This is a genomic window from Lactobacillus sp. W8172 (genome assembly GCF_016102055.1).
GTDB classification, from domain to species: domain Bacteria; phylum Bacillota; class Bacilli; order Lactobacillales; family Lactobacillaceae; genus Lactobacillus; species Lactobacillus apis_A.
The window spans coordinates 230,686-274,335 of record NZ_JACFPG010000002.1 but is presented as its reverse complement, the minus strand read 5'-3'; the positions used below and the strand labels follow the sequence as shown (position 1 = coordinate 274,335).

Genomic DNA, 43,650 nt, shown 5'->3' with positions numbered 1-43,650 from the left:
TTGTTTCCGTTGCCTTTGTTTCCGTTGCCTTTGTTTCCGTTGCCTTTGTTTCCGTTGCCCTTGTTTCCGTTGCCTTTGTTTCCGTTGCCTTTGTTTCCGTTGCCCTTGTTTCCGTTGCCTTTTCCTTTACCGTTGCCAGCAGTTTCACCTTCAGTCTTGGAAGTAGTCTTACTATAGACGTAAGTAACATTCTGCTTAGTACCACTAAAGAATCCCTTGGCATTTTTTGGCCGAGTCTTTAAAGTGTATCCAGCAATGTCTTTAGCGGTTGAAACATAACCATCGCCAATATTTCCACTTAAAATCTCACTAGGTGCAATAGTCTTGCCTTTTTCATCTTGATAATGAACAATGACATCTTCTCCTTTGATAGGATTTGATGTACCAGGATTTGATGTACCAGGATTTTTAATGTAAGTAAAAGTAAACTCGCGTACTTTTTTGTCATCATTATCATAAATACCGGTAACAGGGGATTGACCAGCCTTTAGAGTATAACCGGCAACGGAGTCACCAGTAATTGAATAAGGGTCGCCAAAATTACCTGGGAAAATAGTATCTTTTGCAATTTGTTTTCCTGATTCATCTACATGGTGGATAGTAATAGGCTTGCCCATGCGGACATATGTTTCAGCCTTTGTGAAGTTACGTTGTTTACTAGGTATGATTATGGTACGTGCCGCCATTAATTGCTCTGAAGTGTACTGTTCTGTGCCTTCAGGTCTAATTGTTGTACCATTACCAACATTGAGCCAAATTCCTTCAGTATCTAGTCCCACATCGTCTGTAAAACCAGTGGCGAAAATAGTTAAGAGATCAGTGAACTCACCGAGAACAAGTGTATTTAAGCTAGGTAAATTACCTAGCATATCACCGTACTCTGCAGCACCTGTAATAATATTTTTAATGTTAAGCTTCCGCAAACTTGTACAGCCATAAAAGGTAGAGTCAAAATCTGCATCAGCTGAAGCTGGGATATGGAAGTTTTCTAAATTTAACTCAATTAAGCTGGCACAGTTTTTAAAAGTTGAATTTAGTTCTACAGGTAAAGTAGTCTTTAAACTTGATATATTTAAGTCGACGAGTTTTTCATCATCTTCAAACATACTTGTCATGTTTGTTACTTTTAAGATACTAAAACTTGAAAGATCAAGAGATGGTAAAGCCGTGCACTTCTCAAACATGGATTCCATGTTCGTTACATTAGCAGTATCAAAGTTAGAAACATTGAGTGAAGTTAAAGATGAGCATCCATAAAACATCTTAACCATATTATTTACACTAGCAGTATCAAAGCTAGAAAGGTCAAGAGAGATTAAAGATGCACACTCTTCAAACATAGATCTCATGTCTGTTACATTAGCAGTGTTGAAGTTAGAAAGATTGAGTGAAATCAAAGATGTACACTTCTCAAACATATTAACCATGCAGGTAACGTTAGCAGTGTTGAAGTTAGAAAGGTCGAGAGAGATTAAAGATGTACACTCACTAAACATATATTCCATACTCTCTACGTTAGCGGTATGGAAGTTAGAAAGATTGAGTGAAGTCAAAGATATGCACTCGTCAAACATATAGTCCATGTTTGTTACATTAGCAGTGTTAAAGTTAGAAAAGTCGATAGAGGTTAAAGATGCACACTTCTCAAACATAGATTCCATGTTTGTTACATTAGCAGTATTGAAACTAGAAATATCAAGTGAGAGTAAGTTTTTACAGCCCCTAAACATGCGAGCAGTACTAGTTGCTTGAGAAAGATCTAGATGTTCTAATCCCACAATTTTAGATACTTCATAAAAGCCATCGAATAAATAGTTAGCATTATTTGAAGAGTTAAGACTTATTTTACCAGTAATAACAATCTGCTTAGCATTTCCAAGGTGTATGGAATTTCCTTCACTGTCAGAAAGAGATTGGCTAGAAATACGATTGCGATAACTAATGATATTTGCATATGTTCCACCTAAAATAGTGAGCTCATCAGTGTCAAGATCATAGGAAACTTGCAGTCCAGCGACAGTTCCCTCAATTCTTTTTTTGCTTGTGTTAGCATCAGAATCTTGAGCAGCTACTGTAGCTTGATTCACAGCTGGATCATCAGTATTTGTAGGTTCACTAATGACCTCTTCTGAGGGGGTTAGAATCTCATTGGTAGTGGTATCTTCCTTAGAAACTGTTTGACCAGTAGGGACACTATCTGCTTTGACTAATTGAGGATTAGCGGAAATCAGGCCGAGTAAAACAGCGGCTGAGCTACTGAGTAGAACTTTTCCTTTTGTGTTTCTTGAGTTTTTCATTATTAAAGTACCTCATTATTTATATACATCGGTTATTATATGTTTTACTATTTACTAAACTTTTTAATTTTTGTCCAAAGAAGTGCTAAAGCGTTGGTTAAAGTGATTGAGCCAAGTGCAATAGCTGCTAGTTGGGACTTCTTCTCAGAGCCTGTCTTTGGTAGTTGTTGATTGTCGATAGAGGAGTTAGCTGAATTTAGGCTATCATTGTCGCTACCTACTGCATTTGTACGATCACCATAACGACCTGAGTTGGAAAGAGTAGCACTATTTACTCCGTTACCTTTGTTTCCGTTGCCTTTGCTTCCGTTGCCTTTGCTTCCGTTGCCTTTGCTTCCGTTGCCTTTGCTTCCGTTGCCTTTGCTTCCGTTGCCTTTGCTTCCGTTGCCTTTTCCTTTACCGTTGCCTGCAGTTTCACCTTCAGTCTTGGAAGTAGTCTTACTATAAACGTAAGTAACATTCTGCTTAGTACCACTAAAGAATCCCTTGGCATTTTTTGGCCGAGTCTTTAAAGTGTATCCAGCAATGTCTTTAGCGGTTGAAACATAACCATCGCCAATATTTCCACTTAAAATCTCACTAGGTGCAATAGTCTTGCCTTTTTCATCTTGATAATGAACAATGACATCTTCTCCTTTGATAGGGTTGGATGTACCAGGGTTGGATGTACCAGGGTTGGATGTACCAGGGTTTTTAATGTAAACAAAGGTAAACTCGCGCTCTTTTGTGTCGTCATTATCATAAATACCAGTAACAGGGGATTGACCAACTTTTAAAGTATAGCCTGCAACGGAGTCGCCGATAATTGAATAAGGATCGCCAAAATTACCAGGGAAAATAGTATCTTTTGCAATTTGTTTTCCTGATTCATCTACATGGTGGATAGTAATAGGCTTGCCCATGCGGACATATGTTTCAGCCTTTGTGAAGTTACGTTGTTTACCAACCATGGTTATGGCACGTGCCGCCATTAATTGTTCGGAAGTATACTGTTCTGTGCCTTCAGGTCTAATTGTTGTACCATTACCAACATTGAGCCAAATTCCTTCAGTATCTAGTCCCATATCGTCTATACGGCCGCTGGACAAAATAGTTGAGAGATCAGTGAACTCACCTAGAACAAGTGTATTTAAGCTAGGTAAATTACCTAGCATACCACCGTACTCTGCAGCACCTGGAATAATATTTTTAATGTTAAGCTTCCGCAAGCTTGTACAACCATAGAATGTATATGCTAATTCTGTATCAACTGAAGCTGGGATATGGAAGTTTTCTAAATTCAATTCAACTAAGCTGGCACAGTTCTTAAAAGTTGAATCTAGTTCTACAGGTAAAGTAGTCTTTAAACTTGATATATTTAAGTCGACTAGTTTTTCATCATCTTCAAACATACTTATCATGTTTGTTACTTTTAAGATACTAAAACTTGAAAGATCAAGAGATGGTAAAGCCGTGCACTTCTCAAACATGGATTCCATGTTCGTTACATTAGCAGTATCAAAGTTAGAAACATTGAGTGAAGTTAAAGATGAGCATCCATAAAACATCTTAACCATATTATTTACACTAGCAGTATCAAAGCTAGAAAGGTCAAGAGAGATTAAAGATGCACACTCTTCAAACATAAATCTCATGTCTGTTACATTAGCAGTGTTGAAGTTAGAAAGGTCGAGAGAGGTTAAACTTTCACAGCCCCTAAACATAGATACCATTTCTGTTACATTAGCAGTGTTAAAACTTGAAAGGTCAAGAGAGATTAAAGATGTACACTCTCTAAACATAGATACCATGCTCTCTACGTTAGCAGTATTGAAGTTAGACAAGTTGAGAGAGGTTAAGCTTTCACAGCCCCTAAACATAAAGTCCATGTTTGTTACATTAGCAGTGTTAAAGCTAGAAAGATCGAGTGAAGTCAAATCTTCACAGCCACTAAACATGTAAGTTGTACTGGTTGCTTGAGAAAGATCTAGGTATTCTAATCCTACAATTTTAGATACGTCAGAAAAACCAGCGAATAAATAATTAGCATTATTTGAAGAGTTAAGACTTATTTTACCAGTAATAACAATCTGCGTAGCATTTCCAAGGTGTATGGAATTTCCTTCATTGTCAGAAAGAGATTGGTTAGAAATCCAATCGTCGTAACTAATGATATTTGCATAAGTACCACCTAAAATAGTGAGCTCATCAGTGTCAAGATCATAGGAAACTTGCAGTCCAGCGACAGTTCCCTCAATTCTTTTTTTACTTGCGTTAGCATCAGAATCTTGAGCAGCTACTGCAGCTTGATTCACAGCAGGATCAGTGGTGCTTGTAGGTTCACTAATGACCTCTTCTGACGGGGTTGGAATCTCATTGGTAGTAGTATCTTCCTTAGAAGCTGCTTGATTAGTAGGGACACTATCTGCTTTGACTAATTGGGGATTAGCGGAAATTAGGCCAAGTAAAACAGCAGCTGAGCTACTAAGTAGAACTTTTCCTTTTACGTTTCTTGAGTTTTTCATTATTAAAGTACCTCATTATTTATTTATATACATCACAGCTATTATATACGTATGCGTATTCCGATATTATATATTTATGTATGTAAAAATCAAGATAACAATAAAAGAGAAAATCACGGAATTTAATAACGAATTGCAAAAAAAAGTCTTGATATCACGGGAAAAATAACAAATAACGATGTCCCATGGGCTGAAAAAATTATATTTAGTAAGGACTTTGAAATTTTAAATAAACTGACTTAAAAGATTGGTTAGGTGAGGAAAAAGCGAAAAAAGGAAATCTGTTATTTAAAAAATATTTTTTAAAAGCAGTAATTTTTTGTTGCTTTTTAATGTTGGTTTAATTTGTAAATTAAAAGAGCTATCCGGAGCGTTATATTAAAATTTGGGACATAAAAAACCGAATCTCATATGATTCGGTTTTTTATTAAATATAGATTTTGATAACTAACTATATTTTATTCCCTTACGACTGCACCATGTTCCTATCAAGCCTCCAAATATTGATAAGAAACCTAGCCCTCGAAAAGACAATTGTACACCTTGCTTTATTCCTGTTTGTGGTAAATTCCGACTTGTAACATCAGCTTGGTTTGCAACGTTTGGAGTTGCGTTCTTTGTTTGTGATTTATGGGTAGCTTGAGTAGTTAATTTTGAACTAACGCCTTTATTAGCTGTACTTGCAGAACTGTCTGCTTTAACGTCAGTAAGGCCATAAACATAAGTCACTGATTGTTGACTAGAACTAAAAGTACCGGTTGTATTAGCAGGGACTTCAGATAGTGAATAACCTGCTATGTTCTGTATTGAAGTGAAATAAGTGTCACCAATCTTTCCCTGTAAAATCTTATCTGGTGCAAGTATCTTGCCTGTTTGACTATGATAATGCACGATAACATAGCTGTTGTTGCTAGGCACTGGTGAGGCATTTATACCTTCAGTATCTGCCATTGTACCGTCAGAAACACCTAGGACAAAAGTGCGCGCTCTAATTTTTTTGCCCTTTTTTGGCGTTTTCCTCAATCTATCCTTCTTAAATGTGGCAATAATTCCTGCGCCAGAACTAGCTGATTTTCCATTAGTAGCTTTTAAAGAAAAAGTCTTTGAGCCAGTAGCTGCAGCAGCAACAGAATTGGTACCAATTGAAGCTGTGACGAAAGCTGTAATTACTAAAGAGCTCAGTAATAAATGTTTAAGTCTTAAATGTTCGTTCATTTTCATACACTTGCTTTTCTATTCTCTTAAAATAAACAGAACTAGGAATAATATAAATTATGTTTATGACTACTAGAGTGTAACATATTGTTGCATATAAGTGTAGTATAAATTAATAGTCGCTAACAAGCGCCTTTGCAATAAGCTGTAGATGGCTTGGGTATAGGCCGCGCTATGTCTGACAAAAACAGTTGCTTCATAATTCGATTTTATTAAGCTTGGGATTTTTAAAAGGTTACGTGAAATATATTGGTACGAAGGTATAAAAGGTGTTTCATAAATACTGCAAACTATGGTGTGCTTTGTCATTTTATGTACTCTTTCAAATATACACCAACAATTTATATATTAACATATGCATGATAGAGAAAGATTGTACAGTTTTTTGTTACAGATGTTACAAGTAAATAAAAAATGCGATTCCAGTTAGGGAATCGCATTTTTAGGCATAATACCTAAGTATTATTATATATTAGTTCTATTTGTGCTTATGTGTTCGCTTTTTGATAAGCACAAGTGACACTGCTGAACAAACTGGTTGCAGTATAGCTATCACCGATGTTATCGCTTGAAATTTCGTCAGGACTAAGCTATTACCATCCTTACCACCATGTGCCTAAGAACTGCTATATACTTGTTATTTGTTTTCCTAAAAGTTAGCTTTCTTAACATATCTGTTTTTGCCGACAATATAGAAACGCTTACCGTGAATTTTTACAGAACCACCATAAGTTACAACCGACTTATGCTTTTTAAGCACTTTTCTGTTAGCTCTTTTACCCTTTGCATTATATAAATATGCACTATGTGTTAATCTACGTTTAATACCAGAAACATTATTAGCTTTAACGAAGCTATTGTCTCCTAAAGAATAGTATTTCTTGCCATCAATTATTTTTGTACCGTATGTTCCAATTGATTGACCAGCAAAGTATTCACCGTTTTTAAGAGCACCATTTTGATCATAAACGTAAGTGTTATGCATGACTGTGCGGTAAACTGGTCTCTCGATTGGCTTAGGGGTTGAAGGAGTAGTTGGAATTGGTTTGTTGTTAGTAATAGGTGCGGTAACATTAGGAGTTGATGGGGTAGCTGAGTGATCTTCAGCAATTTTGACATACGTTATTGCTGATTGTTTTTGGCTAGTAGGGTATTTTTCAAGCAATTGGGAAGTGGAGAGTTTGTTTTTGCCAGTGGGTTTTTCAACAGTTCCAGTACCAATGTCCTCCCAAACTGCTTTAGTATCAAAACCTGTTTTGCTGAGGTCATCATTTATGCTGAATGTGAAGGCGGTTAAGCTGTCCAAACCTTCGAGCATGTTTTTCATGGTAATGGCTTTGTCTACATTAGAGGTATTGCCTAGCTTAAATCTACTAATATCTAGAGAAGACAGGTTCTTGTCGCCAGCGAACATGTAGTCCATCATATCTACTGCCGAAGTATCAAAGTTGCTTAAATCCAATTCCTTTAGATTTGAGCAGCCGTTAAACATACTAATCATGCAAGTAACCTTGCTAGTATTGAAGTGGGATAAGTCAATACTAGTCAGGCTTGAACAACCATAGAACGTGGCCCCCATGCTAGTAACGTTTGCAGTGTCTGTAAGGCCGTCAATCTCTCTTAAACCTGAGCAGAAAGCAAATAGAAGATCCATGTTTGTTACATTTGAAGTATCAACGTTAGTAAGATCAATCTTTTCTAGCTTAGGAAGATTACTAAATAAGCCAGAAGCTGAACCTTTAATAGTTAATTTGCCTTTAAAGTTAATGCTATGGATTTCATTAGAATTGATATCTTTGATAGCACTAATTGATGTAGGATCAGCACCATCAGGAGCTGCTATTGTTCCTTCGGGGATGATCAGTTCATGTGTCTTTTGATCATATGTGACTTGTAGTCCATTCCAGTCTTTTACGATTGGCTTATCTTTATTTGTGTCAGTATTACCTTTATCTGTATTGGCTTGCTCGGTAGTTTGAGCAGGTGCAGTAGTTTTGGCGCTGGCAGTGGTTGGGCTAGCAGCTACTAATCCCAGTGCTGCTAGTGCCATACCGCAAAATAATAACTTTTCTTTCTTTTGTTGAATATTATTGTGATTATTCATGATATCCTCCTATAGAATAAAGTTAAGTACATTTACAGTATATTAGGACAGGATAAAACTAACCATTAAATTTCATAATATAATTTAAATCAAATTATAATTGACCAATTTTCTAATATCAAAATTAATAATTTGTTTAAATAAAATTTATGACTGACGAAAAAGCTTGTTACTTTGTTGAAATTCCCAAGGTAACATGCTTTTTGTCTTATTAATTTGATTTATCTAGCATTTTAATACTACACGTATATGAATAGTGAAAACTCCAAATTTATTTATTAATAGGCGCATTTTAGCGAAATTATCTACGCCAAGTTCGCACTAAACACCAGCAGATAATGATGAAGAAGATAATATTAAAGCCAATCACACAAGCATTGATTACACTCATTTTTTGAAAAAATTGTGGGTGGATACGTGAATGAACTTGAACGCGTTTTTTGACTACTTTCTTCTTGTTTTTAACAGGTAAAGAAATTTCTTTCGTATTTTCTTTGGATTCAGAATTAGCAGCTAGCTCTGCAGCGGCAAGATTTGTTTTAGTTGCCTTAACTTTACTAATTAAGTCGCCTTGGACCACAGTTCGATGCTCACCGTAACCATATTTTGACGTGTTGAAATCGGAACAGGTTATCAATGTAATCATACTTTTGTCATTAACATTATTTTCGACTTCCACCTGAGTAGGCTTTACTGCAAACGAAATACTATTTGTTTCATAGACATAAATATGATGAAGATCGGTTACGTAAATCAGGTCACCTATTTTGGCTAAATGCAGATTGTCTAAAACCGCCGGTCCATATGAGCCCATGTAATGGCCAGCTAAAACGTAGTTGTTTTTGCCGCCCATTGTTCTGTCGGGGAGGCAGGTGACTACACCGTATTCTAAATTTTGATTTTGATCACCGTATCCGGCAAACAAAGGATTATGAATGCTAACGGCTGGAATTGAAATACGCCCAATTGCATAGGCCTTAACTTGCTTTGATTTTAGTATCCTGCTTGCGCTAATCGATTCTGTTTTGCTCGCATCATAGTTAGTCTTGCACTTTTTGTTTTTAGTAGCCTGTTTAGCAGTTAATTCTGAAGTTGCTTTTTCAGCGTTTTGTTGGAAAAGATAGGAGCTCCCAAAGCCTGAACCAAAAAAGATCAGGGTAACGCCCAAGTAAAAAAGGGCGCCAATCAGAATAATTTGAATGGAAGACCATATTTTTTGCCTTAATAATGAAGTTTTTTGCTCTTTTTTAGCCAATTTAGTTTACCTTCCGCTATTTTTAATAATCACTATACTTTATTTTAGAGAAAAAAGCGCTATTTGCACATTTATTTGAAATAAATACAAGTACTGATAAAAATCTTCAAATAATTATTGAAATCGCTTTAACACTGTTCTATAATCATATACGTAAATAAGTGTGTTACTGATTCGATCAGGCATTAACCTATGAACAACAAGGATATAAACCCATAGTGTTGTTCATAGGTTTTTTTATTGAAAGAGGAGTTTGCTGAGTGAAATTTATCAAGAATTTTAACAACAACGCTGCCTTGGTGTCGGATGAATCTGGTGTTGATTGGGTAGTGATCGGAAACGGCATTGGCTTTGGTAAAAAGCCGGGTGATCTGATTGATGAAGATAAAATTACCCGTCGTTTTGTTGCAGTTGAGAAGAACATGGAGATGATTGATAGTGTTAGTGATCTTGATGATCGAACATTGTCCTTAACAACCGATGTTATTAACTTAGTTAACAAGCGATTGGACGTAAAGTTTTCTGATTATCAGTATCTGGTTTTAGCTGATCACATCGATTTTATGCTAAAGCGAACCGATGATGGTGTTGAACTTGGGCAGGATACGCTCGGCTGGGAATTAAATAAACTATTTCCCAAAGAGTATGCTGCTGCAAAAGACGCGCTAAGGTTGATTGATGGGGAAACAGGATTGGCTTTTCCAAAGACGGAAGAAGTTTTTCTCACTTACCACTTTATCAACGCCGGTTCAAACCAAGCTAAAATTCAAGACACAATCAAGATTACCAAGCTGATACGCGGTGTAGTTGAAATTATTGAATATCAATACGGCATGCAACTTGACACTGAATCATTTAATTTTAGTAGGTTTATGACGCATCTTAGATCATTTATGGTGCGTCATCTCTACCCAATAGATGATGAAGGTGATGGGAGTGAGCTTGATATTTCTTTACTTGAACTAATGAAAGTAAAGTATCAAAAAGCATACGAGACGGTTTTAAAAATCGGCACTTATTTATCTAAACAAGCTGGTTGGAAATTGCAACCTGATGATGAAGTATATTTAACGCTTCATGTATGGCGAGTTACTCATCGCCAGAAGAGTGATCATACTGATGATTCAGAGCAATCTTCAATTAAAAATTAATTACTAGTTTAAACGGTGTGTTACTGTTTACAGGCATTAACCCGAGAACTTAAAGATGAGCTATGTATTTTGCGTAACGTAATTTACAGAGCAGATTCTTTATATTCTCGGGTTTTAGATTTTTGGAGGGAAAAATGGCTTACGAAGAACTAAGTCGTGAAATTATCGCCAACGTTGGTGGTAAAGAAAATGTTGCCAGCGTGGTGCATTGTACAACTCGTCTACGCTTTAAATTGAAGGATACTTCAAAGGCAAATGACGAAAAGATGAAAGCAACTGATGGTGTTTTATCACTGGTTAAATCTGGTGGACAATATCAAGTTGTTATTGGAAATAACGTTGCTGACGTCTACAATACTTTAATTAAAATTGGTGGCTTTGGCGATGGTGGATCAGTTCCTGATGACTATGTTGATAACAGTAACATGAGTTTAACTGATAAGTTTATCGACTTAATCTCTGGTATCTTCAATCCACTTTTAGGTGCAATGTGTGCTGCTGGTATGATCAAGGGCTTTAACGCAATGTTCTTAGCTTTGGGTTGGTTATCAGCAACCTCAGGTACCTACATTATCTTAAACGCAATTGGTGATAGTTTATTCTACTTCTTACCAGTTATTTTAGGTATTTCATCAGCTAACAAGTTTGGCATAAATACTTATTTAGGTGCAACTATCGGTGCTGCACTCTGTTATCCATCAATTGTTGCAATGACTGGTAGTAAGACTGCATTGTTTACTATCTTCAAGGGCACTTTCTTACAAGCTCCAATTCATATGACTTTCTTGGGCATCCCAGTAATTTCAATGAATTATACTTCATCAGTTATTCCAATCATTATTGCTGTTTGGTTTGCTTCTAAGGTACAAAAAGTTGCTCGTAAGATTATTCCTGACGTTGTTAAGACTTTCTTAGTACCATTTGTTGTTTTACTGATTACTGTTCCAGTTACTTTCCTTGTTATCGGACCAGTTGCAACTTGGGCAGGTAATGGTATTGCTGCAATCGTAAGTGCTATTTACAACTTTAGCCCAATTTTGGCCGGTGTATTAATGGGTGCTTTCTGGCAAGTATTTGTTATCTTTGGCGTTCACTGGGGCTTCGTTGCGGTTATGATGACCAACGTTGCTGCAATGGGCTATGACCCAATTGTTGGTTTGTCATTAGCTGCATCATTTGCTCAAACTGGTGTTGTTTTAGCAATGATCTTCCAAACTAAGAATGAAAAGACTCGTAGTATTGCTATTCCAGCCTTTGTTTCGGGTATTTTCGGTGTTACTGAACCAGCTATTTACGGCCTTACATTACCACGTAAGAAGCCATTTATTATCAGTTGTATTGCTTCCGCAGTCGGTGGTGGCTTAATCGGATTCTTTGGTACTAAGCTCTACATTATGGCCGGAATGGGTATTTTCTCAATTCCAGGTGCAATGGGCAAGAATGGTTTTGACAGTACTGTATACGGCTTAATTATTGCAATGGTTGTTGCAACTGTTCTTGGTTTTGTTCTTCAAATGATCTTTGGTAAGAACAGTGTTGATGAGACTTTAGATGAACAAGCTGCTCTTGCTACTGCTGGCACTGCTGCAGAAGCAGGAAACATTAAGTCAGAAGAAGAAACAGAAACTGTTGCAAAGCCAGCAGCTCAAGCTTCATACAACGAAGCTGAAAAATTGGTTGCTCCATTAAATGGTACGATCGTACCTCTTAGTGATGTTAAAGACGAAGTATTTGCAAGTGGCTCAATGGGTCAAGGTGTTGCAATCGAACCAAAAGATGGACAAGTATGTGCACCATTTGATTGTGAAATTGCAATGACTTTCCCAACTGGACATGCAATTGGTTTAAGATCACCTAAGGGTGCCGAAGTTATGATTCATATCGGCATGGACACTGTTGAATTAGACGGTGAAGGGTTTAAACTATTAACTGAGAAGGGTAAAACTGTTAAAGCAGGCGAACCACTCATCGAATTTGATATCGATAAAATTAAGAAGGCTGGCTACGAAGTTACAACGCCAATCATTGTTACTAACACTAATAACTATCATAAGGTTAATGTGGTTGCTAGCGGTGATGTAACAGTTGGTGACAAGTTGCTAGACTTAGAATAATAAGTATTTAAAGAAAGGAATATCTTTTATGAAGACTAATAATTTCCCAAAAGGCTTTTTATGGGGTGGCGCAACTGCTGCTAACCAATTAGAAGGTGCTTACCAAGAAGGCGGCAAAGGACTATCACTTCCAGATGTTTTGCCTGGTGGAAAAGAGCGAATGAAGATTATCGCTTCACCTGACTTTGATTTTAAGATTGATCCTAAATATACTTACCCAAACCATGTTGGTATTGATCACTACCATCACTTTAAGGAAGACATCAAACTCTTTGCTGAAATGGGCTTCAAATGCTACCGTTTCTCAATTGCCTGGTCAAGAGTCTTCCCTAATGGTGACGAAGAGCAACCAAATGAAGAAGGCCTCAAGTTCTACGATGCAGTTATTGATGAATGCTTGAAGTATGACATCGAACCAGTTATCACCATTTCACACTACGAAATGCCACTTCACTTGATTACTGAATACGGTAGTTGGACAAACAAGAAGTTAATTGGTTTCTATGAAAACTTTGCACGCACAGTTTTAACTCGCTATAAGGACAAGGTTAAATACTGGATGACCTTTAACGAAATTAATAGTGCAGCTCACTTCCCAATCATGAGTCAAGGCTTGGCATTGAGCAATGGTGCAGGCGACAAGAAGAACATTTACCAATCATGGCATAATCAATTTGTTGCTGGTGCTAAAGCTGTTAAGATTGGTCATGAAATTAATCCTGACATGCAAATTGGCTGCATGATTTTATATGCAACTACTTACAGCTATGATTCTGATCCTAAGAACCAATTGGCTACTTTGCAAAATAATCAAGCTAATAACTTCTTCTGTACTGATGTACAAGTTCGTGGTCATTACCCAGCTTACACTAAGAGTTTACTGGCTCGTGATGGTGTTGAATTAAGTGACATTGACTACAATGATGAAGAACTTGATTTACTTGCTAAGAACCCAGTTGACTACATTGGCTTTAGCTACTATATGTCATCAGTAGTTGATGTAACTCACGAAAATCAAGAAACCACTAATGGTAACTTGATGGGTGGTGTTAAGAACCCATTCTTGAAGGCTAGTGACTGGGGTTGGCAAATCGACCCAACTGGTTTGAGAATTGCCCTTAACGAATTATCAGATCGTTACGAAAAACCATTATTTATCGTTGAAAATGGTTTGGGTGCGATTGATAAGCCTGATGAAAATCACTATGTTGATGATGATTACAGAATTGACTACCTTCGTGAACATATCGAAGCAATTTCTGAAGCAATTTCAGATGGTGCTGACGTAATGGGTTACACTCCTTGGGGCTGTATCGACCTAGTTAGTGCTTCAACTGGTGAGATGTCCAAGCGTTACGGCTTCATTTATGTTGATGAAGACGATGAAGGTAACGGTACATTTGATCGTTACAAGAAGAGATCATTTGATTGGTACAAGAAAGTTATCGACACTAATGGTGAAGATTTAGCATAATAGTTCACTTTGCGTAATAGCTCAGAAAACTATCAGTGAATTTGACGAAAAGGAAAAATTCTATGATGAAGACTAATAATTTTCCAAAAGGCTTTTTATGGGGCGGCGCAACTGCTGCTAACCAATTAGAAGGTGCTTACCAAGAAGGCGGCAAAGGTTTATCGATTGCAGATGTTTTGCCTGGTGGAAAAGAGCGAATGGACATTATCGCTTCACCTGACTTTGATTTTAAGCTCGATCCTAAATATACTTACCCAAACCATGTTGGTATTGATCACTATCATCACTTTAAAGAAGACATCAAGCTTTTTGCTGAAATGGGCTTCAAATGCTATCGTTTCTCAATTGCTTGGTCAAGAGTTTTCCCTAACGGTGACGAAGAGCAGCCAAATGAAGAAGGGCTTAAGTTCTACGACGCATTGATCGATGAATGTTTAAAGTATGACATCGAGCCAGTTATTACCATTTCACACTATGAAATGCCACTCCACTTGGTTACTGAATACGGTAGTTGGAAGAATAAAAAGTTAATTGACTTTTATGAGAACTTTGCACGCACAGTTTTAACTCGTTATAAGGACAAGGTTAAATACTGGATGACCTTTAACGAAATTAACAGTGCAACTCATTTTCCAATCATGAGTCAAGGTTTGGTATTGAGCAATGGTGCTGGTGATAAGAAGAATATCTACCAAGCATGGCATAATCAATTTGTTGCTGGCGCTAAAGCTGTTAAGATTGGTCACGAGATTAATCCTGATATGCAGATTGGTTGTATGATTGCATATGGAACTACCTATAGCTATGATTCTGATCCCAAGAATCAATTAGCTACTTTGCAAGATAACCAAGTTAATAATTTCTTCTGTACTGATGTACAAGTTCGTGGTCATTACCCAGCTTATACTAAGAGTTTACTGGCTCGTGATGGTGTTAAGTTAAGTGATATTGATTACAATGATGAAGAACTTGACTTGCTTGCTGAGAACCCCGTTGACTACATTGGCTTTAGCTATTACATGTCATTAGTAGTTGATGTAACTCATGAAAATCAAGAAACTGCCGCTGGTAACTTGTTGGGTGGAGTTAAGAACCCATTCTTGAAAGCTAGTGACTGGGGTTGGCAAATCGACCCAACTGGTTTGAGAATTGCCCTTAACGAATTGTCAGATCGCTATGAAAAGCCATTATTTATCGTTGAAAATGGTTTGGGTGCGATTGATAAGCCAGATGAAAACCATTATGTTGATGATGACTATCGAATTGACTATCTTCGTGAACACATCGAAGCAATTTCAGAAGCAATTGATGATGGTGCTGACGTAATGGGCTACACACCTTGGGGTTGTATTGATTTAGTTAGTGCTTCAACAGGTGAAATGTCTAAGCGCTACGGCTTCATTTATGTTGATGAAGACGATGAGGGTAACGGTACATTTGATCGTTACAAGAAGAGATCATTTGACTGGTACAAGAAAGTTATCGAGACTAACGGTGCAGATTTAGCATAATTATGATATTTAATTTAGGTGAAAAAATGAAACGTAAAGTAATTACTTTTTTGACAGTACTTGTAGGAATTTTGGGGATATTCTCTACTAACTCCACTCAAATTCAAGCAAAGAGCAAGAACAATAATAAGCCTGTAGTGATTTATTTGACGCGTCATGGCGAAACTACAGCTAATGTTATGCACCTTGCACAAGGCTGGAGTGACTATACTTTGACTGATAATGGTGTCAAAGGGGCAGAGTATCTTGGAAAAGGTCTTAAAGGAACAAAGTTTAAAGCAGCATATTCTGGTGATTTGAGTAGACAAGAAAAAACTGCTCGTGGAGCTTTGGATTACTCTGGTAACAAGAAGATAAAAGTTAAGACTGACGAGCGTCTTCGCGAATGCAACTATGGTAGTTACGAAGGACGACCAGATGTAGCAAAAAATGTTCCTGAAATTGCAGCATATTTTGGTTATGACAGTATTGACGACTTTGTGAAAAAAGAAGGCAAACTGTTCCAAAATAAAATGCAAGATGGATACTATGCTTTAGATCAGCAAAATAAGTTAAACACCAATCTGCCTGAACAATACCGTGCGGAAAGCTCACAGGTTGTTGAAAAACGGATGACTGATGTACTGACTGAAATTGCAAAGAAACACCAGCGTAAAGGTGGTAATGTTCTAGTAGTAAGTTCAGGCATGTCGATTAACTTATTTTTATCAACACAGAATTTCCCTTCTTTTGAAGGTAAAGGATTAGCTAATGATTCTGTAACTAAACTAATTTATCAAAATGGCAAATTTAAGTTGTCTGGAGAAATTGGTAGTTTGGAATACTATAACAATGGCATGAAAGCTAAATAAAAAGAAGTATGACTTCGTTAAAAGCCTCGAAATTAAGTAATCTTAACTTCGGGGTTTTTATTATGTAGTCAGAAGATAAGACTAAAAACCTAAATAAAGCACTTGTCCAATTGGATAGCTAGCTGAATTAATGAAGAAGATAATTTGAGTAATGAGCAAAAACAAAAGGCGGCTTTTGCCGCCTTTTTATTTGCAATTACTGTGAATACCTAAATTAAAACTTAGTTGAATATTCCATGTCTTTGAATTGATGATGAGCATATTTTTTGGTTAACTTCTTGGCTCTAAAGTACTGACTGGTTACCTTGAAGTTTTTCGGATTAGCTTCGAACATGACGCGGTACTTCTTACCTTTGATTGTTTCGGTACGGCAAGTAATAGCAATGTCATCTTTTTGGATAGGTTCAGATAATGGATAGCCTAAGATAGCCCATGTGATGCCAGCATTACTTACCCACGTTCTACGCGTAGCATGGAGATACAATCTATTTGCTACACATTTTTTCTTCCATTCTTCAGGCATTTGCCACGGATAGTTATGCGTACCTTTTACATAACCGTATTCCACAATAGTGCAGTTGCCATAAACGTCACCAAAACCTTCACGGATAATGTAACGGTAATCACTTTTACCGCCCCAATAACCTTTCCAGCTCTTAGGAAAAACATCCTTTTTTAAGGCGCCATATTCATTACCAGTTTCTACTGCAATTTCTGGAGGTGTAAGCACGGTTTCATCTTCACTGCTTGCATTAACATCTCTAGCACTGGCTGCTAAACCAATGCTTCCAATTCCTAGAAAAATTGCCGCAAGGGAAATAAGTTTTATTAGTTTTGCTTTTTTCATAATTGACCTCAAATATTCTGTAAATAAATGCTTATTAACAAGTATGATTATACAGCAAATTATTTGTAAAAATAAAAGCACATACACTAATTTGTCATCTTGGTGTTTTCATCAATCATTCTTTGACAGCTTTTGCTAAGCTCGGTCATACCAATTAGAGAAAGTTGTTCAACTTCTTTTTGGCAATTATCGATGTAGACTTGCTTTGGTTCATCGTGATACTTAAGCAGATTTTCTAAAATCAATAAGAGCATTTTGCTGAAACAAGTAATTGGTTTAGTTGGAACTTGCTTGGACATCTCAATCAGCTCCCAAGCATCAGTATGCTTGTCCTCGCTTATGCACATTTCAATCATATTAATTAAAATGCCTAAAACAATAAATTGAGTGTCCTCGGCATTACTATTTTTAAATTGGCGAAAAATTTTCTTAGTAATCACTAAATCGCTACCAAAATCATAAAAGTACATAAAGTTCAAAAAAATGGTTATTGTATCTCTATCGAAATTTTCGGCATTAAAGAATTTACTTTTTAATTCACTCTTTTCTTTTGAACTTAGCTTTTCAGTTGTTTGTTCTATTATTGCTAACACTGAATCAACACGCAGCAAGAGCTCATCTTTATCTGCAAAAGTACTATTAATAATTGTTTGTTTGATTTCTTTTAGGTGTTTAAGGTCGCAATCATAATAAGCATCGGTGATTTGAGTAATTATTTCTTTTTCTAGTGCATCATTTGATTTGGCTTGGTAATCAATTTCATCAAAAAAAGACGCAAGATTAACATGATTTCGTCTTAATAATTCAATTAAATCTTCCGCTGAAATACGGCTTAAGCCCTTTTCAACTTTTGAATAAAAGGACGGACTGATAATCTCGCCAATCCAAGAACGTTGTGTTTTACCCGCCTTAATTCGATACTCTTTAAGTAAATTGCCGATAGTCATTTTTAGTATATCCTTAAAAGCACTGTTTCATATATGACACTTTTTAATTTAAAATTCTAACTCAAATATAATAATTGTAAAGAAGTACATTTAGGAGTGAAAAGATGATTGTTTTTTTAAGAAATAAAGAATACCGCAAGTTTTCGATTGCCAGCATCTTATCAAGTGCGGGAGACATTCTATTTTATTTGGCTTTAATGACCTATGCCAGTCGGTTAAAAAATTACTCACTTGCATTGTCGTTAATTGCAATTTCTGAGTCTATTCCACGCCTTTTATCTAGCTTTGGCGGTTATTTTGCAGATCGCACAAACAATAAATTTTCTAAGATTGTTTGGCTGGCAATGATTAGAGGAGCGCTCTATTTATTGGTTGGTTTTCTATTCAGTCAAAATATTGCTGGCTGGAACTTAGTAATGACCGTAATTGTGATTAACTTTATTTCAGATACCCTTGGAACATATTCAAGTGGACTAAGTACACCTTTAATTGTTGATTTAGTTAAAGAAGATGAAGTTGGTGAAGCAGAGGGTTTTACTACCGGAGTGTCGCAAGTAATTACACTGATTAGTCAATTTATTGGTTCAGGGTTACTACTGTTTATGTCCTATTCTGTGCTAGCTGTTATTAATGGACTAACATTTATCGTAGCAGGTTTGATTTATCGTAGTATTTCGCGGAAGCAGCACAAGGATACAGCACAAGATAAAGTCCAAGAAGTAGACGATAGAAGCTACTGGGCAACAATGGCTTTGGCTTTAAAACAAGTAAAAAAGGCCGGTGGACTTTTGACCACTGTTTTAGTTATTGCATTACTGAATGGCGTTTTAAGTACGATTGAGCCTCTATTGTCAATCGTAATAGCTGGGAATCGTCAAACAATGCTAATCGGTACATATAGTTTTACAATTGCTCTAGTTGGCGCAATGGCAGGCGTCGGAGCAGCTTTAGGCAGCATTGCTGGAACTAGATTATTCAAAAATATTTCCCTTTATTTAGTTGTCTTACTTGCAAACGTTGCAGCTACCTTTGTCTGTATTTCAATTATGGGTAAACAATTAATTTGTTGCCTGATTACTTATTGTTTAATGGGTTTTTTTGCCGGAATTGCAGGTCCCAAATTAACGCAATGGCTAGTTACTACAGTTGACCGTAAAATTCTGGCATCATCGGTTGGCCTAATAAACACGGTTTTACTGGTTGTTAGCCCGTTAATGACAACTGCCTTTACAACTTTATCGGCTGCTACGCAAGTTAACTACGCTGTGCTAGGCTTATTAATACTGAGTCTGTTAACTTTTGTAGTTACTATCATTGTAATGAATAAAACAAAAGCAAAGCCAGCTGCAAAATAAGATGGACGATAAAAAAGCTAACCAGAAATTTCTGGTTAGCTTTTTACTTGCTAGTGTTTTTCTTTAAACTGAAAAAGATAATGAGCATAAAGTTGATTAATAGGGTAAAGCCAGTCGTCCAAAAGACGGTTGCATAATTAAACAAACCTGAAATAGTTGATCCCATTAATGAACCAAAAACGGAACCGACAGCTTGGAACGATTGGTTGTAACTGAAGATTCGACCAAAACTTTCTGCTGGGGTATTAAGTGTCAATACAGTTTGAGCTGCAGGAAGCATCGCGGCACTGGCAATACCGAGTAGAAAACGTAACCCTGCAAGGGCCCAAGGAGAATTAGTTAAAGCCATTGGTACAAACAGAATTGCACCAACGATTAAGCCAAGACGTAAAATTTTTAGCGGGCCAATTTCATCCATTTTATGACCAATTTTTGAGGCGGCAAGTAAAGTTCCAAGGCCAGGAGTAGCAGCCACTATTCCGGCGACAAAGGCGATATTTTTACTGTTTGGCATCATTGATTTAACGTATAGCGAAACAATCGGATCAATCGACATGTTGGCAGCTTGCACTAATAGGGTGGTGATGAACATTACAAAAATCAATTTAACGTTAGGTAGAGTATGAATAATTTCCTTCATTGGTTTCATTTCTTCACGCGAAATTGGCGTAAATTTCTCTTGTACTAGGAAGGTTGAGCCAAGAAAAACTAGTACCATTAAAAAACCCGTAATGAAGAAAGGAATACGGTAACCCCAAGCACCGCCAAGCCAGTTGCCAAAAAAGTTTGATAACACGCCACCAAGCAGTGGGCCGACAAGGTTGCCAGCAGTCCCTGCTGTCATCATCTGGCTCATTACCCAACCACTTTTTCTATGCGGTGTTTCGCCAGCAATAAGTGCTGTTGCGTTGTTAATATAACCGGAAAAAGCTCCTTGAATGAATCTCATCACAATGATATAAATCGCGTTTGGTGCAAATCCGGTTGCCGTAATAGTTAAGGCCATGACGCCAGAAGCTCTCATACACATGAGTTTACGCCCCTTACGGTCAGCAAGGTTTCCCCAATAAGGTGATACTATTGCCTGGGCAATAAAGGTCATTGCAAATGCAAGACCGGAGTACATACTGATTTGAAACTTGCTGTAATGCCCTAAATCAGCAATGAAAAGCGAAATGAAGGGCATTGTCATGGAATACCCCATACCGGTAATAAAACAACCTAACCATAGGGTATAAAAGGCTTTATGCCATCCGTCGGGTAATTGATCTGAACTTTTCAAAATATCCTCATCTTTCTTTTTAAAATTTTCAAAAAAACAACATCTTTTTTTATTCTAGCACAATAAAATTGCTAAAAATTTATAAAAAAGCGCAACCTCGAATTAAAAACGTGCTAGGATATTGTTTCTGAAAGGAAGAGGTGTTGTATGAGTCAGGATTCACACATGACAAGACGAGAGTATCGTAAAAAACATGCCAGTGAGCGGCAAGAAGTGCCCAATCGGTCCGCTGAAAACAAGTTGTCTGACCAGGATACTGCTTCGACAACACGTACTGAATATCGTCATTTAAAACTAAATTTCTGGGAAATTTTTTCAGACCGGCCTTATGTTGCTGTAGCAATAGTTGTTTTGGCTATTTTCTTTGTAATGGCTAAGTTATGGTGGCTGCTGGCAATTCTAGCAGTCATTGTTGGTGTAGGAATTTTTATTATCGGTCACAGTCATCATCCCGACCGTGTCCTCAGCCTTGAGTTTAAAATGAAGGCTTCACGTAAATTAAATATGTTACGTGCACTTCAATTTGGTGGCTCGGTTTTGATGTTTCTAGCTACTTATATGAAAAAAGTGGTAACGGTTAACTTTCCGGCCGCTGGTTCAACTGATGGCTTACAAGTGATTCAGAGCATTTTATCTAACCGTGGTGGAGTTTATGGCCAACAAGGTTCGTACTTGTTAAACTTGCTCAATACTTTCACTGGGGGACAGCTTTGGGGTAAATACCGTTATGCAGCTAATAGCGCACAAATGATGAATAGTGGCGCCGGTCGGTTGATTATTATGTGGGTTTTATTATTGATGATTGCACCTGCTTTTTGTGTTTTAGCGCAATTTTTTAGAGAACCATATTCCCGTAACACCGCTCTAGTTGCCTCAATCGTTGCAATGGTCAGCTTTGTATTAACGCCACGTTTACTCAGCAAGTGGATTGTAGAATATGCAATGGAGAACCGAATGGCTAATGAGCAGGCAAAAGCAGCAATTAGCATCGGTCCAATGGCATATGTCGCAATACTTTGTGCAGTTTTGGTCCTAGTAATTTCAATTTATCGAGCAATTAAAGGGGATCATTTTGAATAACGTAAAAAGCAACAAACTAACAAATTTGCTAGTTTGTTGCTTTTTTAGCACTATTTTTTATCAATTATCGTTTAGCACGATAGAAAATTATTTCGCGCGCTGCAATCATTGAACCGGAAGAGCGATGAACAGTCAAGCGAACTGATTTGGCGCGCACATCACGCAAACCAATTACCTTATTTTTACTGTCTGCTTTCCAGGCTACATGGTCTGCATACACATGGTAGTTTTCGTTATCAGTTGAAACTGCCAGACTAATTTCGGTTGGGTCACCTTCATGATCAATGTTGCGTGGAACAAAGGCCATACGACTTAATTTTTCAACGTCGCTAAATTTGAAAGTCAATTCTAAGGGATGTTCGGGGCTTACCGGTTCACTTGTTTGCCACTCGCTAGCCAGCTTTAGGTCTGTTAGGTAATCAAGTGGATGATTAGCTTTACTGGTAAAATTACTTGCAACAGAAATTTCTTGGATGGCATAATCTTCTGCAGCGTGTTTAGTAATTACACCAAAAAGATCGGACCATTCAGAAACTTTATTGCCAATTACGTAACGCATTCGAATAATGTAGCGCGTGTTAGGAAGCAATTCGTGGAACGTGAAACTAGTGCCTTCGATTCCTTCGTAGAGAAGATTGTTAATTTCAACTTGTACTTTGGCAGGATGAGTCCAAGCTAACTCAAATGAATGAGCTGAAATTTTGCTTGAAGCAACTGACGGCAGTTTAGGTGAAGGTAAAACACCACTTGTAATTTCGTGTCCCAAAACTTCACTACTGTATGAGAAATCACGAATGATAACTTCAATTTTTGTAGTAGCGACGGGATGATTTGCTAACTTAATTTGAAGTGCAGTTTGTTTTGGCAAATGATACTGCGAGAATTCAGGCAAACTATAGTTAGTATTGTAAAAAATTCCTTCACTTGCGTGATCAAACGCATCGAGTGTGCCGTATACCTGGAGGGGTACGATTTGATCATTAACCCTAACTTCAACATTTTCAGGATAAGCATCGCACATCAAAGTTAGAGCTGTTGGCTGGTCACTTTCTAGCCCAGGATATTGGCCTTCAGTAGGCTCGACTGTAACAACCAATTTTTCTTCGTCAAATGAACTAGTGATTCTTGTCTGGCTGTGATTACTTTCAAAATCAACTGTGCCATTATCATCATAGGTCACACCATGACTAGTACCTTGTGGATAAATGACATAATCTCGCTTGCCAAAGTTGAAGATACTGCCACCACGGACAAAAACAGGTAGGTGCCAGGTTGGATATAAAAGATTATTGTAAACCCGACCACCGGCGTACTTTTGGCCAGTGAATAGGTCAATCCACATTGTTTGCTTGCCCGGTAAGTAAAGATTGTCCTTAAGTGAATCGCCTTGCTCATTTTCGCGCCCGCTGGTAATTGGTGCAATTAACAGGTTATCGCCGAGCATGAACTCGCTACTAAACATCTCAGTATAATTGGTGCGCTCTTCAGGGAAATCGATAAATAAGGGACGCACAATTGGCTGGCCCAGTCTTGCTTGGGCGTTGAGAGTATAAAGGTAACTTTGCAGGCGTTGGTGCAATTGTAAGTATGCGTGATTAATATCCGTAATTTTACGATTATAAGCAAACGGTGTTTTGCTGTATTGGCCTTGATCATCAAGATTGAATAGTAGGGGTGTAAATGCCTTCCATTCAAAATCACGTACAGTAATTTGGGCGTTACCACCACCAACTGTACCGTCTACTGCTGCACCAGCAAGTGGCTGACCTGATAAGTTAGAGCCAACAAGACCGGCAACTTGAGTGGCAATATTTTCCCAATTACCGCCAACATCGCCATATATAAGTGCGGCATCTTTTTGTGTGCCTACAGAACCATTATCACTGAAAACAATAGCGCGCTTGTCTTGCAACTGATTTTGCAACTTAGCATTATCCGAGTCAATTAAATCAGCATCTGATGTAAAGGCAAAAGTGGTTTTTTCAGGTAGTGCAAGATCATCTTGGTGCCAAAAGCCAGGAGCAACTTCTTGATTAACTGCATAATCATTGAAAAAGGCTAAAGCATCATTTGCGGCTGTGACATTATAATTAGGTACAAACCAACTTAACTTAAAGTGGGCTTTTTGATAGCGATCAATCATTGCACGCGCAGAGAAATGATAGTTTTCTTCTCCGTTGAGGGAAGCCTTATGGGATGCAAGTTCTTGGTTTTTGGTCCGTGTGTAAAAATTACCGTCAATTTTAGTTGCGTTACGAACGGCAGCCTTACTTGGCTGCCACATGGTTGTATAGAAGTTGCCGATATGCCCTAATCCTAGTGCGTATTTTGGCAACATTGCAGGCTTACCGGTTAAGCGATAAAACTTGCTGAGTATTTCTTGTGGTGTAGAACCTAATAAATAAAAGTTGTCGAATAGCTGATCCTTGTGACTAATCGTAGTAATCTTAGAGTCAGTTTTACCAAAATCATAAGTTCCAGCTTGCGAGGTATTACGTAATTCACCGTAACCTCTGTTTGACCAGAAAAATGGCACTTCACTAATGACGCCACCTTTTCCAGTAATATGGTCGCGTGTAATTTTGATTTTTCTACCTTTATGACTGAAATAGCCGTTCTGCAAGCCGCCACCAAAATAGAATTCGTTTTTATCTTGATCTAAAAATTCAGTCGTCTGTTGTGTGCCAACTTCAATTGGACTGGATTGTGCCATACGTGTTCCATGCAATGTTTCATCGAAAATACTCATGATAGCCGGTTTTTGCCAAAAAATGATTTGATAATTACCGGAATGAATAATTAAGGAATCATTTGTTGCACGGACACGTGATTTCTCAAAGACATTGTTATTAAAATGTTCAAACTGAAAAAAAGCGGAATTTTCTTCATTAAATTGTTGCTTTGGATCAAGTAAAAGACGGAAAATACCATCAGCCAAGATATAAAAGCGGGCAATTTCCCCTGTTTCAAAGTGCAATTCGTAATAGTTATCGCGCTTGCTTGCACCTGTTAAAGCTCCAATTTGATGTTTATCTGTTTGCGGTTCTTGTATCATAATTTTTGCTTCCTGTTTAGTCTTCTTATACCTATTATAACTAAAAATCGAAAACTTTCCGTTATATTTATAATTCATCTGGTAATGACCAGTCTATTAGTCTAAAATTGATTTTGAAAGCGAATTTACAAGTTTTAAAAGAAAGGCAAAAATTATGACCTATTATATTCACGCAGATAAATTTTTCCTTGAAAATGTAACGGAAGACGGCGGCTATCTAGAAATCCAGGATGACGGCAAGTTTGGCTTTTATTACTCGGAAGATGAAAAGCCTGAAGGTAAAATTGTCGAATATACTGGTAAATGGATTGCTCCCGGACTAGTTGATACACATGTTCACGGTTCACTAAAAGAAGATGTAATGGTAAGTGAGTGGGATGGAATCAACCGTCTTTCTGAAGGCTTTTTACGTTCCGGTGTTACTAGTTGGCTACCAACGACCTATACTGCTGATGAAGTCACTCTGACTAGAATTTGTCAGATGTTTGGTGCACATAAAGGTGAAGAAACTGGTGCAAAAGTCCAAGGTTTACACTTCGAAGGACCATACTTTACTGCTGAACATGCTGGGGCAGAAAACCCTAAGTACTTACTAGACCCTAGTGTTAAGCAATTTAATGACTGGCGTGACCAATCTGAAGGTTTACTAAATAAAATCTCACTTGCTCCAGAACGGGCAGGCGCTAAAGAATTTGTTCGCACAGTGACAAAAGAAGGCGTTGTTGTATCATTAGGTCACTCAAGTGCTACTTATGATCAAGCTAAAAGATGTGTTGAAGCGGGTGCAACTATGTTTACCCATACTTTCAACGGAATGCCTGATCCATCACATCATGATTCTTCAATTTCCAACGCAGCAATGGACTTACATAATGTGACTGATGAATTAATCTGTGACGGTCACCACGTTAAGGAGGAAATGGTACGCTCGTTAATTAAGGTTAGGGGCTCAGAGCACATTTGTTTAATTACTGACTGTATGGAAGCAGGAATGATGCCTGATGGCGACTACATGCTTGGCGAATTACCTGTATATGTTAAAGATGGTATGGCTCGCTTAAAAGATGGCGATAATCTTGCCGGCAGTATTTTACAGTTAAATACTGCAGTGAAAAATGTTGTTGACTGGAATGCAGCGACTCCTGAAGAAGCTATAATGATGGCATCTTATGTTCCAGCTAAAAGTGCTAATGTCCTAGACAAATGTGGTTCGATTGCACCTGATAAGGCTGCAGACTTCATTGTTTTGAACCCAGACATGACTTTAAGTGAAACTTATTTGAATGGTAAATCACGTTACAAGGCTTAAGCTCAAAAATAAAAGCACCATGGTTTTAAAATCATGGTGCTTTATTTGTTGAGGAATTATTTTCTTTCCTGAATCTGCCAATTTAAAATTAGTATACTTTATCAAAACTAGTGCAACTAAAATTACACAAACAGTTTTAAATAATATTTATAGATTGATATGATTAATAATTAAAAAAGTAGAGTTAATGTTAGTAGGAGAAAAAATGATTATCAACGTTTTACAACACACCCCAAATGAAAGACCAGGCTCAATTGAAGCGTGGGCAAAACAACATCATCATGATTTTTATGTTTATCATCCATACCAATTTGGTATCTTACCAACAGCACAGCAAACTGACTTTTTAGTTATTTTGGGCGGACCAATGAGTCCAAATGATGACTTACCATGGATTGCGCAGGAACGGCAGTTAATTAAGGAGCTGCTAGATAAAGATGTTCCTATTCTGGGTGTTTGTTACGGTGCACAGCAAATTGCTAAAACGCTAGGTTGCCAGATAAAAAAGGCACCAGTAAAAGAAGTAGGTTGGGCACCAGTTGAATTACAGTCAGACAAGATTAGTGATTTGCCACAAGAACTAACTGTTTTACATTGGCATGAAGAAATGTTCGAAATACCTGAAGAAGTTGATGTGCTTTTTTCTAACGAAAATTTGACCAATCAAGGATTCGTTTTAGGTCACAAAGCTGTCGGACTGCAGTTTCACTTGGAACCTGAACAAAACAATATCAATGAAATTGTAGTAAATGATGCACAGTACATTGAAGGCTCCGTCTTAAACCAAACAGCAGAGCAGATTATTAGTAAATCAATACCTGTCGCTAATAGAGAGGCAATGTTTAGTATTTTAAATTATCTTGCCAAGGCTAATTAATTGTTATTGCAAAAATAAGATTTAAATTTGCCTTATTTTTATAGTTAACACAAAAAAGCTCTATCGGTGAAATAGAGCTTTTTTGTATGAATCCAGATGGATATCAATTAATTATTCATGATTATTTTATCACGATGCGCATTAATATACAGCACCATCGTAGAAATTGAAACGTGCTTTGTCGAAGTCAAAGTCCTTAAGTTCGCTAATTTTAATTGCGTTATCGCAAACGCCCCAGCTCATTAAGTTAATTGGCTTACCGTAATCTTCGTCAGGGATAACTAAGACAATGTATTTACCTTGGCTCATTGCATAACCAAGTTCCATCCCAAGACCAACATCTTCTTCTTCAGGTAAGTAAACACCAATCATGATGTCACTTGCTTTAATACCTGTTAAATCACCACGGTAGGTTGCAGTTGCCCATTCACGGTCATGTAAGTATTCTGGGTGCTTACCAACATCGATTCCCTTGTATTGGTTGTCAAGTGGGATATAGCTATTTTCAAGGTCAATGGTTGGGTTAGCGTCTAGAGCTTTCATCGCATCTTGGTAAGCTTTATTTTGTTTTTCGTTGAACCAGCCAGCACCAAAGTAAACAGTCTTTGCTTTGTTCATTTGTGTCTCCTTTTTAATATTAATTCAGATAAATTTTACGCAACTTACTGATCTCTTCATCAGTTATTTTCATCATATCATGTAAATAGTTTTCAACGCCACCATAATTTCGTTGTAATGTTTCAATAACATGATCAATATATTCGGGATGCACAGTTTGTAAGTCTTTTAGGTTGCTTAAGCCTGCTTCGTTTGCGCCCTCATCTTTTGCTTTTTGAAGAAGACTGTTAACAAAGTCTGTTGTTGCGGCATTGGTGAAAAGATAGTCTTGCTTAATTGTGTCTAGCGGAACGCCTAAGGCAGTTAGTGCCAAAAGTGCCGCAAAACCAGTTCTATCTTTGCCGGCTGTACAGTGAAAAATCACGCTACGGTTTTCTTCATCATTTGCAAGCAAGACATCGAAGAATTTTCGGTAAGCACGTTGTGCTGATTCACTTTTAATCATGTCATCGTAGGCGATAAACATATGATTATAGCCATCTTTAGGGTTTTGATTATCTTGACTTAAGACTTCGTCAATTCCTTTTGATGACTCAGTCAAGTCCTCACTGAAAACAGGGTCAAAATCATAAGTAGCACCTTCTGGGACACGATCAGGTTCACGTTCAACTTCATCTTTACTTCTGAAGTCAACGACGTATTTTACGCCGTAATCTTGTAGATACTTAAGGTCGTTTTCATCAAGTGATGCTAAGTTAGCAGTTCTGATTAATTTATGCTTCTTAATCATTTTGCCGTCTTTAGTTTGATAGCCGCCTAACTCACGAAAGTTACGGCCATTTTTGATGTTAAGTAATTGATTTTCTAATTTTATCGTCATTGCATTCTCCACCCTTACTTTCTGACATAAAATCCATTTTAACAATAAAGCTATGTCCAAACAATTATAAAAAAAGTAACTGCTAGCGAAACTATGTTAAAATAAGCTTAGAAAGAATTTCTAAAGGGTGAGGACACAAGTATGAAACAAGACAAAATTTTAGTTCCAGTTGACGGTTCAGAATCAGCTGAAAGATCCTTTGATAAAGCAGTTAAAATTGCAATGACTGAAAATGCCCACGTTGATGTTCTAAATGTCATTGATACTAGACAATTTTTAGGGGAAATGCAGGATACACTAATTACGGGTGATACTGTTTATCAGATGACACAAGATGCAGAAAAGTATCTTAAGAGTCTGAAGACTTGGGCTCATGACAACCTAGGTTTTGATGATCTTGATTACCATATCCGCTATGGCAGTCCAAAAGCTATTATTTCCTATGACTTTATTAAAGATCATCATAATAATTTGATTATTATGGGAGCTACTGGTCTTAACGCGGTTGAGAGAATGTTAATGGGTTCAGTAACAGAATACGTTAACCAGCATGCATTGGCTGATGTACTTATTGTACGTACGGACGTTGATAATAAGCCACTTAAATAATCTTGAATTTAAAAATTTAAGGCATATACCTTGGTGTATGCCTTTTTGTATCGTAAAAAAGTTGTTGCACCTTTGTTCGTGATTGTTATATTTTTAAAACAATAATTTAAATATTATCGCCAATTTTGTGTAAAATCGCGAATATTTATGATATTATTTTATTGTAACGAACGTAATGCTGCTTTTTGAGAAAGGTGCCGAAAAATGAGAACAAAGAATGTAACAAATAAATTTTTGGGGCAACTACAACTTTTTTCAATGGCAGACTTATTTGTTCATTTTGCTAATAACAATATCAAACAGAGCTTGGTGTAGTCGGAAACATCGTGCTCTTTTTTGTTGGGATTTTTACCACTTGTGAAAGAAGATGAAGTAATAATACGAATTAATCATCTGAAAAATTGATAACAAACAGATTGTCGAAATATCGTTAGTTTTAAGGAGTAAAAAATGAAATTGTCTAAAGTTAAGAAATTTCTGTTAGCACTTTTCTTATTGTTTTTAACCGCTGGCTTAACTGCCTGCTCAAGTGGTAAATCAACTTCAAAAAGTGATGGTACGCCAAAGTCACTGAATGTCCAATTTGTTCCTAGTGTCGGTGCCAACAAGCTCGAAGCTCGTGCAAAACCAATGGAAAAATTATTATCAAAACGTCTAGGCATTCCAGTTCATGTTTCAATGTCAACCGACTATAACGGTTTAGTAGAAGCAATGAAGTCAAAGAAAGTTGAAGTTGGTTTCTTACCATCTGATGCATACATTTTGGCTCATAAACAAGGTGCGGCTGACTTGCTTTTGCAATCAGTTCGCTATGGCATTAAACAGCCGGGCGGTGTAGCAACTAAGAAACTGGTTAGCTCATACAGAAGTGAAATTTTAGTCAAAAAAGGTTCATCAATTAAGAGCTGGAGGGACTTAAAGGGTAAGTCAATTTCTGTTCAAGATGTTACTTCTGATTCCGGTTATGTTTTCCCAGTAGCAGAATTGAAGAAAAAGGGACTCGATGTAACTAAGAGCTGCAAGATTGTTTCAGTTAAGGGTGCAGACCAAGGTGTACTAAACGTACTTAATGGCGACACTGATGCAGCCTTCGTCTTTGAAGATGCCCGCAACAACGTTAAGGCTGACGAACCTAAGATTATGGATCAAGTTGTGCCAATCTACTTCTCACAAAGAATTCCCAATGACACAATTTCGGTTATTCCAAGTTTGCCAAAAGCTTTCCAAAAGAAGTTAGCTAAGGCATTCATTTCGATTGCTCATTCTAAAGAGGGTAAGAAAATTATCGAAAGTGTCTATAATCAAGAAGGATATACCTACGCTAAAGACAGTGATTACGATATCATTCGTGAATATAACAAGATCATTGCCTCAACTAAAAAATAAACCAGACTAAGTTATTATTTGGAACGCATTTACCTTAAATTTGGTCTCAGACGAAGTTTTCTGATTAAATTACTTTTCTAAAGGAAACATTTCTGCTATTATTTGTAAGAATAATTTACGGACTGTCGAAAGGGGAGTTAGAGGCATGCAAAAGTATGGATTGCGTACAGCATTCATCAAAGACATTGTTGGCAGCTCTTTTCGTTCCCTTAAAAAAGAGGGTAATGTTCGTTTCTTAATTAATAATGTTATTACCAAAAGACTTAGTATAATTCACGTTACGTGTTAATTAGATTAGGTCTTTTTTTATGTCTGGGAGGGCACGATGAAGAAATTTAAAAAAGTTTTAGCTGGTGCAGCCGTTATGTTAGTTGCATTAATGGCTACTGCATGTTCTGGTAAAAGCAAGAGCGATAACAGTAGTAGCAATGGCACACCAAAGTCATTGAACGTTCAGTTTGTTCCTAGTCAAGCTGCTACTGAACTTGAGTCACGCGCAAAGCCTTTGGAAAAGATGTTATCTGATCGCTTAGGCATACCAGTTCACGTTTCAATGTCAACTGACTACAACACGGTTGTCGAAGCGATGAAATCCAAGAAAGTTGATGTTGGTTTCTTGCCACCAAGTGGTTATGTGCTAGCACACGAGCAAGGTGCTGCTGATGTCTTATTACAAGCACAAAGATACGGCGTTAAGCAACCTGGCGGCCGTCCAACTAAGGACTTAGTTAATTTCTACCGTGCTGAAATTTTAGTTAAAAAGGGTTCAGGAATTAAGTCATGGAAGGACTTAAAGGGTAAATCAATCTCCATCCAAAGCCCAACTTCTTCAGCTGGTTACGTTTACCCAATCGCTGAATTGAAGGAAAAAGGTCTTGATGTTAAGAAGAGCTGTAAGCTAGTTACTGTTACAGGACAGGACCAATCAGTTTTGAACGTTTTAAACGGTGACACTGATGCAGCATTTGTCTTTGAAGATGCACGTACAATTGTGAAGAAAGACAACCCTAAGATTATGGATCAAGTTGTGCCAATCTACTTCACTAAGCCAATTCCAAATGACACAATTTCTGTTGTTCCAAGCATGTCTAAATCATTCCGTAAGAAGTTAGCAAATGCATTTATTGATATCGGTAAATCCAAGAAGGGTAAGAAGATTATCGAAAGCATTTATACTCACGAAGGATACGTTCCAAGTAAGGACAGCGACTTCGATACTGTTCGTAAGTATGACAAAATTGTCGCATCAACTAAAAAATAAGAGATAAAGGAAGTTTATAATGGCAGATTCTGCAGTTAAGCCAGTAATTGAATTAAAAAACGTTAAAAAGGTCTATGGCAAAGATGTTGTTGGTTTGAAGGACATCAATTTAACGATCAATAAGGGTGAATTTGTCGTTATTGTCGGCTTGTCTGGTGCTGGTAAATCAACACTTCTGCGCTCAATTAATCGGTTAATTGATATTACTGAAGGCGATATTCTAATTAATGGTGAGTCAATTACCAAGGCTAAGGGAAAAGAATTACGGATGTTGCGTAGAAATATCGGTATGATTTTCCAAAGTTTTAACTTGGTTAAACGTTCAAGCGTTTTGCGCAATGTTTTGACAGGTCGCGTTGGTTATTACCCAACCTGGAAGAGTACTCTCAACCTCTTTACTAAAGAAGACAAGCAACGCGCTTATGATGCATTGCAACAAGTTGACCTTGCAGACAAGGTTTACACACGCGCTGATGAGTTGTCCGGTGGACAGCAACAACGTGTGGCAATCGCACGGGTGCTAACGCAAGATCCTGATATTATTCTGGCTGATGAGCCAACTGCTTCACTTGACCCACAGACTTCGCGTCGTGTGATGCAAGACTTAAAGATGCTTAATGAAAAGCATGGCATGACCGTGGTAATTAACTTACACAGTGTTGAATTAGCACAAGAATTTGGTAAACGGGTTATCGGTGTCCGTGCCGGTGAAATCATTTACGATGGCAAAATGAGTGAAACACCTAAAGAAACATTTGATCAAATCTATTCCGGTGGTGACCAAGATGAGTAGTACTGAAGAAGAAACTCTAATGACACTGCCAAAGAAAAAGTTCAAAATTTTGAACTTATTCTGGATTATTCTCTTTGTTGTTGGTTTAGTTGTTTCAACCAAAGTAACCAAAACCAGCTTAGGCGCACTTTTTGCTAACTTTGGTCAATTTGCGGATATCTTTTTGCAAATGTTGCATCCAAATTGGTCATACTTAGGTGCGGTTATTCCGTTAATCCTTGAGACCATTAAAATGGCAATCTTGGGAACAGTAATCGGATCAATTCTTGCCTTTGTTTACTCGTTGTTGATTGCTCGCAACATTGTTAAAAATAAGACAGTGACTGGCATTTTAAGAGTCATTATGAACATTATTAGAACGGTTCCTGACTTGCTTTTAGGTGCAATATTTGTAGCAATTGTTGGTATTGGACCTGTTGCAGGTATCTTAGCTTTAGCAATTTGTACGTTTGGGATTGTTGTTAAGTTGTTCTATGAAGCAATCGAAACAATTGATCCTGGTCCAATTGAGGCCTTAACTGCGGTTGGTGCTAATAAGTTGCAAATCATTGTGTTTGCTGTTTTGCCACAGGTTATGACTTACTTTATTTCATACTGTTTATACGCATTTGAAATTAACGTTCGTGCATCGACTGTCTTGGGTTATATCGGTGCCGGTGGTATTGGACTTTACTTGCAAGAAACATTGCAGGTCTTCGATTACCCTAAGACCGGTACAATTATCATTGCAATTATTTTAGTCGTAGTTCTTATTGACTATGTTTCTTCTAAATCAAGGGAGGCGTTGATGAAATAATGGATACTTCAATGAAAAAACTGTCTCCTAAGCCAGTCGATCAGAAAAAGTGCATAGCGCATTGGGCACTGGCAATCGTAACCATTCTACTGATTGTTTGGTCATGCACTGGCATTGATTTTGGTGGAATTAAGCAAACTGCGGGTCAAATTGCAGGTGCCATTTTCTCTGGTATTTTCCACCCAGATTGGTCGTATGTCTATAATGGCACGGGTGAAGATTTGGTTTCGCAATTGTGGGATACCGTCTGCATTGCCTTTTTAGGAACTTTTATTTCGGCAATTATCTCTTTACCGTTTGCCTTCTGGGCAGCACATACAAGACACAAAAAGTGGTATGTCTCACGGGTTGGTAAAATTGTCTTGGCGATTATTCGGTCATTTCCAGAAATTGTTTTGGCCTTGATGTTCATTAAAGCTGTTGGCCCGGGTTCAGCAGCCGGTGTTTTGGCCTTAGGTTTCCACTCGGTCGGGATGCTTGCTAAACTATTTTCAGAAGCAATTGAAAACTTGGAAGATGGTCCTAACGAAGCAGTTACTGCCGCTGGTGGTTCAAAAACCAATGTGGTCATGTTTTCGATTTTACCAAACCTCTTGCCAGCCTTGATTTCCAATACTTTATACCGATTTGATGTTTCGATTCGTTCGGCATCGGTTCTTGGACTGGTTGGTGCCGGTGGTATCGGCTATCCGTTAATCATCGCCTTACAATACCGGCAATGGAATCGGGTAGGAATTATCCTGCTTGGTATTATCATCATGGTAATTGTCATTGACTGGATTTCCGGTTGGATTCGGAAGAAGTTAGTTTAAAAATAAAACGATTTAACCAATTAAAAAAGTTGGACTACTCAAGAAGTAGTCCAATTTTTTGTTTAACCCTGATATTTGAATGAACAAGTTTCAAGGTGATCGTTGATTAAGCCAACGGACTGTAAAAATGAGTACAGTGTAATCGGGCCAACAAAAGAAAAGCCGTCCTTCTTCATTTGTTTAGCCATTTGTGCGGTAATTTTACTGGTGCTGGGTACTTCTTCGGCAGTTTGCGCATGATGAACAATTGGCGTTTTGACAAACTGCTGCAAGTAATGAGCAAAACTGCCTTCTTTGGCATCAACTGCTAGAATCGCCTTTGCATTTTTGAGCGTAGCCGTGATTTTCATCTTGTTACGGACAATTGAACTGTCTTGCATTAAAAGTGCAATGTCATCATCAGTCATTTTTGCCACTTCTGCTGGTGCAAAGTTTTTAAAAGCCCTTTGGAAGTTTTCCCGTTTGTGCAGAATCATTGACCAATTTAGACCTGATTGAAAAAGCTCTAAAGTTAACATTTCAAATAGGTACTGTTCATCAAGATTGAGTTTGCCCCATTCGTGGTCATGATATTGCTGCATTAATGAGTCGTCTTTTGTGCCCCAAGGGCAGCGGATAAGTTCAGACATCGTTAGTCTCCTTTAATAATATTTTTTGCTATCAATATTAGATACGTAAAAAGTTGTTTTTTTCTTTTTAAAATAAATATTATTGGCCCTTATTTAGCGTGAGTAAAATCTGGTTTAAAAAACCCATTAACGAAAGGTAAAATTTTTTCTTACAAAAAGTGCAATAATAGTTTTTTTGGTATAATATAAAATGAACTTTAGGAGGATATCATGGAAAAGTTAGATACAATGACTCTGGCCGATAATTTGGCCGATAATCAAGAAAGTATTTTAAATAAAGAAACAGACTTTGATGTTGAGGCCGTTTATCGTGTGATTGATAATTTGCATGTATTGCACAAGCCAGTTAAAGACTATTTTGGCATGACTCAAGAGCAATACTATGAAACTGAAAGTGACCACAAGCTTACTTTGATTAACTTGTCAGAGCAATTAACTGATTTACATGACCGCATCTTAACTAACCATGTTGACGGTTACGCTGATCAGAATAAAATTAATCTGACTTATAATCATGAAAATCCCTATGAAGACGATTTTTATAATGAGTCAGTTGATTTACACGTGGTTACTTACAGCTTAAAGGTAATCGGTGCTGTTCAAGTAATTGCACCTAAAGTGTTACAAGAAGTATTGTCTAAAGATGCAGTTTTGTCAATCGGCTTAGCAGCCCACGCATTGGCAGATAACGCGTAGTTTCTGAAGCTGTGGCTGATCGCCCGGCTTTTTTCTTTGGGTTGAGGCACAATAATGAATGTTTTTAAGTATTCAATGGGATTATTTGATCGGAAAAATGGGGCTAAAATGCGCCGTCTTTTTAATAAAAGGAAAAATTCACTCGATCCAATGCAGGAATATGTGACGGTCGGTGAATATCATGTTGATACAGCGCAACATACACCCCAAGGTCTGCCATATAATCTGACCGTTTATAAAGATGAAAATGATGTTTTGCATCAGGCACTCAGTTTAGAAAGTGCTGATAACTTAGCGCCAGAATATGTGCGTGAATTTAGTCCTGAATTAGAACGATACCGTGCGTTTGTTAATCGCAAAACGGGGCGTCGTTATATTGTGGAAGAATACCTTGATGAATTCATTAAACGTGTCAAGGAGCGGACGCATGAGGGTAAAAATTCTGTCAATGTTAGTGTGATTACTGATACCCACTATAAGGATAGTAATAGTACGGATTTTTACGGCTGGAATGGGTTAACCCATGTTAACGAATTTTCCTATCTTGATGATTCCGGTTTGCTCGATCTCAAGGTTCATTTGGGGGACTGGATTGACGGCTCTGACACGGGTTTCTTGGGCGAAAGCGAACTAATTAAGTTACGTGACTCGTTTAAATCAACCAAAGTACCGTATCTGATGATTAAAGGCAATCATGACGAAAACGATAAGTATGATGAGCACCATGACTTAAAAGCATCATTCCCCGAGAATGAATTTGAAAAGATCATGTGGCCGGCAATGTATGCACAACCAGGTGTGCACTATATTTCACGCCAGCACGGTGTTTGTTATTATGATGTCGATGATATCCGCTTCATTTCAGTCAATACCACTGACTTGCCATACATTTTAAATGCTCAGGGTCAAAAGCGTTACGATGCCAAAATCACTTTGGCCGTCAGAGAAGATCAGATGGAAGAAATCATCGAAATCTTGGAGCAATCATCCAATAAGAGCATTGTCTTTATGAGTCACGGCAATCCGATTAACCGTAAGGGCTCGAATGCACTTAAGTACAACGGCCGGTCCCTTCACGAACTACTAGTGGCTTTTAACCAGGGCGAAAAAGGGCAAATGCACTCAAGCAGCGGTATCCCACCAGAATTTCGCTTAGCAAATGACTTTGATTTTACTAATGTGAAAAATGCTCGAATTATTGCCTACTTCTGTGGCCACCGTCACGTTGAAGACCAGTTCAGAATAAATGGTATCCAGTATATTTTGTTTAACTGCTCAGCTTTAATGGGACCGAACCATGTTTTGACGACTAAATATAATAAGAATTGGAATCGTCAAATCGATCATCAAACTGAATTTGCTGGGTACGTTGTAAACATTGATTTGCATCGGCACGTAATCCAGGCCTTTGGTTATGGGGCTGCCAGCAGGCGAAGAATCTTTTACATTTAGGTAAAATGGGTGGACAATTTGGAATTTGGCCGCCATTATCTTATAATGTGAAAGTTAAACTTAAAAACTAACAGGTTACTAACTAAGATTAATTAAGGAAGATAAATCTATGTGCGGAATTGTCGCATTTTATAATCCAGAAATAAATGATAAGCAAGCAGCTATTGGCAAAATGATGGCAGCGATCATGCACCGTGGTCCTGACTCAGATGGTTTTTACACCAACGATAAAGTTGCTTTAGGTTTTAGAAGATTATCAATCATTGATTTACGTGGCGGTAGCCAACCAATTTACAATGAAGACAAAACAAAGGCAATTATCTTTAATGGTGAAATTTACAACTTCCAACCATTAAGAGACGAATTGATTGAAGCAGGTCATACATTTACCACTAAATCGGATACAGAAGTTCTGTTGCACGGTTTTGAAGAGTGGGGCATGGATGGCTTACTTAAGCGTATCCGGGGTATGTTTGCGTTTGCCATTTGGGATGATAACACTCAAACGCTGTATGGCGCCCGTGATTTCTTTGGTATCAAGCCACTTTACTACAGCGATGAGAATGGTCACTTGATTATTGGCTCAGAAATCAAGAGTTTCTTGCAGTTCCCTGGTTTTAAGCGTCGTCTTAATACAGAAGCAGTTAAGCCATACTTGATGAACCAATATAATGACCTTGATGAGACTTTCTTTAAGGGCATCAAGCGGTTCCCAGCAGGCCACTGGTTTGAATATAAAGACGGTCAAATGAAGACCCATCAATACTGGGACGCTGAATATAAGGCTAACACGCTTAGTTTTGAAGAGACGGTTAATAAAATCGACGAAGATTTGCATGAATCAGTTAAGTTGCACCATATTGCGGATGTTCCTGTTGGTGCCTTCTTATCAGAAGGAGTCGATTCCAGTTACATTACCAGCATCTTAAATCCTGATGATGTCTTCTCAATTTCCTTTGACGATGCAACTTATGATGAAGCATCTAAGGCTAAGGCTTTGGCTGACATGAATGACTGGAATTTCTATTCAGACAAGGTTAAAGCTGACGAGGCAATGCATGACTTCCCAGAAATGCAGTACCACATGGATGAACCAGACGCTAACCCGTCAATCATTCCTCTTTGGTACTTGTGCAAGATGGCGCGTAAGCACGTTACGGTTGCCTTATCTGGTGAAGGTGCGGACGAATTATTTGCCGGCTACGTTAACTACGGGATGCACACGCATAACAACGTTATTAAGGTCTTTACTTCTCAATGTAAAAAGTTGCCGAAGAAGACAAGGGTTAAATTGGCACATAAGATTAAAAAGATGCCAAACTTCCCTGGCAAGGTTCACATGTACACCAACTTGGCTGAACCAAGCGAATTTTACGTTGGTCAATCAGTCATCTATGACATGGATTACCCAACTATTTTCACTTCAGAAGACGCTAATGGCGTTTTGAAGCCATCATACCGCAACAAATTAACCGTTAATGGTATTTATCAAAAGGACTTTGAAAAGGTTAGGGATCTTGATAACGTTCGCCAAATGCAATACATCGATTTGCACCACTTTATGCTAAACGATATTGAGCAAAAGGCCGACAAGATTTCAATGGCTCATTCGCTAGAATTGCGTGTGCCATACCTTGACCGCAAGGTTGCTGAACGTGCTAATTCAATTCCAACCGATTACTTGGTTAACAAGTATGATACTAAATACGCTTTGCGTAAGGCATCAGAAAAAGTGCTGCCAGACGAGTGGGCTAAGCGTCCTAAGCTAGGTTTCCCAACCCCAATCAAAGAATGGTTGCAAGAACCACGCTTTTATCAACAAGTGCGTGACTTGTTCAGCGAGGATTTTGTTAATGACATTTTTGAGCAAGACAAAATTTTGCAATTGCTTGATGAAAATTACAAAGGCGATGGCTCACATCGTCGCCAAATCTGGACAATTTACACGTTCCTTGTTTGGTACAAATTATTCTTTGTTGATTACGATGAAACAGTTTCTAAGTATCAACGTGTGCAACCAGAAGTAGCTAGCTTGATTGAACAAGGAAAGCTAGTTTAATAGGAGCAGTTTTAAATGAGTCAAGATTTTACACCTATATTACTCGGTAGTGATATTAACGTATATGGGATGGCAAGATCCTTTAATGAAGCCTATGGAATTAGCGTTAAAGCGTTAGCGGATACTCAGCTAGCCCCAACCCGTTATTCTAAAATTGTCAGTGTTGAGCTTCACCCAGGATTTAGTGAAGATCCAACTTTTATTGAAGTAATGCGTGAGCAAAAAAAGCTCTACCAGGATCATCAGGAACCAGTTATTCTGATTGCCTGTGGTGACGGTTATGCGGAACTTCTTTCTAAGCACAAAGACGAATTAGCTGATGTCTTTGTTGTACCTTACATTGAATATGATCTGTTAGAAAAATTAATTTCTAAAGAGGGCTTTTATCAAATTGCCGAAGAGTGTGGTTTGCCTTACCCTAAGACTAAGATTATTACCATGACTGACTTTAAGGCAGAAAACTATCTTGAGTTGCCGTTTGACTATCCAATTGAGCTAAAACCAGAAGATCCAGTTTCTTGGCTTGATGTTCACTTTGAAGGACGTAAAAAGGCCTTCACAATTCACAACGAAACAGAATTGCGTGACATTGTTGGCAAGATTTATGGCAACGGCTATCAGGCTGACCTAATTGCGCAGGACTTTATTCCTGGTGACGATTCCAATATGCGTGTTCTTAATGCCTATGTTGACCGCCATCATCATGTTAAGATGATGTGCTTGGGTCATCCACTCTTAGAAGACCCAACTCCACAAGCCATTGGTAATTACATGGCAATTTTGCCTGAATATAATGAAAAATTGTATGAACAGGTTGAGGCTTTCTTGGAAAAGCTCAACTACACTGGGATGGCCAACTTCGACATCAAGTATGATGCGCGTGATGGCAAGTACAAGTTCTTTGAAATTAACTTGCGTCAGGGTCGCTCAAGCTTTTACGTAACCTTAAACGGCTATAATTTAGCTAAGTGGTATGTTGATGATTATGTTTATGACAGCTTGCAAGACAAGGAAACAGTCTATGGCAATAAGCTTAAGTCCAAACATGTTCTATGGCTTGGTCTACCTGTCAAGGTCTTTAAGCAATATGCACATGACAATGAGTCTAAACAACTTGCCGAAGAACTAATTCACGAAGGGCGCTATGGAACAACCGTCTTTTATGATAAAGACCGTAACTTCAAGCGTTGGCTACTAATGAAATATATGTTCCATAATTATAATGGCCGATATAAGAAATATTACCAAGAAAACAAAGGCCAATTTTTTGAAAACTAAATTAAGGATGATTACAGTTTGAACTGATAATCATTCTTTTTTATGTGTACCTAAATTCTATTCACCACCACGTTTTTAGGACTTTGAACTGTTAGGTGAGGGTGTTAATTTAGCGTACTTCTTGCTACACTGTTAAATGGAAATTAAAACAAGAAAGGACTGAATAAATGAAACTCACACACGGATCAAATACTGGAACCGAAGTTAAATTACGTTGGTTATTGCTAGGGGAACTAGCAACCTGGATCGGTTCAAGTTTTGTTTGGCCACTTACTTCAGTTTACTTAAATAAGCAATTACACATTAGCCTTTCAGTTATCGGGCTTGTACTTTTCTGCAACTGTGCAAGTAATGTTTTGGGGTCATTCACTGCTGGGCGTTTGTATGACCGCTTCAATCCATATCCGTTAATTGTTGCTGGATTGGGCACTGATGCTGTGGTCCTGTTTTTTATGGCCTTCTTTCATGGCTGGCCAGCTTACTGGATTTGGCTAATTATCACTGGGTTTGTTAGTGGTTGGAACGGAACAATGATCAATTCCATTTCCACCAGTATTAAGAAATATCCTGGGCGCTATGTATTCAACTTGATCTACTTTGCCCAAAACGTCGGTACTGTTACTGGAACTCTGCTCGTTGGTTATCTCTATGACTTCTCAATTGAGTTCCTGTTCTTATTCGCTTCTTCATTATTTGCAATTGCCTGCGTTAATGCGGCAATTCACTACCGGCCAATTATTAATTTTCATAAAGAACGCAAAGCTAAAAGTAAGGGAGCAAGCGGTAAAGTTAAAGCTGAACCAATGCCTAAGTACAACGTCATGTTGATGGTCGGCTTTCTGATTTCACTAGCAGTAACTTGGCTAATGTACATGAACTGGGAATCAAACCTATCGGTTTACATGGTTTCACTTGGAATCCCGTTTCATTTATACAGTTTACTGTGGACGCTTAACGGTGCAATTATTGTGACTGTCCAGGTTATTTTGGCTCGTTTTCCGCGCCTATTTAAAAATCTGTTCCAGCAAATAATATTTGGGACAACGATGTTCGCTCTTTCATTTGCGACACTTATTTTTGCCCATGACTTTGCCCACTTTGCTTTGTCGATGGTGGTGTTAACGTTAGGAGAAGCCACAGCGTTTCCTGCTGTCCCAGCTTACATTAATGACTTGTCACCGATGACCAGTAAGGGTAAGTATCAGGGGGCAATTAGTGTTGCGCGTGGAATAGGTCAAGCCTTTGGCCCACTATTTGGAGGGATGATGATTGATCATGCAGGTTACATTCCGTTCTTCATTACGGCTGCAATTTGCATTTTCATGATGGTTTTATTGCTAATTCCTGTTCATGCAAAATTGCGTAGGCACATTAAAGTCTTCAAGTGATTTGTAAAGGCTTTTTAACACTTATTAATTGATTAAAATGATAATATTAATTTAGTGTATTTTTAATTTTAGAAAAAGGGGAGGACTCTCTCAATGAAAAATATTTCGGCAATTCGTGGCGGTAGCGGCAACGTCATTGAACCAAAAGTTGGCACAAGACCTCAGGATAACTTATACCTAGCTGTTAACTCTGAGTGGATTGAGAAAACTAAGATTCCAGAAGATCGTTCACGTATGGCATCATTTGATGGTATTGACGTTAGCGTTGAAAAGCATTTAATGCAGGATTTAGCTGATTTTGCATCTGGTAAAAAGGAAATTCCTGATATTCCTAACTTGGATGAAGCAGTTAAGCTCTATAAATTAGCATGCGATTTTGACAAGCGTAATAGAGAAGGTGCTGATCCAATTAAGGACGATTTAGCTATTCTTGACGGCATTAAGGACTTTTCTGACTACAACTTAAATGCGCCTGCCTTATCAACTTTTGCTTCAATCCCATTTGGCTTTGATGTTTCACCTGACATGAAGAATACTAAAGTTAATGCTTTGTATTTTGCAGGTCCAGGAACATATTTACCAGATACTACAACTTATCAAACTCCTGATGCACCAAAGCTATTAGACATTTTACAAAAGCAATCAGTTAAGCTTTTAACCATGGCTGGTATTGATCAAGCTAAAGCAGAAAAATATGCAGAAGATGCTATTAAGTTTGATGCTAAGCTTTCTAAGATCGTTAAGTCTACAGAAGAATGGGCAGATTATCCTGCTACTTACAATCCAATGAAGATTGCAGACTTTGAAGCTAAGTTTGATCAATTCAAGATTGCTTACTACTTGAAAGAAGCAATTGGCGAAGAACCAGAACGAATTATTGTTGAAGAACCACGCTACTTGGATCACATTAACGAAATTATCAATGAAGAAAACTTTGATGAAATCAAAGGCTGGATGATTGTTAACTTTATTAATGCTGCAGCTCCTGCTTTATCACAAGAATTTCGTGAAGCAGCGTTCCCATTCAGCCAAGCATTAAATGGTCAACCAAAATTAACAAGTGGCGAAAAGCAAGCTTACCAATTTGCTAACTCAGACTTCAGCGAAGTTGTTGGTGTGTACTACGGCAAGACATATTTTGGTGAAGATGCCAAAAAAGATGTTGAAGAAATGATTCATCACATGCTTGACGTTTATAAGGATCGCTTGCAAAACAATAGCTGGTTGTCAGAAGCAACTAAAGAAAAGGCCATTGTTAAGGTTAACGCTTTAGAGCTAAAGATTGGTTACCCTGACAAGATTGAAGAAGTTTACAATCGCTTAAAGGTGGTTCCAGCTAATGAGGGTGGTAGCCTTTATTCAAATGAACGTGCATTTGGCATTGTGGAGCAAAAGTACAATCTTGAACAATTGCACAAGGAAGTTGATCGGACAGTTTGGGCAATGCCTGGTAACCTCGTTAATGCATGTTACGACCCACAAAGAAACGACTTAACATTCCCTGCTGCTATTCTTCAGGCCCCATTTTATGACTTAAAACAAGACCGTGCTACTAATTACGGTGGTATCGGTACTGTTATTGCCCACGAAGTTTCACACGCCTTTGATAACAATGGTGCACAATTCGATGAAATTGGTAACATGAAGAACTGGTGGACTGACGAAGACTACGCTGAATTTAAGAAGCGTACGCAAGCTGAAATTGACCTGTTTGATGGTATTGAATATGGTCCAGTTACTCTTAACGGTAAGCAAATTGTTTCAGAAAACATTGCAGACCAAGGTGGTTTAACTGCTGCAGTCGAAGCTGCTAAGAATGAGAACG

At 37.9% G+C, this 43,650-nt stretch carries 34 protein-coding genes (1 of these 34 only partly in view); 22 read left to right on the top strand and 12 right to left on the bottom strand.

The features are described 5' to 3' along the window. The 5 genes from H3R21_RS04815 to H3R21_RS04795 all read right to left on the bottom strand — a co-directional run. A partial coding sequence (locus H3R21_RS04815) for a BspA family leucine-rich repeat surface protein (RefSeq protein ID WP_198183391.1) occupies nucleotides 1-2,297 on the bottom strand: 2,297 nt, incomplete at its 3' end. Nucleotides 2,298-2,344: 47 nt separating this feature from the next. Then, a complete protein-coding gene (locus H3R21_RS04810) occupies nucleotides 2,345-4,801 on the bottom strand; it encodes a BspA family leucine-rich repeat surface protein (RefSeq protein WP_198183389.1) in 2,457 nt (818 codons plus the stop codon). 447 nt (nucleotides 4,802-5,248) lie between these two features. Beyond that, complete coding sequence (locus H3R21_RS04805) at nucleotides 5,249-6,022, bottom strand: MucBP domain-containing protein (RefSeq protein ID WP_198183387.1); 774 nt, start codon at nucleotides 6,020-6,022, stop codon at nucleotides 5,249-5,251. Between the two features lie 643 nt (nucleotides 6,023-6,665). After that, complete coding sequence (locus H3R21_RS04800) at nucleotides 6,666-8,120, bottom strand: SLAP domain-containing protein (protein WP_198183385.1); 1,455 nt, start codon at nucleotides 8,118-8,120, stop codon at nucleotides 6,666-6,668. Nucleotides 8,121-8,421: 301 nt separating this feature from the next. Next, nucleotides 8,422-9,375, bottom strand: a complete 954-nt coding sequence (locus H3R21_RS04795) for a class A sortase (RefSeq protein WP_198183383.1) — start codon at nucleotides 9,373-9,375, stop codon at nucleotides 8,422-8,424. A 260-nt stretch (nucleotides 9,376-9,635) separates the two neighbouring features. On the opposite strand from H3R21_RS04795, the gene H3R21_RS04790 reads away from it, so the two are divergent. The 5 genes from H3R21_RS04790 (at nucleotide 9,636) to H3R21_RS04770 (ending at nucleotide 16,476) form a co-directional block, all read left to right on the top strand. After that, the gene (locus tag H3R21_RS04790; protein ID WP_046307887.1) at nucleotides 9,636-10,526 is read left to right on the top strand and encodes a PRD domain-containing protein; all 891 of its coding nucleotides are present in this window, start codon (nucleotides 9,636-9,638) and stop codon (nucleotides 10,524-10,526) included. Between the two features lie 134 nt (nucleotides 10,527-10,660). Beyond that, nucleotides 10,661-12,640, top strand: coding sequence for a beta-glucoside-specific PTS transporter subunit IIABC (locus H3R21_RS04785; protein ID WP_198183381.1), 1,980 nt, complete (start codon nucleotides 10,661-10,663; stop codon nucleotides 12,638-12,640). Nucleotides 12,641-12,668: 28 nt separating this feature from the next. After that, complete coding sequence (locus H3R21_RS04780) at nucleotides 12,669-14,114, top strand: glycoside hydrolase family 1 protein (RefSeq protein WP_198183379.1); 1,446 nt, start codon at nucleotides 12,669-12,671, stop codon at nucleotides 14,112-14,114. Between the two features lie 62 nt (nucleotides 14,115-14,176). Then, complete coding sequence (locus H3R21_RS04775) at nucleotides 14,177-15,625, top strand: glycoside hydrolase family 1 protein (protein WP_370628088.1); 1,449 nt, start codon at nucleotides 14,177-14,179, stop codon at nucleotides 15,623-15,625. Between the two features lie 26 nt (nucleotides 15,626-15,651). Further along, nucleotides 15,652-16,476 (top strand): histidine phosphatase family protein, encoded by an 825-nt coding sequence (locus H3R21_RS04770; RefSeq protein ID WP_046308179.1) that lies wholly within the window; start codon nucleotides 15,652-15,654, stop codon nucleotides 16,474-16,476. A gap of 214 nt (nucleotides 16,477-16,690) precedes the next feature. On the opposite strand, the gene H3R21_RS04765 is transcribed toward H3R21_RS04770, so the two are convergent. Beyond that, the gene (locus H3R21_RS04765) at nucleotides 16,691-17,323 is read right to left on the bottom strand and encodes a hypothetical protein (protein ID WP_198183377.1); all 633 of its coding nucleotides are present in this window, start codon (nucleotides 17,321-17,323) and stop codon (nucleotides 16,691-16,693) included. Nucleotides 17,324-17,409: 86 nt separating this feature from the next. Next, entirely contained in the window at nucleotides 17,410-18,270 is an 861-nt protein-coding gene (locus H3R21_RS04760; protein WP_198183375.1) for a helix-turn-helix domain-containing protein, read from the bottom strand. 104 nt (nucleotides 18,271-18,374) lie between these two features. Between H3R21_RS04760 and H3R21_RS04755 the strand changes: the two genes are divergently transcribed. Further along, nucleotides 18,375-19,625: an MFS transporter gene (locus H3R21_RS04755; RefSeq protein ID WP_198183373.1), complete on the top strand. Its 1,251-nt coding sequence runs from the start codon at nucleotides 18,375-18,377 to the stop codon at nucleotides 19,623-19,625. A 43-nt stretch (nucleotides 19,626-19,668) separates the two neighbouring features. On the opposite strand, the gene H3R21_RS04750 is transcribed toward H3R21_RS04755, so the two are convergent. Continuing rightward, the gene (locus tag H3R21_RS04750) at nucleotides 19,669-20,907 is read right to left on the bottom strand and encodes an MFS transporter (protein WP_255524810.1); all 1,239 of its coding nucleotides are present in this window, start codon (nucleotides 20,905-20,907) and stop codon (nucleotides 19,669-19,671) included. A gap of 147 nt (nucleotides 20,908-21,054) precedes the next feature. Between H3R21_RS04750 and H3R21_RS04745 the strand changes: the two genes are divergently transcribed. Continuing rightward, nucleotides 21,055-21,987 (top strand): cytochrome C5, encoded by a 933-nt coding sequence (locus H3R21_RS04745; RefSeq protein ID WP_198183371.1) that lies wholly within the window; start codon nucleotides 21,055-21,057, stop codon nucleotides 21,985-21,987. A gap of 64 nt (nucleotides 21,988-22,051) precedes the next feature. Here H3R21_RS04745 and H3R21_RS04740 read toward each other — a convergent pair whose 3' ends face one another. After that, on the bottom strand, nucleotides 22,052-25,042 hold the full coding sequence (locus tag H3R21_RS04740) for a TIM-barrel domain-containing protein (RefSeq protein ID WP_232352317.1): 2,991 nt from the start codon (nucleotides 25,040-25,042) through the stop codon (nucleotides 22,052-22,054). Nucleotides 25,043-25,196: 154 nt separating this feature from the next. Between H3R21_RS04740 and nagA the strand changes: the two genes are divergently transcribed. Both nagA and H3R21_RS04730 read left to right on the top strand, forming a co-directional pair. Then, on the top strand, nucleotides 25,197-26,351 hold the full coding sequence (gene nagA / locus H3R21_RS04735; RefSeq protein ID WP_046307872.1) for an N-acetylglucosamine-6-phosphate deacetylase: 1,155 nt from the start codon (nucleotides 25,197-25,199) through the stop codon (nucleotides 26,349-26,351). 205 nt (nucleotides 26,352-26,556) lie between these two features. Next, entirely contained in the window at nucleotides 26,557-27,228 is a 672-nt protein-coding gene (locus H3R21_RS04730) for a type 1 glutamine amidotransferase (protein ID WP_046307871.1), read from the top strand. A 141-nt stretch (nucleotides 27,229-27,369) separates the two neighbouring features. Here H3R21_RS04730 and H3R21_RS04725 read toward each other — a convergent pair whose 3' ends face one another. Together H3R21_RS04725 and H3R21_RS04720 are read right to left on the bottom strand one after the other, a co-directional pair. After that, nucleotides 27,370-27,846 carry a nucleoside 2-deoxyribosyltransferase gene (locus H3R21_RS04725; RefSeq protein WP_046307869.1) on the bottom strand — a complete coding sequence of 159 codons (477 nt, stop codon included), beginning with the start codon at nucleotides 27,844-27,846 and terminating at the stop codon, nucleotides 27,370-27,372. A gap of 19 nt (nucleotides 27,847-27,865) precedes the next feature. Continuing rightward, nucleotides 27,866-28,666: a tyrosine-protein phosphatase gene (locus H3R21_RS04720; RefSeq protein ID WP_198183369.1), complete on the bottom strand. Its 801-nt coding sequence runs from the start codon at nucleotides 28,664-28,666 to the stop codon at nucleotides 27,866-27,868. A 141-nt stretch (nucleotides 28,667-28,807) separates the two neighbouring features. Between H3R21_RS04720 and H3R21_RS04715 the strand changes: the two genes are divergently transcribed. The 7 genes from H3R21_RS04715 (at nucleotide 28,808) to phnE (H3R21_RS04685) (ending at nucleotide 34,323) form a co-directional block, all read left to right on the top strand. Next, nucleotides 28,808-29,275: a universal stress protein gene (locus H3R21_RS04715; RefSeq protein WP_046307865.1), complete on the top strand. Its 468-nt coding sequence runs from the start codon at nucleotides 28,808-28,810 to the stop codon at nucleotides 29,273-29,275. 456 nt (nucleotides 29,276-29,731) lie between these two features. Next, on the top strand, nucleotides 29,732-30,661 hold the full coding sequence (locus H3R21_RS04710; RefSeq protein ID WP_198183415.1) for a phosphate/phosphite/phosphonate ABC transporter substrate-binding protein: 930 nt from the start codon (nucleotides 29,732-29,734) through the stop codon (nucleotides 30,659-30,661). 145 nt (nucleotides 30,662-30,806) lie between these two features. Then, the gene (locus tag H3R21_RS04705) at nucleotides 30,807-30,950 is read left to right on the top strand and encodes a hypothetical protein (RefSeq protein WP_158593031.1); all 144 of its coding nucleotides are present in this window, start codon (nucleotides 30,807-30,809) and stop codon (nucleotides 30,948-30,950) included. A gap of 36 nt (nucleotides 30,951-30,986) precedes the next feature. Beyond that, a complete protein-coding gene (locus H3R21_RS04700) occupies nucleotides 30,987-31,922 on the top strand; it encodes a phosphate/phosphite/phosphonate ABC transporter substrate-binding protein (protein ID WP_109715913.1) in 936 nt (311 codons plus the stop codon). A gap of 19 nt (nucleotides 31,923-31,941) precedes the next feature. After that, nucleotides 31,942-32,715 carry a phosphonate ABC transporter ATP-binding protein gene (gene phnC / locus H3R21_RS04695; protein ID WP_046307862.1) on the top strand — a complete coding sequence of 258 codons (774 nt, stop codon included), beginning with the start codon at nucleotides 31,942-31,944 and terminating at the stop codon, nucleotides 32,713-32,715. Continuing rightward, nucleotides 32,708-33,511 (top strand): phosphonate ABC transporter, permease protein PhnE, encoded by an 804-nt coding sequence (gene phnE / locus H3R21_RS04690; protein ID WP_198183367.1) that lies wholly within the window; start codon nucleotides 32,708-32,710, stop codon nucleotides 33,509-33,511. Before phnC ends, phnE (H3R21_RS04690) begins: the two co-directional genes overlap by 8 nt. Further along, nucleotides 33,511-34,323, top strand: a complete 813-nt coding sequence (gene phnE / locus H3R21_RS04685) for a phosphonate ABC transporter, permease protein PhnE (RefSeq protein ID WP_198183364.1) — start codon at nucleotides 33,511-33,513, stop codon at nucleotides 34,321-34,323. Before phnE (H3R21_RS04690) ends, phnE (H3R21_RS04685) begins: the two co-directional genes overlap by 1 nt. A 62-nt stretch (nucleotides 34,324-34,385) precedes the next feature. Here the strand turns inward: phnE (H3R21_RS04685) and H3R21_RS04680 are convergent, their stop codons facing one another. Further along, nucleotides 34,386-34,952, bottom strand: coding sequence for a DNA-3-methyladenine glycosylase I (locus tag H3R21_RS04680; protein ID WP_187158284.1), 567 nt, complete (start codon nucleotides 34,950-34,952; stop codon nucleotides 34,386-34,388). 210 nt (nucleotides 34,953-35,162) lie between these two features. Between H3R21_RS04680 and H3R21_RS04675 the strand changes: the two genes are divergently transcribed. From H3R21_RS04675 to H3R21_RS04650, 6 genes are all read left to right on the top strand, one after another. Further along, on the top strand, nucleotides 35,163-35,648 hold the full coding sequence (locus tag H3R21_RS04675) for a hypothetical protein (RefSeq protein ID WP_198183362.1): 486 nt from the start codon (nucleotides 35,163-35,165) through the stop codon (nucleotides 35,646-35,648). A gap of 54 nt (nucleotides 35,649-35,702) precedes the next feature. After that, nucleotides 35,703-37,100, top strand: coding sequence for a metallophosphoesterase (locus H3R21_RS04670; RefSeq protein WP_046307853.1), 1,398 nt, complete (start codon nucleotides 35,703-35,705; stop codon nucleotides 37,098-37,100). Between the two features lie 109 nt (nucleotides 37,101-37,209). Next, nucleotides 37,210-39,159, top strand: coding sequence for an asparagine synthase (glutamine-hydrolyzing) (gene asnB / locus H3R21_RS04665; protein WP_198183360.1), 1,950 nt, complete (start codon nucleotides 37,210-37,212; stop codon nucleotides 39,157-39,159). A 15-nt stretch (nucleotides 39,160-39,174) separates the two neighbouring features. After that, nucleotides 39,175-40,437, top strand: a complete 1,263-nt coding sequence (locus tag H3R21_RS04660; protein ID WP_198183358.1) for a carboxylate--amine ligase — start codon at nucleotides 39,175-39,177, stop codon at nucleotides 40,435-40,437. 167 nt (nucleotides 40,438-40,604) lie between these two features. Further along, nucleotides 40,605-41,825, top strand: a complete 1,221-nt coding sequence (locus H3R21_RS04655; RefSeq protein WP_198183356.1) for an MFS transporter — start codon at nucleotides 40,605-40,607, stop codon at nucleotides 41,823-41,825. A gap of 93 nt (nucleotides 41,826-41,918) precedes the next feature. Next, nucleotides 41,919-43,650, top strand: partial view of a M13 family metallopeptidase gene (locus H3R21_RS04650; RefSeq protein ID WP_046307844.1) — the 5' portion only. 218 nt of this gene lie beyond the right edge of the window; 1,732 of the gene's 1,950 nt are visible here — the first part of the coding sequence; it begins with the start codon at nucleotides 41,919-41,921; its stop codon lies off the right edge, out of view.

Coding starts and splice junctions, on each gene's coding strand:
- H3R21_RS04810 (WP_198183389.1), bottom strand. CDS start 4,801: ATGAAAAACTCAAGAAACGTAAAAGGAAAAGTTCTACTTAGTAGCTCA.
- H3R21_RS04805 (WP_198183387.1), bottom strand. CDS start 6,022: ATGAAAATGAACGAACATTTAAGACTTAAACATTTATTACTGAGCTCT.
- H3R21_RS04800 (WP_198183385.1), bottom strand. CDS start 8,120: ATGAATAATCACAATAATATTCAACAAAAGAAAGAAAAGTTATTATTT.
- H3R21_RS04785 (WP_198183381.1), top strand. CDS start 10,661: ATGGCTTACGAAGAACTAAGTCGTGAAATTATCGCCAACGTTGGTGGT.
- H3R21_RS04780 (WP_198183379.1), top strand. CDS start 12,669: ATGAAGACTAATAATTTCCCAAAAGGCTTTTTATGGGGTGGCGCAACT.
- H3R21_RS04775 (WP_370628088.1), top strand. CDS start 14,177: ATGATGAAGACTAATAATTTTCCAAAAGGCTTTTTATGGGGCGGCGCA.
- H3R21_RS04770 (WP_046308179.1), top strand. CDS start 15,652: ATGAAACGTAAAGTAATTACTTTTTTGACAGTACTTGTAGGAATTTTG.
- H3R21_RS04765 (WP_198183377.1), bottom strand. CDS start 17,323: ATGAAAAAAGCAAAACTAATAAAACTTATTTCCCTTGCGGCAATTTTT.
- H3R21_RS04760 (WP_198183375.1), bottom strand. CDS start 18,270: ATGACTATCGGCAATTTACTTAAAGAGTATCGAATTAAGGCGGGTAAA.
- H3R21_RS04755 (WP_198183373.1), top strand. CDS start 18,375: ATGATTGTTTTTTTAAGAAATAAAGAATACCGCAAGTTTTCGATTGCC.
- H3R21_RS04745 (WP_198183371.1), top strand. CDS start 21,055: ATGAGTCAGGATTCACACATGACAAGACGAGAGTATCGTAAAAAACAT.
- H3R21_RS04740 (WP_232352317.1), bottom strand. CDS start 25,042: ATGATACAAGAACCGCAAACAGATAAACATCAAATTGGAGCTTTAACA.
- nagA (WP_046307872.1), top strand. CDS start 25,197: ATGACCTATTATATTCACGCAGATAAATTTTTCCTTGAAAATGTAACG.
- H3R21_RS04730 (WP_046307871.1), top strand. CDS start 26,557: ATGATTATCAACGTTTTACAACACACCCCAAATGAAAGACCAGGCTCA.
- H3R21_RS04725 (WP_046307869.1), bottom strand. CDS start 27,846: ATGAACAAAGCAAAGACTGTTTACTTTGGTGCTGGCTGGTTCAACGAA.
- H3R21_RS04720 (WP_198183369.1), bottom strand. CDS start 28,666: ATGACGATAAAATTAGAAAATCAATTACTTAACATCAAAAATGGCCGT.
- H3R21_RS04715 (WP_046307865.1), top strand. CDS start 28,808: ATGAAACAAGACAAAATTTTAGTTCCAGTTGACGGTTCAGAATCAGCT.
- H3R21_RS04705 (WP_158593031.1), top strand. CDS start 30,807: ATGCAAAAGTATGGATTGCGTACAGCATTCATCAAAGACATTGTTGGC.
- H3R21_RS04700 (WP_109715913.1), top strand. CDS start 30,987: ATGAAGAAATTTAAAAAAGTTTTAGCTGGTGCAGCCGTTATGTTAGTT.
- phnC (WP_046307862.1), top strand. CDS start 31,942: ATGGCAGATTCTGCAGTTAAGCCAGTAATTGAATTAAAAAACGTTAAA.
- phnE (WP_198183367.1), top strand. CDS start 32,708: ATGAGTAGTACTGAAGAAGAAACTCTAATGACACTGCCAAAGAAAAAG.
- phnE (WP_198183364.1), top strand. CDS start 33,511: ATGGATACTTCAATGAAAAAACTGTCTCCTAAGCCAGTCGATCAGAAA.
- H3R21_RS04680 (WP_187158284.1), bottom strand. CDS start 34,952: ATGTCTGAACTTATCCGCTGCCCTTGGGGCACAAAAGACGACTCATTA.
- H3R21_RS04675 (WP_198183362.1), top strand. CDS start 35,163: ATGGAAAAGTTAGATACAATGACTCTGGCCGATAATTTGGCCGATAAT.
- H3R21_RS04670 (WP_046307853.1), top strand. CDS start 35,703: ATGAATGTTTTTAAGTATTCAATGGGATTATTTGATCGGAAAAATGGG.
- asnB (WP_198183360.1), top strand. CDS start 37,210: ATGTGCGGAATTGTCGCATTTTATAATCCAGAAATAAATGATAAGCAA.
- H3R21_RS04660 (WP_198183358.1), top strand. CDS start 39,175: ATGAGTCAAGATTTTACACCTATATTACTCGGTAGTGATATTAACGTA.
- H3R21_RS04655 (WP_198183356.1), top strand. CDS start 40,605: ATGAAACTCACACACGGATCAAATACTGGAACCGAAGTTAAATTACGT.